The organism is Cronobacter sakazakii (assembly GCF_000982825.1).
Lineage (GTDB): Bacteria > Pseudomonadota > Gammaproteobacteria > Enterobacterales > Enterobacteriaceae > Cronobacter > Cronobacter sakazakii.
The window spans coordinates 3,927,014-3,984,684 of the sequence record NZ_CP011047.1; the positions used below are offsets into that span (position 1 = coordinate 3,927,014).

Below are 57,671 nucleotides of genomic sequence, written 5' to 3' on the forward strand. Positions count from 1 at the left end.
GTTTGCCGACAAACGGGTTATCTTTCGGCACGTCGCCATTTTCGGTAAGACGCACCACTTTGCCCTGAAGCTTGTCGAGATCCTGCGCCGTCGGGCGCTGGTTGTTTTCGCCAAGCGCGATGAACAGATGGCCTTTGCCGTCAAACGCCATACGCCCGCCAAAATGGTTGCCGACCGAGAGCTTCGGCTGCTGGCGGAACACCACCTTAAAATTCTCCAGCCGCTGCATATCGTCGCTAAGCCGCCCGTAGCCCACCGCGGTGCCCGCTTTACCGTCGCTGTCGCCTTCGGCATAGCTCAGCCAGACGCGGCGGCTCTCGTTAAAATCGGGTGCCAGCACCACATCCAGCAGCCCGCCCTGCCCCTGATGCCAGACCGTCGGCACGCCGGCAATGGCGGCGGAAAGCCCTTTGCCCGGCTGCCAGCGTTTCAGCGCGCCGCCGCGAAGCGTTATCAGCATGCCCTGGTTATCCGGCAGAAACGCCAGCGACCACGGGTTTTCGAGATTATCGGCAAGCACATCCACCTTTGCAGGCAGCGCGGCGGCGGAGGCGCTCACAACGAGCAACAGAGCGAGTAAACGGGGCGAGCGTAGCGGCATGGCGTTCTCCTTATGGCAGTCCCGATTAAGGGTAGCCAGCCGCAGAACGGCCCGGCGGACTTTTACAAAATCTTTAACATCGCGCAGGCGCAAGATACCAGTACAAATTTCCCACCAACCTCTGTAAAATCCCCGCCCTGATAACTCCATAAATGATGAATTTTTAACCTATGAGCAATGTAATGCAGCAGCCAAAGATCGGCTTCGTTTCGCTGGGCTGCCCAAAAAACCTGGTGGACTCTGAGCGCATCCTGACAGAGCTTCGCACCGAGGGCTATGACGTGGTGCCACGCTATGACGACGCCGACATGGTTATCGTCAACACCTGCGGGTTTATCGACAGCGCAGTGCAGGAGTCGCTCGAGGCGATCGGCGAAGCGCTGAATGAAAACGGCAAGGTGATCGTCACCGGCTGTCTCGGCGCGAAAGAAGATCAGATCCGCGAAGTGCACCCGAAAGTGCTGGAAATCACCGGGCCGCACAGCTACGAGCAGGTGCTGCAACATGTTCATCACTATGTGCCGAAGCCGAAGCACAACCCGTTCCTGAGCCTCGTGCCTGAACAGGGTGTAAAACTGACGCCGCGCCACTACGCCTACCTGAAAATTTCCGAAGGCTGCAACCATCGCTGCACCTTCTGCATTATCCCGTCGATGCGCGGCGATCTCGACAGCCGCCCGATTGGCGACGTGCTGGCCGAGGCGAAACGTCTGGTGGAAGCGGGCGTCAAAGAGCTGCTGGTGATTTCGCAGGACACCTCCGCTTACGGCGTGGACGTGAAACACCGCACCGGCTTCTGGAACGGCTCCCCGGTTAAAACCAGCATGGTGAGCCTGTGCGAACAGCTCGCGAAGCTTGGCGTCTGGGTGCGTCTGCATTACGTCTACCCTTACCCGCACGTGGACGATGTGATCCCGCTGATGGCGGAAGGCAAAATCCTGCCGTATCTGGATATTCCGTTGCAGCACGCCAGCCCGCGGATTCTGAAGCTGATGAAGCGTCCTGGTTCGGTAGACCGCCAGCTGGCGCGCATTAAGCAGTGGCGTGAGATTTGCCCGGAGCTGACCCTGCGCTCGACGTTTATCGTCGGTTTTCCTGGCGAAACCGAAGACGATTTCCAGATGCTGCTCGATTTCCTGAAAGAGGCGCGTCTGGATCGCGTGGGCTGCTTTAAATACAGCCCGGTTGAAGGCGCAACCGCCAACGATCTGCCGGATCAGGTGCCGGAAGAGGTGAAAGAAGAGCGCTGGAATCGCTTTATGGCGTTGCAGCAGCAGATTTCCGCCGAGCGTCTGCAGGAGAAAGTGGGCCGCGAGATCCTGGTCATCATTGATGAAGTGGACGAGGAAGGCGCGATTGGCCGCAGCATGGCGGACGCCCCGGAAATCGACGGCGCCGTGTACCTGAACGGTGAAACCAAACTGAAGCCGGGCGATGTGGTGCGCGTGAAGGTGGAGAACGCCGACGAGTATGATCTGTGGGGAAGCCTGGTATAAGGTTTCTGCGCGCCGTGAAAGTGAAAAGGCTGCCGATGGCAGCCTTTTTTATGGCGGGTGCATGACATCGGCGGGTGCGCTGCGCTTACCCGCCCTACACAGAACCAACCGATCCCGTAGGGCGGGTAAGCGCAAGCGCACCCGCCATTCACAACCAACCTGGCCGTAGGCCGGGTAAGCGCAAGCGCACCCGCCATTCACAATCGACCTGGCTGTAGGGCGGGTAAGCTTGCGCACCCGCCATCCCGATGCGCATCCACCACTTCCCGCACTACCCCTTAATCTTCGGATCCAGCGCGTCGCGCAGCCCGTCGCCCAACAGATTAAACGCCAGCACCGTCAGGAAAATCGCAAGGCTCGGGAAAATCGCCACGTGCGGGGCCATCACCATATCCGCGCGGGCCTCGTTCAACATCGCTCCCCACTCCGGCGTCGGCGGCTGCGCGCCAAGCCCCAGAAACGACAAACTGGCGGCGGAGATAATCGACGTGCCGATACGCATGGTGAAATAGACTACAATCGACGACACCGTGCCCGGCAGGATATGGCGGAACAGAATGGTGGCATCAGACGCACCGATACTGCGCGCCGATTCAATAAACGTCTGGTGCTTCAGCACCAGCGTATTGCCGCGCACCAAGCGAGCAAAGGCCGGGATACTGAATATCGCCACGGCGATAATGACGTTCGCCATCCCGCTGCCCATTACCGCGACCACGGCGATGGCGAGCAAAATGCCCGGGAAGGCGAACAGCACGTCGCAGATGCGCATGATCACGCGGTCCCACCAGCCTTCGTAAAAGCCCGCCAGCAGCCCCAGCACAGTACCGATAATCGCGCCCGTCAGCACCGCAAACACCCCGGCGGCGAGCGAAATCCGCGCGCCGACAATCACGCGGCTGAAAATATCGCGCCCCAGCGAATCGACACCGAACCAGTGCACCATCGACGGTCCTTCATTCAGGCGGTCATAATCGAAATAGTTTTCGGCGTCGAACGGCGCAATCCACGGCGCGAACAGCGCCAGCGCGATAAGCAGTAGCACAAAACCGCCCGCCACCAGCGCCACCGGCTGGCGCTTCAGACGATGCCAGAACTCATGCCACGGCGTGCGCGTCTGGTGCGGGCGAACGGTAGGCAGGCCGTTTAAAATCGCCTGTCGGCGCCAGTTGAAAAGTCGCATCCTTACTTGTACCTGATAGCCGGGTTAATGGCGGCGTAGAGCACATCCACCACTAAGTTGATAAGAATAAATTCGAGCGAGAACAGCAGCACTTCGGCCTGAATGACCGGGTAGTCGCGCATCTCTACGGAATCGACCAGCAGACGCCCCAGCCCCGGCCAGTTAAAGACTTTCTCCACCACAATTGAACCGCCAAGCAGAAAGCCGAACTGTAAGCCCATCATAGTGACAACCGGGATCATCGCGTTGCGCAAGCCATGTTTCAGGATAACCCATTTCTCGCTCACGCCTTTGGCGCGGGCGGTGCGCATATAGTCTTCGCCCAGCACATCCACAAAAGAGGCGCGGGTAAAGCGCGCCATGACCGCCGCCACGGCCGCGCCAAGCGTCAGCGACGGCAGAATATAGTGCCGCCAGCTGTCGGCGCCCACGGTGGGCAGCCACCCGAGCTGCACCGAAAAGATATGCATCAGCAGCATACCGAGGGCAAACGCAGGGAACGAAATGCCGGAGACCGCAAGCGTCATGCTCAGACGGTCTGGCCAGCGGTTGCGCCAGACCGCCGCGATAATCCCGGCGGCGAGCCCGAAGACCATCGCCCAGCTCATGCTGGCAAGCGTCAGCCAGAAAGTCGGCATAAAGCGGCTGGCAATCTCTTCTGAGACCGGACGGCGCGAGACCAGCGAGGTGCCGAAATCGCCGCGCACCACGTTGCTGATGTAGTGCCAGAACTGCTGCCAGAGCGGCTGATCAAGGCCGAGCTGGTGGCGCACCATACCAATGACCTGAGCGTCGGCCTCCGGCCCGGCGACGAGGCGCGCCGGATCGCCCGGCAGCAGATGAACGAACAAAAACACCAGCACCGCCACGATGAGCAGCGTCGGGATGAGCCCCAGCAGGCGTTTTATGATGTAGCTAAACATGCGAAACCCTGTTTTCCTTCATGAACGCGTCTTCTTGTATGGGATTGATATTGTGCCGCTGGCGGGTGCGCTTCGCTTACCCGCCCTACGGTTTACATCGCCAACCCTGGGCTGGCGGGTGCGCTTCGCTTACCCGCCCTACGGTTTACATCGCCAACCCTGGCTGGCGGGTGCGCTTCGCTTACCCGCCCTACGATTTACATCGCTAACCCTGGCTGGCGGGTGCGCTTATGCTTACCCGTCCTACGGTTTACATCACTAACCCTGGCTGGCGGGTGCGCTTACCCGCCCTACGGTTTACATCACTAACCCTGGCTGGCGGGTGCGCTTCGCTTACCCGCCCCAAAGCGGTTGGCCGCATAAAATGTAGGGTGGGTAAGCGTAGCGCACCCACCTTCCGGCCATTTACGCTCATCCCCACCTTCCGGCGACGGTTATTTCAGATCCGCGTCCTCAAAACTAAAGCCCGTATCCGGCATCATGTAAAACCCGGTCAGCGATTTGCTGTGCGCCGAAACCAGTTTTTCCACCACCAGCGGCACCCAGGGCGACTCCTTCCACAGCGTATCCTGCGCGGCTTTATACAGCGCGGCCTTACGGGTTTTGTCGGTCGTTTTCAACGCGTCGGCGAGATCTTTATCCACCGCCGGGTTGCTGTAAAACGCCGTGTTAAACAGCGTCGGCGGCCAGTTCTGCGAGGCGAAAAGCGGAGAAAGCGCCCAGTCGGCTTCGCCGGTCGATGCCGACCAGCCGGTGTAGAACATCCGCACGCCGCTCTCTTTCTGCCCTTTGCCTTCCACTTCCGAGGCGCGCTGGCCTGCGTCCATCGCCGTCACTTTCGCTTTAATGCCCACCTGCGCCAGCTGCTGCTGCGTAAACTGCAACACCTTCTGGGCGGTACTGTGGTTATGCGACGACCAGAGCGTGGTGCTAAAGCCGTTCGGGTAGCCCGCTTCTTTCAGCAACTCACGCGCTTTGGCCGGGTTGTACGGCCACGGCTGATACTGCTGCGCGAACTCAATCGTCGGCGGCACCACGCCGGTGGCGGGCGTCGCGTAACCCGCGAACGCCACTTTCACCAGCGCCTGACGGTTGATGGCGTAATTGATCGCCTCACGCACTTTCGGGTTATCGAACGGCTTCTGGGTCACGTTCATGCTGATATAGCGCTGCATGATTGACGGCGTCGCCACCAGATCCAGCTTGCTGTTTTTCTCAAGCAGGGCGGCCTGTTCGTAAGGGATCGGGAACGCGAACTGGGCTTCGCCGGTTTGCAGCATCGAGGCGCGCGTATTGTTATCCACCACCGGGCGCCAGGTGATGGCGTCAAGCTTCGGCAGCCCCGGCTGCCAGTAGTGGGCGTTTTTCTTCACCTTCACAAAATCGGTCGGATTCCAGGTCACCAGTTCATATGGCCCGGTGCCGACCGGGTGAAAACCGATCTCTTTGCCATATTTCTCCAGCGCCGCCGGGGAGATCATCGCGGTCGCCGGGTGCGCCAGAATATTGATAAACGCCGAGAACGGCTGTTTCAGGGTGATTTTGACGGTGGTCGGGTCTACCGCCTCGGTGCTGGCGATGTTTTTATACAGGTTATAACGCTTCAGGTGGTTATCCGGATTGCTGGCGCGATCGAGGTTCACCTTTACCGCCGCGGCGTTGAAATCGGTACCGTCCTGAAATTTCACGCCGCTGCGCAGTTTAATCGTGTAGACCAGCCCGTCATCCGACACGCTGTAGTTTTCCGCCAGCACATTCTGCACTTTCATCGATTTATCGAGGCCAAACAGCCCCTGATAGAACGATTTGGCGACCTGCTGGGAGAGCGTGTCGTTGGCGTCATACGGATCGAGCGTGGTGAAACTGGAACCCACAGCCACGACAATCTCTTTCTGCGCAAAGGCGGGCGCGGCGGCCAGCGCAGAAGCCAGCCCTGCCGCGGCAAGCCAGCGGCGTGCGATTCGTTGTGTCATCGTCTTCTCCTGAAAGCCGTACCTGAAAATTAAAAGTGGTGGTCCGTCGCCCCGACGGGGTGACGCGCCACATAATGCCCCTGCCCCACCTGCACCAGCGGCGCGACAAACGGCGCGTCGCCTTTCGGGCGCGTGGCGCTTGGAATTTCATCGGAAAGCAGCACAGGCTGACGGCGCGGATGACCAGGGTCGGCCACCGGTACTGCCGCCATCAGCTTGCGGGTGTAAGGATGTTGCGGGTTTTCAAACACCGCGCGGCGCGGGCCTATCTCGACAATCTGTCCGAGATACATCACCGCCACGCGATGGCTGATGCGCTCCACCACCGCCATATCATGCGAAATAAACAGAAACGAAATGCCGAAATCGCGCTGCAAATCGAGCAATAAATTAATGATTTGCGCACGAATTGAGACATCGAGCGCGGAGACAGACTCATCGGCGATCACCACTTTCGGGTTGAGCGCCAGCGCGCGCGCGATGCAGATACGCTGACGCTGCCCGCCAGAGAACTCATGCGGGTAACGCCAGGCGTGCTCGGGCTTCAGCCCCACGCGCTCCAGCAGCCACGCCACGCGCTTGCGCGCCGCCTCGCCGTCGAGCAGCCGGTGCACCAGCAGCGGCTCCATAATCGAATAACCCACCGTCAGGCGCGGATCGAGCGAGGCGTAAGGGTCCTGAAAGATAAACTGCATATCGCGGCGCACCGCCTGCATGGCGCTGTCGGAGAGCGTATCGATGCGCCTGCCGCCAAAGGTAATCGAGCCGCCCTGCGTTTCCACGAGCCGCAGCAGCGAGCGCCCGGTGGTTGATTTACCACAGCCCGATTCGCCCACCAGCGACAGCGTTTCGCCGGGCCAGAGGTCAAAACTCACTTTCTCTACGGCATGCACTTCGCGCTTCACGCGGTTAAAGATGCCGCTGCGTACCGGAAAGCGCGTCACGAGATCGCGCACCTGAAGAATCGGCTCGCTGTCCGGCACCACGGTATCCTGCTCGGCGTCGGGCGGGTCCATGTCACACCGCGGCGCGTGATTGAGCGGGAATTTACGCGGCAGATCGGTGCCGTTCATCGCCCCCAGGCGCGGCACGGCGGCCAGCAGAGAACGGGTATACGGGTGCGCCGGGCGGCGAAAAATCTCCTCGACGCTGCCGGATTCCACCGCCTCGCCCTGATACATCACCAGTACCCGGTCGGCCATATTGGCGACCACGCCCATATCATGGGTGATAAAAATCACGCCCATCGACATCTCCTGCTGCAAGACGCGGATAAGCTGCAGGATTTGCGCCTGAATGGTGACGTCCAGCGCCGTGGTCGGTTCGTCGGCGATAAGCACCGCCGGGCGACACGAGAGCGCCATCGCGATCATGACGCGCTGGCGCATCCCGCCGGAAAGCTGGTGTGGAAAGCGCGCCAGCATCGCTTCGGACTCCGGGATACGCACTAAATCGAGCATCCGTTTGGCTTCACGCATCGCTCTTTCGCGCCCGAACCCCTGATGCAGGCGAATGGATTCGGCAATTTGCTCACCCACCGGAAAGACCGGGTTCAGGGAGGTCATCGGCTCCTGAAAAATCATCGCCATATCAGCGCCGCGCACGTCGCGCATCTGTTTCTGGCTGAAGGTGCGCAGATCAATCACCTGTTCGCTGCGCCGGCGCAGCAGCAGCGGGCCGCTCTCCATTTCGCCGCCCGCCTGTTCAATCAGGCGCATCAGCGAGAGCGCCGTCACTGATTTCCCCGAGCCGGACTCCCCGACAATCGCCAGCGTTTCGCCGCGTTTCAGGCTAAACGAGAGCTGACGCACCGCGTCGGTAGTGCCGCTTTCATCTTTAAAACGCACGCTCAGGCCGGAAACCGATAACACCTGTTCTTCAGGCAAAACGTCACTTTTAGGCACTGCGGTTCCTCGCTGGTGATGGTTCGGCGCATAAGTATTCAGCAAAATTATTCTCAGGCGGCTGCGTTTTTTCTATAAATATCATTATCGTCGCCGCGCTTTCAGACGAATTTTGAATATAGAAAGAGGCAAATGTGATGTAAAGCCCGGCGGGCGGCGTAAAGGGCGAAACATACATCCCTACCGCCCTTTCTGTCATAATAGGCGCTTTGTGATTGTCGCGCTGGAGTGAAACATGGAACCGACCGCCGGACTGATGTCCCTGGAAACCGCCCTTGAGGAGATGCTCTCCCGCATCATTCCCCTGAATGAGACGCAGACGCTGCCGCTGCTTAAAAGCATGGGCCGGGTGACAGCGCGCGCCATGACCTCGCCGCTGGACGTACCGGGTTTTGATAACGCCGCGATGGATGGCTACGCCGTGCGTCTCGCGGATGTCGCGTCCGGCGCGTGGCTGCCGGTGGTGGGCAAAGCGTTCGCGGGCCAGCCGTTTAGCGGCGAATGGCCTGCGGGCACGGCTATCCGCATCATGACCGGCGCGCCGGTGCCGCCGGGCTGTGAAGCCGTCATCATGCAGGAAGAGGCGCAGACCAGCGACGCGGGCGTGCGTTTTACCGCTGACGTGCGCGCGGGCCAGCATATCCGCCGTCGCGGCGAAGATATTCGCCAGGGCGCGGTGGTAATGGAAGCAGGCCAGAAACTGAGCGCCGCCGAACTGCCGCTCCTTGCCTCACTCGGCATCGCGGAAGTGGACGTGGTGCGCAAGCCGCGCGTCGCGATTTTCTCCACCGGCGATGAGCTCCAGCTTCCCGGCCAGCCGCTCGCGGAAGGCCAGATTTACGACACCAACCGTCTCGCGGTACACCTGATGCTCGACGCGCTCGGTTGTGACGTGGTGAACCTCGGCATTATACGCGACGACCCGAACGCCCTGCGCGCCGCGTTTCAGGAAGCCGACCGCGAGGCCGATCTGGTGTTAAGCTCCGGCGGCGTTTCCGTCGGCGAAGCGGACTACACCAAAACGCTGCTTGAAGAGCTTGGCGAAATCGGCTTCTGGAAACTCGCCATCAAGCCTGGCAAACCGTTCGCCTTTGGCCGCCTTGCCAGTAGCTGGTTCTGCGGGCTGCCGGGCAACCCGGTTTCCGCCGCCGTCACGTTCTATCAACTGGTGCGCCCGCTGATTGCGAAACTGAGCGGCCAGAAGGAGGTGTTCACGCCGCGCCTGCGCGTGCGGGCGGCGACGCGGCTGAAAAAATCCCCCGGACGGCTCGATTTCCAGCGCGGCGTGCTGCGCACCGGCGCGGACGGCCTGCCGGAAGTGGTGAGCACCGGCCATCAGGGCTCGCATATTTTCAGCTCCTTCACCCAGGGCAACTGCTTTATCGTGCTGGAGCGCGAGCGCGGCAACGTCGAGCCGGGCGAATGGGTTGAGGTTGAGCTCTTTAACCACCTGTTCGGAGGCTGAGATGACCGAGGCGTTAAGCGATGCCGAGATGCTGCGCTATAACCGGCAAATCATCCTGCGGGATTTCGATTTTGACGGGCAGGAACGGCTGAAGGCTGCCAGCGTGCTGGTGGTGGGCCTCGGCGGTCTTGGCTGCGCGGCCGCGCCTTATCTGGCCGCGGCGGGCACCGGCAGGCTGACGCTGCTCGATTTCGATACCGTCGCGCTCTCCAATCTCCAGCGCCAGGTGCTGCACCGCGACGCCACCATCGGCCAGCCGAAGGTGGAATCGGCGCGTGAGGCACTTGCCGCCATTAACCCGCACTGCGTTATCGAAACGGTAAACGCACAGCTCGATGACGCCGCGCTCTCGGCACTTATCGCCCGCCATGACCTGGTGCTCGACTGCACCGATAACGTGGCGACGCGCAATCAGCTTAACGCCGCCTGTTTCCATCATAAGGTGCCGCTGGTCTCCGGCGCGGCTATCCGCATGGAGGGCCAGATCAGCGTCTTTACGTGGCAGCCCGACGCACCGTGCTACCGCTGCCTGAGCCGTCTTTTTGGCGAGAACGCGCTGACCTGCGTGGAAGCGGGCGTGATGGCCCCGCTGGTGGGCGTGATTGGCTCCCTGCAGGCGATGGAAGCCATCAAAGTGCTGGCGCGCTATGGCGAACCGTGCGCCGGAAAGCTGGTGATATATGACGCGCTGCGCACGCAGTTTCGCGAAATGAAACTGGCGCGCAACCCGCACTGCGAGGTCTGCGGCGACGGGCGTTAATCATACAGGCCGTCGCGCTGCACGCTGGCGCTCCCACGCCCTGGCCTGACCCGACGCACCGATTCGCGGACATCCAGCGTGCCGTTCAGAAGCAGCGTGCCGACCGCCGCCTGCGGGCGGATAAGCCGCTGTTGCAGCATCAACACCGCCTCTTCGCCGAGCGCGTCGCGCGGCACATGCACTGCCGTCAGCGGCACATCTTCAATCGCCGCCAGGTTAAAGGCGTCGATGCTCATTACGGAGATGTCCTGCGGCACCCGTAGCCCGGCGTTTTGTAACGCTTTTACCGCGCCTGCCGCCATAAAATCACCGCCCACCAGCAGCGCGCCGGGAAGCGCCGCCGCGGGCGTTTCCTCAAGAAACCGCGTGACCAGCGCCTCGCTACCCCGCGCGCTGAAATCGGGCGCGGTCAGCAAATGGCGCGTCTCGTCAAACGCCAGATTCTGCGCCTCCCACGCGTCGCGGATGCCCGCCAGACGCAGCTCCATCGTATAGCGCCGCAGGCACAGCACGTTCAGCACCTCGCGATGGCCCATCTCGAAGAGATAGCGCGCCGCGTTTTCGCCAATCGCCCGGTGATCCGGCGCGACCGCCGGCAGGCGCATTTTGCGATCGCGGCAGTTGATCAGCATACACGGTTTACCCACGTCACACGCCAGATCGTGAATGTGCGGATCGTCGATGCCGAGCAGCAGCGCCGCCTCGGTCTGCGGATCGTTCATCCGCGCGAGAAACAGATTGGCGTCGGCGTCGTTTTCCTCCAGCGCACAGTAGCGCAGCTGCACTTCGTGAGGCTCCAGCGCTTTGTTGATGCTCTGGATCACGCGGTAATAAAAGATGTCGGACCGCTCATCAAACGCGCGGCGCGGCGCGAACACGACCAGACTGTTCAGCAGCAGCCTGCCAGCCGCCATATCCTCCAGCACGCCCAGCGCTTTGGCGCACTCCCGCACCCGGCGGCGCGCTTTTTCGCTGGTATTGGCTTTACCCGCCAGCACGCGGGAAACGGTGCTGAGCGACAGGCCGGTTTGTTCGGCGATCAGGGCCACCTGGAGCTTTTTACTCATTTTGTGATCCATCTCCGGTTGTGAAATGAAAAATTTTTCACGGCTGGTTTTAACGATATATCCGTGCCAGCTGGGCTTCTTTTAACACATCACTGTGAATGATGAAAATTTTTGCATAAAAGAGGCTACTACCATTCCAGATGCTGCTCTACTCTCAGGTTGTCGTACAACTTTTATCGAAAACGTGTATGACAAACCCTACAAAAAGCATTTTAATTCAAATAGATAGCGGTCTCTGCTGTGGTTTCCGGCGCGCCCGGAATGCGAGTTGTTATACCCGTCAGGCTAACCGTGGAGAAGAATAAATGAGTCAGAGCATTAATCAGGATGTCGGCGCGGTGAAAACCCGAACCCGCCGCGCCATCCGCCATCTGCGCTGGTGGGTGCTGGTGCTGTTTTTAATGGGCGTGACCGTCAACTACATCACCCGTAACTCCCTCGGCATTCTTGCGCCGGAGCTGAAAGAGAGCCTGGGCATCACCACTGAGCAATACTCTTATATCGTCGGCGCATTCCAGCTCGCCTATACCCTGTTTCAGCCTTTGTGCGGCTGGCTGATTGACGTGATTGGCCTAAAGCTTGGCTTTCTGATTTGCGCCTCCATCTGGGCGCTGATGTGTATTTTCCACGCCGGGGCCGGCAGCTGGCTGCATCTGGCTATCCTGCGCTTCTTTATGGGTGCGGCAGAAGCGGCGGCGACGCCCGCCAACGCCAAGACGCTCGGCGAATGGTTCCCGAAAAAAGAGCGTCCGGTCGCCGCAGGCTGGGCGGGCGTCGGATTCTCCATCGGCGCGATGCTCGCACCGCCGATTATTTACTTCGCGCATATCTCCTTCGGCTGGCAGGGCGCGTTTCTCTTTACCGGCGTGCTGGCGCTGGCCTGGGTGGTGCTGTGGTGGCTCTTTTATCACAACCCGGAAAAACACCCGCGCCTGAGCCAGGAAGAGCTGGCCTTCATCCGCCAGGATAACGAGCCGCCGCCGGTGCGCCTGCCCTTCTTCACCGCGCTGAAAACCGTCGCCAAAAACAAACGCTTTTACGGCATCGCCATCCCGGCGTTTATGGCCGAACCCGCCTGGGCGGTGATGAGCTTTTGGGTGCCGCTGTACCTCGCTAAAGAACACGGCATGGATCTCAAGCAGATTGCCATGTTCGCCTGGCTGCCGTTTCTCGCCGCCGATTTAGGCTCGGTCGCAAGCGGTTATCTCACGAAGCTGTATGTGCGCGTCTTTGGCTGTACGCAGATCAACTCGGTGGTCGCAAGCTCGGTGACCGGCGCGTTCCTCATGGTGTCGCTCGCGATTGTCACTATCACCAAAGACCCGTACACCACCATCATTCTTATCTCCATCGGCGGCTTCGGGCATCAGATTATCTCCTGCATGCTGAGCGCGCTGGTGGTGGAATCGTTCGATCGCGGCCAGATGGCCACCGTGAACGGGATGCGCGGCTCCTGCGCCTGGATTGCGAGCTTCCTGTTCTCACTGATTATCGGGGTGACCGCCGACAAAATCGGCTTCAACCCGCTGTTTGTCGCCATGGGGTTCTTTGACCTGATTGGCGCTGTGTTCCTGGTTGCCTTTATTGCCGAGCGCCGCAACAAGCGCGCTTCATAGGGAGATGTTGATGAAAACCCTCAAACACTGGAAATTCACCCATTCCGACGACCACCACGTCGAGCTGACCGTCGATGATGCCCATACGCTCTGCCTGTGGGTGCTGGAGCCGGGCCTGTTCCGCGTGGCGGTGAAACGCCGCGGTGAGTATGCACTCAACCGCACGTGGAGCATTGCACCTTCCGACGACACGCCGTGGGAAGGCCGCCCGCGCGACAGTCTCGACGGCTTTAGCCTGCCGGGCTTTACGCTTGACGAAACGCCGGAGCGCCTCGTCATCAGCAGCGATAAACTGCGCGTAACGGTGCATCAGCCGCTGTGGCTGGAGTGGCATTACCGCGACGATAACGGCCAGTGGCAGTTTCTTACCAGCGATCGCCCCACCAGCGCTTATCTTATCAACGCGCATGGCGACGGCGTGGCGCACTATCAGCGCCGCCAGAAAGATGACCGCTATTACGGGCTGGGCGAAAAAGCGGGCAACCTGGAGCGCACCGGCCGCCGCTTCGAGATGCGTAACCTGGACGCTATGGGCTATAACGCCGCCAGCACCGATCCGCTGTATAAACATATTCCGTTTACCATTACCCGCCGCGCGCAGGTGAGCTTCGGCCTGTTTTACGACAACCTGAGCAGTTGCTGGCTCGATCTCGGCAATGAGATTGACAACTATCACCTCCCCTACCGCCGCTGGCAGGCCGAGGCGGGCGATATCGATTACTACCTGTTCGTCGGCCCGCGTGTGCTGGATGTCACCAAAGCCTTTGTGCGCCTGACCGGTAAAACGCTGTTCGGCCCGAAATGGAGCCTCGGCTACAGCGGCTCAACGATGCATTACACCGACGCGCCGGATGCGCAGAACCAGTTGATGAATTTTATTCGCCTGTGTGAAGAACACGCGATCCCGTGCGACTCCTTCCAGCTCTCGTCGGGTTACACCTCCATCAATAACAAGCGCTATGTCTTTAACTGGAACTACGACAAAGTGCCGCAGCCGAAAGCGATGAGCGCGGCGTTCCATGACGCCGGGCTGAAGCTCGCCGCCAATATCAAGCCCTGCCTGTTGCAGGATCACCCGCGCTATGAGGAGGTCGCGCAGCAGGGGCTGTTTATTCGCGATTCCGAAACCGACGCGCCGGAGCGCTCCAGCTTCTGGGATGACGAAGGCTCGCATCTCGATTTCACTAACCCGGCGACCATCGCCTGGTGGCAGAACGGCGTCACCACCCAGCTGCTGGAGATGGGCATCGACTCCACCTGTAATGACAATAACGAATATGAAGTCTGGGATGGCGAAGCGCGCTGCCACGGCTTCGGCGAGCCGGTAGCCATTAAACATATCCGCCCGGTGATGCCGCTCCTGATGATGCGCGCCTCGATGGAAGCCCAGCAGGCCTTCGCACCAGAGAAACGCCCGTACCTGATTTCACGCTCCGGCTGCGCCGGGATGCAGCGCTACGTACAGACCTGGAGCGGCGATAACCGCACCAGCTGGCAGACGCTGCGCTACAACATTCGCATGGGGCTTGGCATGAGCCTGTCAGGGCTCTACAACGTCGGCCACGACGTCGGCGGTTTCTCCGGCGATAAACCGGACGCGGAACTCTTCGTGCGCTGGGTACAGAACGGCGTGATGCATCCGCGCTTTACGATTCACTCGTGGAATGACGATCATACCGTTAACGAGCCGTGGATGTACCCGGCGGTAACGCCCGCTATTCGCAGCGCCATTGAACTGCGCTACCGTCTGCTGCCTTATCTTTACACGCTGCTGTGGCAGGCGCATGCCGATGACGAGCCGATGCTGCGCCCGACGTTCCTCGACCACGAACACGACCCGCAGACCTTCCGCGAATGCGACGAGTTTATGCTGGGGCGCGATGTGCTGGTAGCGAGCGTGGTGGAGCCAGGCGCGCGCAACCGCACGCTCTGGCTGCCTGCAAATGACCACGGCTGGTACGATTTCCATACCGGCCAGTGGTATGCCGGCGGCCAGTGGGTGACGCTGGACGCGCCGCTGGAACGTCTGCCGTTGCTGGTGCGCGCAGGCAGCGGCTTGCCGCTTAGCGCGCGCCTGCGTCATGTGGATGCGCAGCGCGACGACGCGCGCGAGCTGAAGCTCTACCCGTTGCCGGGCAGCGGCGAAAGTGCGGGCCTGTTGTTTGAGGATGACGGCGAAAGCTGGGGCTATCGCGAGGGGAACGCGCTGTGGGTGAACTGGCAGATGCAATGCAGCGCCGATGCTATTCACCTGACATTCGCGAGAACCGGCGATTACCAGCCCGCGTGGCAGACCATTGACGTGACGCTGCCTGAAAATGAGCGCCGTACACTCTATATCAACGGTCAACCCGGGCAGCGCTGGACGCGCTAAGACGTCACAAACCGCTGTTATCCTTACGCCGCCGCTATTTTGCTGCGGCGTTTTTTTGGCTTTTTGAATAACGCGCGCCGTCATGTTAATTCCATTATTAATGACGGCATAATAAATTAATCCATTCGGCATAAATATCCAAAAATATAATGACGACGAAAAAGTGTGTCGGTGCGTCACATTTTATTTTTGTTATTAATCCCGATGATTATTCACGACGATACATCATCCGGAATCAGACTTTTCTTCGCGCTTCACTCAACGAGCTAAACCTCCATTATCTTTATAAAAATCAATAAAATATTATAAATATCCTTTTCAAAAATTATTCATTTATCTGATAACTTTCAATGAGTCATTGATTGATAAGTAAAAACATTTAACTGCCCCCTACCCATCGGTATTAACCATCTGACTTGATAAAATCTCTTTGTTACCGTCACCGCCAGTGCTTTTCTGGTACTTTTTTTGGAACTTGCAGCGGCCTTTTGCTTTTTACCTATAACGCCATGATTAAGAAAATAAGGCGAAAGGCTGCATTTACATTATCGTTATTACGCAAGCGCGTTTTAATCACCCACATGGAGCGTGGAGGAATATCCCCGGCTAATTTCATTACTGCTTATTTTTGCGCGGAATAACCAGCGCGCCATAGTGTTTTTTATGTTTCTCAGTAAGAGAAAACCGGTCTGCCTGCAATTAAGGCGGCAGGCTATTTTATTTTCTGTTAAATGAAGGATTATTTATGAAAATGTCTGTATCGTCGCCACAATATCGCATCAGCGCGCTTTGCCTGGGCACCTGGATGGCGCTCGGAATAGTGACTTACGCGAATGCCGCCATTGTGGTCGATCAACAAAAATCGCCTGATACCACGGTCAATGTTGCGGGTAATGGTGCGACAGTCGTTGATGTGAGCGCCCCTTCCAGTGGCGGCGTTTCCCATAACTACTACAAACAGTTCGACGTTAACAGCGCAGGTGTGGTGCTCAATAACGGTGCCGGCAGCAGTAACACGACGCTTGCGGGTAACGTCAACGGCAACGCGAATATGTCACACGGTAGCGCCAGCGTCATTTTAAACGAAGTGGCGTCATCCAGCCCCAGCCAGTTAAACGGCATGGTGGAAGTCGCAGGAAAAAAAGCGGCGGTCATTATCGCTAACCCGTCGGGTATTACCTGTGACGGCTGCGGTTTCATTAATACCAGTCGCTCAACGCTGGTCACCGGCACCGTTGACATGACCGCCGGCAAAGTCAGCAACTTTAAGGTCACTGATGGCAAAATCGTGATTACCGGCAAAGGGATGGACGATCGTGGAACGGACTACACCGATCTCATCTCTCGCTCCGCGATTATTAACGCACAGTTGACGGCGCGCGAACTGCGTATCGTCACCGGCACCAATAAAGTTAATTATAAAACGCTGAATACGAAGAAAATCCTGCCGGATCTCTTTAGCGACGAGCCATCCCTGGCACTGGATGTATCCAGTCTTGGGGGGATGTATGCCAATAAGATTCAGCTTATTGGTACGGAAAACGGCGTGGGGGTTCGCAACAACGGCATTATCTCTACTGCGGCGCAGGACATTTCTATTTCAGTAGACGGTAAGCTCGAAAACAACAATATTATTTCTGCGAATACCGATTTGCTGATCGATACCAACCAGCATGATGTCGATAACGATAATGGCCGCCTTCAGGCCGAACGTAATCTCGCTATCGCCAGCAGCAAGCTTGATAACAACAACAACGGCCTGATTACTGCTAAAGACATTAATATCAACACGCACGGCAATACGCTGGATAATAACGGCAGGGGTATTATTGCGAGCGGCAGTATCAACATCGCTGCGGATGATATTACCAACGGCAGCCGTATCACAGGCAATGATGACCTTACGATAAGCGCCGGAACGCTGAATAACCGCGGCGAAATAAGCGCCAACACGGTGTCCATTACCGCAGGAAAACTCAACAACCAGGATCTGATTCAGGCGCAGCAGGCGCTGACGATTGTGAGTGACACGCTGGAAAACGAAAAAGACGGGCTTATCAGCAGTGGAACCGACACACGGCTTCAGACTCATGACATTCGCAACCGCGGCAAAATCTATGCGCAAGGCGCGCTGGATGCCTATGCGTCCCATTCGCTGGATAACGAACAGGGCACCCTTGCGGCCATCGGGAATATGACGCTGGATACCAAAACATTATCCAATACCGCAGGTAGCATTTTTAGCGCCAGACAGCTGGATATTGTCGCCGACAAGATTGATAACAGCGCAGGTTTATTTACCGAGGGAGGAACTATCGCCGGTAACACTGTCACGGTCAGCAGCGGGTATTTCAATAATGACAAAGGGACAGTGAAAGGTAATAAGATCTATCTGCAGGGCGATACGTTTGATGTCGGTAACGGTCATATTGCGGCAACCGGCGATATTACGGTTAACGCGGATGACGATTTCTATGTCAATAACCACGGCTCCGTGGAATCGAAAGCAGGAAATATTAACATCAACGCTGCCGACAATTTCTCAAACGACGGCACCATCAAAGCGACCGGGGCGATTAACCTTAATAGCAGCACATTCTCCAACAAAGGCAGCATCTCTACCGGCGATAAAATCGCAATTTACGCGGCAAAATCGTTCGAGAATGAAAACCACGGTTATATCAACGGTCGCAACGGACTGTCGATTGAGGCGGTTAATACGCTGGATAACGAAGGTTCGCTCTATTCCTACGATACGATCACGCTGCGCTCACATAAAGTCACGAACCATAGCGGTGCTAAAATCTCCAGCGACGATAATGAGATCTTTACCGATCGCTTTGTGAATCATGGCCGCATCGAAGGGTATTACGATCTGCACGATTATTAATCGATTATTGCGATTCTGAAACCTGACGAAAAAAACGGGTAGTCATCTGACTACCCGTTATTGTTTTAATGCGGCGAATCGTTATTCGATGCCTTTGCTGCGCAGATAATCTTCGTAACCGCCGGAGAAATCCACCACGCGTTCCGGGGTAATTTCAATCACGCGGGTCGCAAGAGAGCTGACGAATTCACGGTCGTGGGAGACGAAAATCAGCGTGCCCTGGTACATCTCCAGCGCGGCGTTCAGCGATTCGATCGATTCCATATCCAGGTGGTTGGTCGGTTCGTCCATCACCAGAATGTTCGGTTTTTGCATCATCAGCTTGCCGAACAGCATACGGCCCTTTTCACCACCGGAAAGCACTTTGGCGGGCTTTTTGATGTCGTCCTGGCTGAACAACAGACGTCCGAGAATGCTGCGTACCGCCTGCTCGTCGTCACCTTCCTGCTTCCACTGGCTCATCCAGTCGAAAACGGTGAGATCGTTGTCGAACTCATACTCGTGATCCTGCGCGTAGTAGCCAATCTGCGCGTTCTCGGACCATTTCACGGTGCCGCTGTCCGGTTGCAGTTCGCCCACCAGCGTTTTCAGCATGGTGGATTTACCCACGCCGTTGGCGCCGAGGATAGCCAGCTTCTCGCCCACTTCCAGCAGCAGGCCGACGTTTTTAAACAGCGGGCCGTTATCGAAGCCTTTGGTCATGGCCTCCACTTCCAGCGCGTTGCGGAACAGTTTCTTGTCCTGCTCGAAGCGGATAAACGGGTTCTGACGGCTGGAGGCTTTCACCTCTTCCAGTTTGATTTTGTCAATCTGGCGGGCGCGGGAGGTCGCCTGACGGGATTTCGAGGCGTTGGCGCTAAAGCGGCTCACAAACGACTGCAGGTCCGCAATCTGGGCTTTTTTCTTGGCGTTGTCCGCCAGCAGACGCTCGCGCGCCTGGGTCGCCGCGGTCATGTATTCGTCGTAGTTGCCCGGATAAACGCGCAGCTCGCCGTAATCGAGATCCGCCATGTGGGTGCAGACCATGTTCAGGAAGTGACGGTCGTGCGAAATGATAATCATGGTGCTGTCGCGATCGTTCAGCGTCTGCTCCAGCCAGCGAATGGTGTCGATGTCCAGGTTGTTCGTCGGTTCGTCGAGCAGCAGGATATCCGGGTTAGAGAACAGCGCCTGCGCCAGCAGCACACGCAGCTTCCAGCCAGGAGCGACTTCGCTCATCGGGCCGTAGTGCTGCTCCAGCGGAATGCCGACGCCCAGCAACAGCTCACCCGCGCGGGATTCCGCGCTGTAGCCGTCCATTTCGCCATATTTCACTTCGAGATCGGCCACTTTATAGCCGTCCTCTTCGCTCATCTCCGGCAGACTGTAGATGCGATCGCGCTCCTGCTTCACTTCCCACAGTTCGCTGTGCCCCATAATTACGGTGTCCAGCACGGTATATTGTTCAAACGCGAACTGATCCTGACGCAGCTTACCGATGCGTTCGTTAGGGTCGAGCGAAACGTTGCCCGCGCTCGGCTGTAAATCGCCGCCGAGGATTTTCATGAAAGTGGACTTGCCGCTCCCGTTGGCGCCAATCAGACCGTAACGGTTGCCGCCGCCAAACTTGACGGAAATGTTTTCAAACAGCGGCTTACTGCCGAACTGCATGGTGACGTTGCTGGTAACTAACACGCGTAATTCCTGGGTAAGATGTGTGATAAACAACGCATTATGCCATAACTCCGAATTTATTTCCCCCGTCAATGGACTGACTACACTGACTCAGGAATGGGAAAAAAATGTGAATAAGCACACAACTCAATTCCCTGCCACGGAGAATGCACATATAATGCGCTCCCTGTATTGTTTCGTTCACTCTAACGGCCGGTCTGGCAACGATATTTGCATAACATGAAGATGAAATTACGCACGCTTTTAGTGGCAGCCTTCGCAGTCGTCGGGTTTTGTAAATCCGCCTCTGCGGTGACTTATCCTCTGCCGACCGACGGTAGCCGTCTGGTGGGTGAAAACCAGGTAGTGACGATCCCGGATGGCAATACGCTGCCGCTTGAGGATTTCGCCGCTCAGTATCAGATGGGGCTTTCCAACATGCTGGAAGCCAACCCGGGCGTTGACCCGTATCTGCCGAAAGGCGGCACCATTCTGAACATTCCTCAGCAGCTGATCCTGCCGGATACGCCGCATGAAGGGATTGTGATTAACAGCGCCGAAATGCGTCTGTATTACTACCCGAAAGGCACCAACACCGTTATCGTGCTGCCGATTGGTATCGGTCAGCTCGGTAAAGACACCCCGATCAACTGGGTGACCAAAGTGGAGCGCAAGCGCGCGAACCCGACCTGGACGCCAACCGCCAAGATGCATGCGGAATATGCGGCCGCGGGCGAACCGCTGCCGCCGGTGGTACCGGCTGGCCCGGATAATCCGATGGGCCTCTACGCGCTCTACATCGGTCGCCTGTACGCTATTCACGGTACTAACGCTAACTTCGGTATCGGCCTTCGCGTGAGCCACGGCTGCGTGCGTCTGCGTAACGAAGACATTAAATTCCTGTTTGAGAACGTGCCGGTCGGCACCCGCGTACAGTTTGTCAACGAGCCGGTGAAAGCGACCACCGAGCCGGATGGCAGCCGTTACATCGAGGTGCATAACCCGCTCTCTACCAGCGAAGATCAGATCAACAACAACGAACTGGTGCCAATTACGCTGACCAAAGCGGTCACGACAGTCACAAGCCAGAGCGATGTCGATCAGAACGTCGTTGAACAGGCGGTACAGAACCGTTCCGGTATGCCGGTCCGTCTGAACTAATCTGCCGCAAGGCGATAAAAAACCCCGCGTGCATCGCTGCCCGCGGGGTTTTTTATTGGCTTTGAATGCCCTAGCCGCGCGGCGCGGGGCCAAACACGTCGTAGTCCGGCAGACGCACGTTCTGATAGGGCTCCCAGCCGCCGCCGAGTGCTTTGTAGAGCGCGACCAGATCGAGACTGCTTTGCACTCGCGCCTGCGCGCGCTGCTGCTCGGCCTGTGCCAGCTGGCGCTGGGCGTCGAGCACGTCGATAAACGTGGCGATGCCTTTACGGTAGCTGTCGCTCGCCAGATCGAATGAGGTTTGCAGCGCGTCCAGCGTTTTCTCAAGCCCGGCCTCGCGCTGCTGGTCGGTGCGGTAGCTGACCAGCGCATTTTCCACATCGCTTAACGCTGTCAGCACCGTCTGGCGATACTGCAACGCCGCCGCGCCCTGCTCCGCGCGGGCAAGTTTCACGCTGGAGACCAGTCGCCCGCCCTGGAAGATCGGAATCGAAATCTGCGGGCCGAAGCTGTAAAAATGGCTGCTCCAGTCGGTGAGGTAACTGGTTTCGCTGTTACGCATCCCGAGCTGGCCCGAGAGCGACAGGCTCGGGAAGAGCTGCGCCACTGACACCCCGATTTGCGCGGTTGCGGCGTGGAGCCGTGCTTCGGCTTCACGCACGTCCGGGCGACGGCGCGCGAGCGTTGAGGGAATGCCCACCGGCACGATTTCCGGCAGCGGTGGTAACGGCTGCGCGGCCTGCAATTCTGCATCAAGCGCGCCCGGCGGCTTGCCAAGCAGCACCGCCAGCCCGTTCATCGCCTGACGCTCCTGCGCCTGATACTGCGGCAGTTGCGCCTGGAGCGAACCAAGCTGGGCGCGGGCGTTTTCCACATCCAGCTGCGGCGACAGCCCGCTTTGCTGGCGGCTTTCGGTCAGCTCCAGCGTCTGCTGCGCTGAGGCGATCTGCTGATTCATGGTGGCGAGAATGCTCTGCGCGCCGCGCAGTTGCAGCCAGGCGCGCGCCACTTCGGCTTCAAGCGAGACCAGCGCGTCGTTGCGCTGCTCAATCGCCGCCTTCTGCTGCGCGTCTGCGGCCTCTACCTGACGGCGCACTTTGCCCCACAGGTCAATTTCCCACTGCGCGTCAAAGCTGCCCTGATAGAGGTTAATCGGCTGCGTCAGCGGCCCGAGCGCGGAACTGATTTGCGGATCGACCGCATCAAGCTGGCCATAGACGTCATGCGATTTCAGCTCGCCTTCGAGACCAAGCTGCTGGCGCGTGGCGCGCACGTTGCCGTTGACCGCCGGGAAAAACGCGCCGCCCGCCTGGTTTATCTGTTCACGGGCCCCGGCGATACGCAGCACCGTTTGCTGTAGCGATAAGTTACCGGCGATGGCGCGCTCAATCAGGCTGTCGAGTTGCGGCGATTTAAACGTGCGCCACCAGCGCGGGTCTGGCGCGGTGCTGCGCGCCTTTGAGGCCACATCCGGCGCGTTCTGCCGGGCGGTTTCGCCGAAAGCGCCCGGCGTTACGGGCTCAGGCCGTTGGTAATCGGGGCCAACCGCGCAGCCTGCCAGCAGCAGCGCCAGCGCCGTCAGTGATAAGGGGAAGGTCACTCTCCCGGACATATTAATGTGCTCCTGCGGAGCCTTCGCTCTTGATGGGCGAAAGCAATAAACAAAACGGAATCAACAGGATCGCCACCACGCTCAGCATGGTGAACACGTCGACATACGCGAGAATGCGCGACTGGGCAATCATGGTTTTATAAAGCTGCCCGGTGGCGATGCCGGTCGGGTCGCCGAGCTGGGCGGTGAAATTGCGCACCGCCTCGGCACCGCTGCGTATCGCCTGCTGGAACTGTTCGTCAAAAGGCGTCATGTGCGCGCTCAGATGCGCGCTCTGCACCTGCGAACGTTCGGTAATCGCGGCGGTGGAGAGCGAAATCCCTATCGAGCCTGCGACGTTACGGAACATCGTAAACAGCGCCGCCGCGTCGGCGTTAAGCTTCTGCGGAATGGTGATAAACGCAATCGTGGTAAGCGGCACAAACAAAAAGCCTAGCCCGATAGACTGCGCGCTGCGCATCAGCACCAGCGTTTCGAAATCGACGTTCGGCACCAGATTGCGTGACCAGAAAAATGACACGCCAAGGCACAGGAAGCCGAACGCGATGATCCAGCGGGTCTGCACCAGCGGCATCAGCTTCAGCACAATCGGGATGGTAAAGACAATCAGCACCGCGCCGGGCGAGAGTATCAGCCCCGACCAGGTGGCGGTGTAGCCGAGATCCTGCTGCGCCAGCTGCGGAATAACGACCGAGCTGCCGTAGAGGATCAGCGCCATGCCCGCCATCAGCACGCTGGAGACGGCGAAGTTTTTATCCCGTACGCAGTGCAGATCCACCACTGGACGGCGGGTGTAGATGAGCCAGTAAATCGCGCCGACAATCCCGATAAGCGTCAGCACCGCGAAGGTGCGGATAAAATCGGACGCGAACCAGTCTTCGTCTTCGCCGCGATCGAGCATCACCTGCAGGCAGCCGAGGCCCAGCGCAATCAGCCCGATGCCCGTCCAGTCGACCGGGATTTTTTCTTCCGATTTTTTCTCCCACGGCGGATCTTCCAGCAACTGATAGACCGCCAGCACGCAGACGATGCCGACCGGAATGTTGATGAAAAAGACCCAGCGCCAGGAGTAGTTATCGGTTATCCAGCCGCCGAGCGTCGGGCCAAGCACCGGTGCGACGATAATCGCAATGGAAGAAAGCCCGAACGCCTTGCCGCGATCTTCCGGCTTGAAGTAATCGAGCAGCACCGACTGCTGCGTCGGCTGCAGACCGCCGCCGAAAAAGCCCTGCAAAATACGAAACAGAATAATTTGCCAGAGCTCAGTGGCGATGCCGCACAGAAACGAGCAGACGGTAAACATCACAATGCAAATCAGGAAAAACTGTTTGCGCCCGAACAGCCGGCTGAAAAACGCCGACAGCGGCAGCACGATGCCATTCGCCACCAGATACGAGGTCAGGACCCACGTCGATTCGGAATAGCTCGACGACAGCGACCCGGCGATGTGCGGCAGCGCCACGTTAACGATAGTGGTGTCGAGAATTTCCATGAACACCGCGATCGTCACGACAATCGCGACGGACCAGGGGTTGCTGGCCGGACGCCAGCCGCTGTGGGCCTGCTCGCTCATTCCACCGTCACCTCAGGCTCGACGGACAGCCCCAGCGGCAGCGGCTGGTTCCAGTTCTCAAGTCCTTTGTCGATAACGATTTTCACCGGCACGCGCTGGACGATTTTCACAAAGTTGCCGGTGGCGTTTTCCGCCGGGAACGCCGAGAAGCGCGAGCCGCTGCCCTGTTGAATGCTCTCGACATGGCCCTCAAGTTCCAGGTCGGGGAAAGCGTCTACGGAGATCTCGACTTTATTACCCGGCCGCATCCGCTCAAGCTGCGACTCTTTAAAGTTCGCCACCACCCAGATATCCGGCGAGACAATCGAAAAGAGCGCGCTGCCCGCCTGCACCAGCGTGCCGTTCTGGACGTTACGCTTCGTGACATAGCCGTCGAACGGCGCGCGCACTTCGGTATAAGAGAGATTCAGCTCGGCCGTTTTTAACTGCGCACGGGCCTGTTCCACCTGGCTCTGGCGCGCTTCGACGTTGGTTTCCTGCTGACGAATTTGCAGTTGCACCTGCTCGGCCACTTCCAGCTGCACCTGCGCGTTAGCAAGGCCCGCTTCGGCGCTGCGCAGTTGGGCGTTGGCAGCGTCGATGTTTTGTTTCGAGGTGGCGCGCGGGTCAACACCGCGCTGGCGCTGATATTCGGCGCGGGCGTTGGCAAGCTCCGCCTGGGCGCGCAGCACCTGCGCTTTGGCCTGATCGCGCTGGGCCGGGTACTGCACTTTGGCGAGCGCCAGTTGCGCCTGCGCCTGATGGAGCTGCGACTCGGCAAGCGACAACTGCGCCTGCGCCTGATCGCGCTGTGCGGTGGCGTCGCGCGGGTCGATAACCACCAGCAGATCGCCTTTTTTCACCCGCTGGTTATCTTTCACGCGCAGTTCCGTGACATACCCCGCCACTTTCGGCGCGACGGTCACGGCATCACCTTCAATAAAGGCATCGTCAGTGGTTTCAAGGTTTCGGGTCATAAACCACCAGATGATGGCCCCGATAACCATAATGACAACAACAATACCGAGAATAATCAGCGGCTTTTTACCGGGGCGCTTGCGGTTTTCACCGTCGCCTTTCCCCTTGCCCTTGCCGTTATCCTCGTTTTTGCTGTTATCGTCTTGTTGATCCTGACGTTTCTCTTCGTCAGCGTTGTTATTGTGATTTTCCGCCATAGTTCAGCAACAGTCCTGTAAGTTAACACCATCACAAAATACCGTTTACTAAACTTAGGAGCAGTCTATACATTTGCCAGGAAAAACTGACAAATTAGCATTATCTGAGAAACAGTCCCCACAGCAGTGCATACCCCACCAGCGCAGACCACAGTAATAGCGGCAGCGAATAGAGATGAAAGCGCCACCAGATGCGGCGGTCAGCCGCCATACGCAGCGCAATCAGGTTCGCGAGCGAGCCTGGCAGGAGCCCGAATCCACCGATGTTGACCGCCCAGGCGAGCAGCGTCGTCGGCGGTACATAGTTGAGCAGCAAAATGGTCGCGGGCACGTTGCTGATAAACTGCGACAGGCCGATGCCCAGCGCATACAGGCCTGCGGGCGGCAGTTGCGAAACATGATGCAAACTGGACGTAAGCGCAGGCAGTTTGGTCAACAGATGCACATCGATAAACATCGCCACGAAGACCAGCAGCAGGCTCCAGTCAATGCTGATAAGCACCCGGCGCGCCACCAGCAGGAACCCCACCGCCACCAGCGCCAGCCCCCACAGGGCGACATTCAGCTCCAGCGCGGTTAAAAACACGATGTAGAACGCAAGGCAACTCCAGACCAGGCGCGGCTGCCACTCGTGTTGTTTATCGTGCGACTGATAATGCAGCGCCTTGCCCGGAAAGCAAAACCAGCAGAGCAGCAGCAGGCTCGCCATCAGCGCCAGCGCAAGCGGTGCCATGTGCAGAATAAATTCTCCAAACGCGAGGCCCGAGCGGCCCCATAAGAGAATATTTTGCGGGTTGCCGATAGGCGTCAGCAGCGAACCGGCATTCACGGCCAACGCTTCAAAAATAATGAGGCGGTTAACCGGAATGGCGCAGAGTTTTTTCAGCGTCAGCGTCAGCGGCACCACGATAAACAGCGCCACGTCATTAGTTAAAAAAGTGGAGAGCAGTGCGGCGGCGCAGACCAGAAAGAGCGCCAGGCTGCGCTCTGTCGAAAAACGCCGCACCAGACGGCGGCCCAGCACGTCGAAATAGCCGCTCAGTTCAACGCCTTTGGTCAACATCATCAGCCCGGCAAGGGTAATGATGGTGCGCCAGTCGACGGCCTGCGGCCACTCACGCGGCGCGAAAGGCACAAAAAAGGAGAGGATCACGCCGGTAATCAGTAAAAGCTGGAAAAACCGGTCGTGCAGAAAAGGACGCGCGAGGCGAAGTAACATGATTATTCGAACCCGTTTTGCTGGCTGAAACGACGAAAGACCTCAAGCGTCTCTTCGCTGACATGGTGCTCCATCCCTTCGGCGTCGCGGCGTGCGGTATCCGGGTTAACGCCGAGTGCCAGCAGGAAGTTCTCGACGATTTGATGTCGTTCACGGCTCTGCTGCGCCAGCGTTTCGCCTTCCGGCGTCAGAAACACGCCGCGCCACGGGATCTGCTCAATCAGCCCTACAGAGGCAAGACGCTTGAGCATTTTCGCAACGGTCGGTTGCGAAACGCCAAGACGCGCCGCCATATCTACCTGACGCGCTTCGCCCACCTCCCGAATGAGATCGGAAATCAGCTCGACGTAATCGTCGATAAGTTCGCGGCGGTGGGCTTCACGTACCTGGCGAAAGCCTTCCACATGTTCTTCGACATTGACCAGTTGCGTCACTTTCATGCTGCTCTGCTTACCTGCCCGACGGCTCATTGATACTTCCTCATTACAGTGGCGCGATACGGTTAACGCTGTTTGCGGGCCATTGTAAACCACAGATTCACGAGCACAAAAAATTAACGCGTTAGCCATAGCTATATAACATAGCCTGTGCTATATCTGTATGTAATGCGAACAGTCGTGATGTTTACTGACTGTGAGACGCGGAGGTGTGGTATGAACGAATTAATGAGGTGTCTGAACGTGTTTACTCACTCCCCCTTTCAGGTGCGGCTGCGGCTGCTGAATATGCTGTGCGATATGTTTAATCCCAAACCCCAGCCAGGGCAGGATGATAACGGGCAACAATAACCCGCTCCCCTTTCCCACGCGCTTGCCATTTTTTTGTCATTTTTTTGCGTTATCCTGAGCCCTGGCGCTCCTCACGTTGGCTTTAACCTCTCTTTTGGCGAAATTTGCAGCCTTTCTCGCAAACTAGTTGGTTTCCCCCCGTTGCTATTCTTTTCGTGCGGCTCTATCTTCTTGCAGCCCTGCTCTTACGACGATACCGAATGCGGATCTCCCTCCCTTCTGGTCCAGCACTCTGACGGGCGAATACCCTTGATGCCAGGGTTTACGCATGGCGTTTCGTTGAATCCGTACTATGAATCTAACGCTAAAAAATACTCTTGCTGCGCGCGGCATCGCTCTCGATCCGTGGATTGGCTTCTATTTTCTGCAATCGTTATTAATTAATTTCGCTCTGGGTTATGAATTCAGCCTGCTGTACGCCATCGCGTTTTGCTGCGTGCTGCTGCTGCTGTGGAAAACCGCGCCGCGCGCGCAGAAAGGCCTTTTAGCCGTCTGCTCTCTGGTGGCCGGGCTCTATTTGCCTTTCGGGCAGACCTACGGCGCGCCGAACTTCAATACGCTGCTGGCCCTGCACGCCACGAATATGGAAGAGTCAACGGAGCTGTTGACGATTTTCCCGTGGTACAGCTATCTGGTGTCGCTGTTTATTTTTACGCTCGGCATAATCGCGTTGCGCCGCACACCGCAGGCACCCTCGCGCTGGCAGCCGTTCGATAGCCTCTGCCTTGCCGTCAGCGTGGTGAGTTTTTTCGTTACGCCAGTGCAAAACCAGCTTTACGGCGGCGTTTTCGCGCTGAAGGACAGCGGCTATCCGGTGTTTCGCTTTGTGAAAGATGTGGTGGTGAATAACCGCGAAGTGCTGGAAGAGCAGCAACGCATGGAGGCTCTCTCCAGAATGAAAGACTCCTGGAATGTGCTGGCGGTCGCACCGAAATATCACACCTATGTGGTGGTGATAGGCGAGAGCGTGCGCCGCGACGCGGTAGGCGCCTTTGGCGGCCAGTGGGATAACAGCCCGTTTGCAAGCCACGTCAATGGCTACCTTTTTACCGATTACATCGCGGCCAGCGGGTCAACACAGAAATCACTGGGGCTGACGCTTAACCGCGTCGTCGATAATAAACCGCAATATCAGGATAACTTCGTCACGCTCGCTAACCGCGCCGGTTTTCAGACCTGGTGGTTCTCCAACCAGGGGCAGATTGGCGAATATGACACTGCCATCGCCAGCATCGCTAAGCGCGCCGATGAAGTGCATTTCTTAAAAAGCGGTGATTTCGAGGCGGATAAAAACACGCGCGATGAAGCGCTGCTGAAGATGACGGCTCAGGTGCTGGCAACGCAACGCCCGCAGCCCCAGCTTATCGTGCTGCACCTGATGGGCTCACACCCCCAGGCCTGCGACCGCACCCAGGGCAAATATGACGAGTTTGTGCAGTCGAAAGAGACCTCCTGCTATCTCTACAGCATTCGTCAGACCGACGACCTGCTAAGCAAGCTGTACCAGCAGTTGCAAAACAGCGGGCAGAGTTTCTCAATGGTTTACTTTTCCGATCACGGGCTTGCCATCAAAGAGCGCGGCAAGGCGGTGCAGTACCTGGCGCATGACGATAAATTTCAGCAGAATTTCCAGGTGCCGTTTATGGTGTTGTCGAGCGATGACAAAGCCCACCGCATTATTAAAGCGCGGCGTTCAGCCAATGATTTCCTGAGCTTTTTTGTTCAGTGGACGGGAATCAAAGTGAAAGAGATTGCGCCGAAATATAAATTTATTTCCGGGCAAAAGGCGGGGCCGGTGTTTGTCACTAACTTTAAACTTAACAAGGTGAGCTATGATCACCTCGGTACGGATCTGTTTGACGCGCGTACCCGTTAATACGGCAAATGCGATGCGCTGCATGATGCGCAGATAAAAAAAATCCGCCCGTGGGCGGATTTTTTCATCACCGAAGTGATTAGAAGCGGTAACCCACGCCTGCGATCCAGGTGCCGATGTCGGTGTTACGCACACGGCTCTGCTCGTAGGAGAAGTCCAGAGCTACGTCCTGAACCGGGTTGAACTGCAGACCTGCGCCATAGGAGAAGCCGTAGTCGCTGGTGTCTGCTTTATCAGTGCCGTTGGTAGCCTGTGCTTTATCGTAACCAACACCCACTACGCCGTAGATGCTTGCCCAGTCATTGATACGGTAAGCCGGACCCGCGGTGATGCCGTAGTACTGGTTTTTACCATATACGCCATCTTCAGTGCGGTCTTTTTCGGTGTAGGTGAAAGAACCGATCACGCCCAGCGGGTTGCTGTCGTCGAACTCATAACGGTATTTCAGGTTGAAACCGTTCATTTTGTTCATCACGCCCTGAGCGTCGCTCTGCGCGTAGCCACCGGTAACGGTAGCGGTGCCAGCAACAGCAGAACCTGCGGAAACGGCCAGAACACAAGCCAGTGCTGAAAGACATGCAATTTTTTTCATAACCACCTCAAATGTGCTTCAAGTAAGTCCTAAGATTTAAATATATCAAAACCCAGCAGGAAACTCTTTGTTGTTCGCGTTGTCTAATGCGCTCTTTCCTGTAACAGAACATTTCCGCCCGCGTCTATCCTGCTAAAAACACTGGATTTTACCAGGCGGGAATCATTATCGTCTCAGGTTACGCACGACTGCATCCGGATTATTCCTAAACGCGAATGCGCATTTTTTGCGCTGACAGAAGTATGATACCGGTTATTTCGGGTGCGTTTATCAATGATTGCTCAACCACCAGAGAGTTAAATACAGTAAGCTATCGCATTTACTTATCTTTAACTTTTACAGGTGCAGGATGCCAACGTTACCCCGTAAAACGCCTCTCTGGCTGCCCGTTATTGTGCTCATCGTTGCGATGGCGTCGATTCAGAGCGGCGCTTCGCTTGCCAAATCGCTGTTCCCGGTAGTGGGCGCGCCTGGCGTCACCGCGCTGCGTCTGGCGCTTGGCACGCTGATTCTGGCCGTGGTGTTTAAACCCTGGCGGCTGCGCTTTACCCGCAGCCAGCGCATGCCGCTGCTGATCTATGGCCTGGCGCTGGGTGCGATGAACTATCTCTTTTATCTGTCGATTCGTACTGTGCCGCTGGGTATCGCCGTCGCGCTGGAGTTTACCGGCCCGCTGGCGGTGGCGCTGTTTGGCTCGCGGCGTCCGGTGGATTTTCTGTGGGTAGCGCTTGCGGTGCTTGGGCTGTGGTTTCTGCTGCCGCTCGGTCAGGACGTCACGCATGTCGATCCGCTCGGTGCCGCCTGTGCGCTGGGCGCGGGCGTATGCTGGGCCATCTATATTATCGCCGGGCAGAAAGCGGGCGCGGAGCACGGCCCGGCGACTGTCGCCCTCGGGTCGCTTATTGCCGCTATCGTTTTCGTGCCCATCGGCGCGGCGGCGGCGGGCGAGGCGCTCTGGCACTGGTCAGTACTGCCCGCCGGCATTGGGATCGCCATTCTTTCTACCGCGCTCCCCTACTCGCTGGAGATGACGGCGCTGACGCGTCTGCCCACGCGTACATTCGGTACGCTAATGAGTATGGAGCCGGCGCTGGCAGCCTTTACCGGCATGATTTTTCTGGGTGAGACGCTGACACTGGTGCAATGGCTGGCGCTGCTGTCGATTATTATCGCTTCTGTCGGTTCGACGCTGACGCTCAGACGTGAAACGCAGATAAAAAGCCTCGACATTGATTAAAAAAAATAATTATTTCCCGGCACGGTTGATGCTGTGCCGGAATAACCTTTTATGACACTTTTAAGATATTTCCGCGTTGCGACTCATTCGCTTTTAAAATATCTATGCACGCGTTTCGTCATTAATCACGCCCTGATTTTAGCGCTATAAAAATACTTACAAAATTACACAACCATCTGTTCCTTAAGCAAAAATAAAGCAAACACACCCTTGCTATTTATTTGATAGGTACAGCCTCGCCAGCAAAACCAAAACACGGTGCTATACTTAATTCCGTAATTTCCTGGGACACAATCATCAAGAGGATATGAAATTATGGGTACCGCTAAACTGGTTAAAACAAAGGCTTCCGATCTGCTCTACACGCGTAACGATGTAGCTGACAGCGACAAAAAGGCCACCATCGAGCTGTTAAACCGCCAGGTGGTTAATTTCATTGACTTGTCGCTGATTACTAAACAGGCACACTGGAATATGCGCGGCGCTAACTTCATTGGCGTGCATGAAATGCTGGACGGCTTCCGTACCGCGCTGACTGGTCATATGGATACCATCGCTGAACGTGCTGTACAGCTGGGCGGCGTGGCGCTGGGCACCACACAGGTGATCAACAGCAAAACTCCGCTGAAAAGCTACCCGCTGGACATCCACAGCGTTCAGGATCACCTGAAAGAGCTGGCGGATCGTTACGCTATCGTCGCCAACGATGTGCGTAAAGCCATCAGCGAAGCGCAGGACGAAGACACGGCTGATATCTTTACCGCCGCGTCCCGCGACCTGGATAAATTCCTGTGGTTTATCGAATCGAACATCGAATAATTCGATAACCGACCAGACGCTTTACTTATCACGCCCCCTCCCTTGCGGAGGGGGTTTTGCACTATAAAGGGGCATGCTTTTGCCCTCTCCCACCGCAAACGTTATCTATTTGTAATAATCCCCTCACACAATCGTTAACCAGAGATTGTTTTATCACCGCTTTTCAGGCTAAAAAGGCTATCCACTCGATGGCTCGCCCTGACGCACTATTTTGGTGCGCCATTGTGGTGCATGACTGCTGAAAAAGCGCGCAATTTGTGCAAAAGGACTTTTTTCTTGCCTTTCAAAACAGCGGCTTGTAAAACTGGCATGATTTTTTCATGCAGCGCTATGTTCTTATCGGGGATCGCCCCGCGGATAAATAAAGGAAATGCTATGAAGTCTGTTTTTAAAGTTTCCCTGGCAGCCCTGACTCTGGCCTTTGCGGTCTCTTCTCAGGCGGCGGATAAGCTGGTTGTAGCAACCGACACCGCGTTTGTTCCCTTCGAATTTAAACAAGGCGATAAGTATGTCGGCTTTGATGTCGACCTGTGGGCCGCTATCGCTAAAGAGCTTAAGCTCGACTACACCTTAAAACCGATGGATTTCAGCGGCATTATTCCGGCGCTGCAAACCAAGAACGTTGACCTGGCGCTGGCCGGCATCACCATTACCGACGAACGTAAAAAAGCGATCGACTTCTCCGACGGCTACTACAACAGCGGCCTGCTGGTGATGGTGAAAGCGAATAACAACGACGTGAAAAGCGTAAAAGATCTCGACGGTAAAGTGGTGGCCGTGAAGAGCGGCACCGGCTCGGTGGATTACGCGAAAGCGAACATCAAAACGAAAGATCTGCGTCAGTTCCCGAACATCGATAACGCGTACATGGAGCTTGGCACCAACCGTGCGGACGCCGTGCTGCACGACACGCCAAACATCCTTTACTTCATCAAAACCGCAGGCAACGGTCAGTTCAAAGCGGTAGGTGATTCTCTGGCGGGCCAGCAGTATGGCATCGCGTTCCCGAAAGGCAGCGACGAACTGCGCACCAAAGTCAACGGCGCGCTGAAAACCCTGAAAGAGAACGGCACCTATAACGAAATCTACAAAAAATGGTTCGGCACCGAGCCAAAATAATAATTCTTATTAAGCAGTTATCATCAGTCAGGGGCGGCCTTCGCCCCTGCTATTTTTGAACCACGGTAACACAGGAAATTATCATGCAGTTTGACTGGAGCGCCATCTGGCCTGCCATTCCCCTCTTGCTTGAAGGCGCCAAAATGACCTTGTGGATTTCGGTCCTCGGTCTGGTGGGCGGTCTGATAATCGGTCTGGTGGCCGGTTTCGCCCGCTCGTTTGGCGGCTGGATTGCGAATCATATCGCACTGGTCTTTATCGAAATCATCCGCGGCACCCCGATTGTGGTGCAGGTGATGTTTATCTACTTCGCCCTGCCGATGGCGTTTAACGACCTGCGTATCGACCCGTTCACCGCGGCAGTGGTCACTATCATGATCAACTCCGGCGCGTATATCGCGGAGATCACCCGCGGCGCGGTGCTTTCTATTCATAAAGGCTTTCGCGAAGCGGGCCTGGCGCTGGGGCTGTCGAAGCGCGAAACCATTCGTCACGTGATCCTGCCGCTGGCGCTGCGCCGTATGCTGCCGCCGCTTGGCAACCAGTGGATCATCAGCATCAAAGACACCTCGCTGTTTATCGTTATCGGCGTCGCCGAGCTGACCCGTCAGGGCCAGGAGATCATCGCGGGCAACTTCCGTGCGCTTGAGATCTGGAGCGCCGTTGCGGTGATTTACCTGATCATTACCCTCGTTCTGAGCTTTGTTCTGCGTCGTCTGGAAAGAAGGATGAAAATCCTGTGATTGAATTTAAAAATGTCTCCAAGCACTTTGGTCAAACCCAGGTGCTGCACAATATCGATTTAAAAATTAACCAGGGTGAAGTGGTGGTGATTATCGGGCCGTCCGGCTCCGGCAAATCCACGCTGCTGCGCTGCATTAACAAGCTCGAAGAGATTACCAGCGGCGATCTGATTGTCGATGGCCTGAAAGTCAACGACCCGAAAGTCGACGAGCGCCTGATTCGCCAGGAAGCGGGCATGGTGTTCCAGCAGTTCTACCTGTTCCCGCATCTGACGGCGCTGGAGAATGTGATGTTCGGGCCAATTCGCGTGCGCGGCGCCAGCAAAGCGGAAGCCGAGAAGCTGGCGAAAGAGCTGCTCGCGAAAGTGGGCCTTGCCGAGCGCGGTCACCATTATCCGTCCGAGCTCTCCGGCGGCCAGCAGCAGCGTGTGGCGATCGCCCGCGCGCTGGCAGTGAAGCCGAAGATGATGCTGTTTGATGAGCCGACCTCCGCGCTCGACCCGGAACTGCGCCACGAAGTGCTGAAAGTGATGCAGGATCTGGCTGAAGAAGGCATGACGATGGTGATCGTGACCCACGAAATCGGCTTTGCCGAGAAAGTGGCCTCGCGTCTGATCTTTATCGATAAAGGCCGCATCGCCGAGGACGGCAACCCGCAGGCGCTTATCGAGAACCCGCCAAGCCCGCGCCTGCAGGAGTTTTTGCAGCACGTGTCGTAAGGTTTTCATCATGACGAACCCTCTCCCCGGAGAGGGTTTTTTTATGGGTTTGCGGTGGGTATGGCGCTTTTAAGGCGGGTGCGCAAGCCTACCCGCCCTACCTTGCTGCATGTATGTTTTCGTAGGGTGGGTAAGCGCAGCGCACCCACCTTTATCGTCAGTCGCTGTATCCAACGGTTACATTAAACCCGCTGCGGAATACTCCTCTTTTCCGGGCTTCGCTTATCCGGGCACTATACTTACCTCTTTGTGTCACTTTCTCAGCCGGAGGAGAGCGTGCCGTGGATTTTGCTGCTGCTTGTCAGCCTGTTTAGCGTCTCAGCCAACGCCGTAAGCCTGCCCGCCGCGGTGGTCGGCGCGTCGACCACCCAGAAAAGCGAGGCGCTGCCCGCCGAGCCTGATGCCGATAAAAAGAAAGCCGCTTACGCGGCGCTCGCGGACGTGCTGGAAAACGAGGCTTCCCGCAAAGCGCTTATCGAACAGTTGCGCCAGGCGGCGGCGACGCCCGCCGATCAGCCGACGCCGGTCATCAAGCCGCCGGTGAATAATGAAGAAGATAAAACGGTACTGGAGAACGTCACCGAGGTCACCCGTCACTACGGCGGCGAATTTGCCGGACGCTTTGCGCAACTCCATCGCAATATCACTAATGCGCCGCATAAACCTTTCAACGAAAAAACGTTCTTCAACGCGCTGAGCCATTTCAGCCTGCTCGCGGTCTCGGTCTTCCTCTTTTATTTTGCAGTGCGCGCCTGCGCTATTCCGCTGTATCGCAAAATGGGCCAGTGGGGACGGCGTAAAAACATCCACCGGGCGAGCTGGGTTCAGCTGCCGCTGATGATTATTCTCGCGTTTCTTATCGACCTCGCGCTGCTGGCGCTGACGCTGTTCGTCGGCCAGCTCGCCATTGAGATGATGAACGCAGGCAGCCGCACTATCGCCCGCCAGCAAGGGCTGTTCCTCAACGCTTTCGCGCTTATTGAGTTCTTCAAAGCGATTTTGCGCCTGATGTTCTCCCCGCGTTTTCCGTCGCTGCGCCCGTTTGTCATCAGCGACGCCAGCGCGCGTTACTGGCACCTGCGCCTGAGCGGGCTGAGCAGTCTCATTGGCTACGGCCTGCTGGTGGCCGTGCCGATTATCTCAGCACAGGTTAACGTGCAGGTCGGCGCGCTGGCGAATGTCATCATCATGCTGACGATGACCGCCTGGGCGCTTTATCTTATCTTCCATAACAAGCGCGCCATCACCGCCGGGCTGACGCGCCTCGCGGACCGCTCGCTCGCCTTTTTTAGCCTGTTTATTCGCGCCTTCGCGCTCATCTGGCACTGGCTCGCCAGCGCCTATTTCATCGTGCTCTTTTTCTTTTCCCTCTTCGATCCGGGCAACAGCCTGAAAACGATGATGGGCGCGTCGCTGAAAACGCTGGCGATTGTGAGCGTCGCGGCGTTTATCTGCGGCGTATTCACCCGCTGGCTCAGCAAAACCATCACGCTCTCGCCGCCGGTGCAGCGCAACTATCCGGAGCTGCAAAAGCGCCTGAACGGCTGGCTGTCGGTTTCGCTGAAGCTCGCGCGCTTTCTTACCGTCTGCGTGGCGGTGATGCTGCTGCTGAACGCCTGGGGACTGTTTGATTTCTGGACGTGGCTCACCGTCGGCGCGGGCGAGAAAGCCGTCGATATTTTAATTCGCATCTCGCTGATTGTGTTCTTCTCCGCCGTCGGCTGGACGCTGCTGGCGAGCCTGATCGAGAGCCGCCTCGCCTCCGATATCCATGGCCGCCCGATGCCGAGCGCCCGCACCCGCACGCTGCTGACGCTGTTTCGCAACGCCCTCGCCGTAATTATCAGCACCATCACCATCATGATTGTGCTCTCGGAGATTGGCGTGAACATCGCCCCGCTGCTGGCGGGCGCAGGCGCGCTGGGCCTCGCCGTGTCGTTCGGCTCCCAGACGCTGGTGAAAGATATTATTACCGGCATCTTTATTCAGTTTGAAAATGGGATGAACACCGGCGATCTGGTGACGATCGGCCCGCTTACGGGAACGGTTGAGCGTATGTCGATCCGCTCGGTGGGCGTGCGCCAGGATACCGGCGCGTATCACATTATTCCGTGGTCATCGATCACCACTTTCGCGAATTTCGTGCGCGGTATCGGCTCGTTTGTGGCGAACTATGATGTCGACAGGTTTGAAGAGACCGAGAAAGCTAACCGCGCTCTGCGCGCCGCGGTGGATGAACTGATGGAGCAGGAAGATATCCGCATGCTGGTGATAGGCGAGCCAAACGTGGTAGGCATTGTGGGGCTGACCAATACGGCCTTTACGATCCGCGTGACCTTCACCACCCAGCCGCTCAAGCAGTGGACGGTGCGCTTCGCGCTCGACGGGATGGTGAAAAAACACTTCGATCTGGCAGGCATTCGCCCGCCGGTACAGACGGTGCAGGTGATGCAACCAATGCCCAATGCTGCGGCGGCGGCCGAAGCACAGGCCGCGGCAGGCGGCGCGCTGCCGCCTGCCAACCCGACCGTCTGATTACCGCAAGCGGTTTTGTGCCCAGCGTTCGCGCTGGGCCGTATCGAGAAAGCTCCAGGCGATAAAGCGGCTCTGCTTCTGCCCCTGCGCCATCTCCTTTTTAACCACTTTTACCGCGCCCGCCTGCTCCAGCGCGCGGTAGAGCAGCGGCAGGTTATCGCCTTTCGACACCAGCGTGGTAAACCACAGCACCTGACGGGCGAACAGCTTGCTCTCGGCGATCATCTGCGTGATAAACCCGACCTCGCCGCCCTCGCACCACAGCTCCTGCTGCTGGCCGCCGAAGTTAAGTCCCGAATTCGCCGCAAGCCCCAGGTTGCGGCGCTTGCGGGCGTTGCCCGCTTCTGCCGCGTCGGCGGAGTCATGGAACGGCGGGTTGCACAGCGTGGCGTCGTAACTCTCATTCTTGTGAATAATGCCGTTGAAAATCGCGCCGGGGGTTTTCTGGCGACGCAGGCGGATCGCGCGGTTGAGCCCCGGATTGGCGTCGATAATCGCGCTCGCGCTACGGATGGCCTCATCGCTGGTGTCGGTGCCGGTAAAACGCCAGCCATATTCATGCTGGCCGATCAACGGATAAATGCAGTTGGCACCAACGCCGATATCCAGCACACTCGCCTGCGCGGGCAGTGCGCCGCCATTGCCTTCGGCAAGCAGATCGGCGAGATGATGAATATAATCCGCGCGGCCCGGTACGGGCGGGCAGAGGAAACCGTCAGGAATGTCCCACTCCCGCACGCCGTAAAAGTGCGCCAGCAGCGCCTGATTAAGGGTTTTCACCGCCTGCGGATCGGCGAAATCAATTGTCGGCTCGCCTGCGGGCGACGGGCGGACAAAAGCGCCAAGCGCCGGACAGCTCTCTGTCAGCGCGTCGAAATCATAGCGGCTGTGGTGGCGGTTGCGTGGGTGCAGGCCCGGTTTGCGGTTCATCGGCTTCCTCCTGTGTGGGCGCGTACAATACCCGCTGACCCGCCCCTGGTAAATAAGCGCGGCAAAATTTAGCGGGGCGGCTATGATAGTTTTTTTGCCCAGGGAAATGCTATGAGCTACTACTACGAACCGGCACGCGGCCACGGTTTGCCGCACGATCCGCTGAATGCCATTATCGGCCCGCGCCCGATTGGCTGGATAGCCTCGCAGGACGCCGCAGGCCATCGCAACCTCGCGCCCTACAGCTTCTTCAACTGCTTTAACTATCGCCCGCCGATTATTGGCTTCTCCAGCAACGGCTGGAAAGACAGCGTGAAAAATATCGCCGAAACCAAAGAGTTCGTCTGGAATCTCGCGACGCGCGACCTGGCCGTGGCGATGAACGAAACCTCCGCCTCGCTGCCCCACGATGAAGATGAGTTCGTACGCGCGGGGCTGACCGCCGCGCCTTCGCGTCTGGTACGCGCCCCGCGCGTCGCTGAAAGCCCGGTGAACTTTGAGTGCCGCTTAAGCCAGTGCATTCAGCTCACTTCCGCGAGCGGCGAACCCATCGATACCTGGCTGGTGCTGGGCGAAGTGGTGGCGGTGCATATTGCCGACACGCTGCTTGAAGACGGCATCTACCAGACCTCCAAAGCGCAGCCGATCCTGCGCGCGGGCGGCCCGAGCGCCTATTACGGTATCGATGATGCCCAGCGCTTCGATCTGATTCGCCCTGACGCCCGTTAACCGCTGCCACGCCCGCCGCGGCGGGCATTCCCCGGCAGAATGCCCCCGTTTTTGCTATAATCACTACTGTGTTTAACCACAGAGGAGGTCTTATGGCTTCAGGTTGGGCAAATGATGGCGCGGTGCAGGATCAAATCGACAGCACCGTGGAAGATGCCGTGGCGCGCGCGCGACGCGACCTGCCACGCGGCGAAAGTCTTGCGTTTTGTGAGATGTGCGACGAGCCCATCCCCGAGGCGCGCCGCAAGGCGATTCCGGGCGTGCGTCTGTGCGTGAATTGTCAGCAAAAAGAGGATGAACACCGCCAGCGCTACTCCCTCTATAACCGCCGCGGCTCGAAAGACAGCCAGCTCCGCTAGGCCTTTCGGCGGTCCACATACACTCTTTTACCGTTTCGATGTGTCCATTTGTGCCCTCAAGCAGCGGGACGGTAAGAGCGTGTAAAGAAGCGTGGGAGAAGTGAGATATTTCCAACTCATTCAACTGGTTATATTACATTCAAATTTTTAGAATAAGCCTGTCAATTCTCTTCGGTTTTATATTCTGCTCATGAATGTGACAATCATCACATCAACGGAACAACCCGTTATTTACAGAATAAACTGCGAGAGAATCCCTATGAAAGCCATCAAATATGTTGTTGCTGCCCTGACCCTTTCCGCCTTTACCTTTGCGGCTGGCGCTGCTGAGCAGGTGAGTCCCGCTCAGGCGCAGAACCTGAACAAAATCGGCGTCGTATCCGCTCAGGGCGCACGCACGCTGGATGAACTGAACGATACGCTGGCGGCGAAGGCCGAAGCGGCGGGTGCGAAGGCCTACAGCATCACCTCTGCCCGTACCAACGATCTGGCGAGCGGCACCGCAGTTATCTACAACTGATTGCCACGCGCCGACTGACAGATACCTTCATTACCCTTAATTGACCCTTTGTTACCCTTTTTGCCCGCGGCGGATGCTGCGGGCTTTTTTTATCAAAAGGTCTGTGCGATACGCGCCAGCGCCGACGGGATATCCTGCGCCTCACCGCTTGCCACCAGCACGCACGCCATCTGCGTTTTTAACGATTCCGGCACCGGCTCAAGCCCGGATAAGCAGCGCTCGGTCCAGCGGGCGGTCACTTCGGGGTCTTTCGCCTCTGGCAGCGCTATGGGGCTGGTTGCCGCCTCACTCTGGCGCTCCAGCAGAATACGCATCGTCTGATTCTCAATCAGCGCTATCTGCGGGCAGCGCTGCGGGTTGGCATACACTTCGCCTTCCGTGCCGTGCATCAGCAGGCCGCGTCCGCCGATATCGATAAAAAACTGCCCCACTTTATTCACATACTCCGGGTGCGAGACGCTGGACAGACGCAGCGCGTCAGACTCGCCAAACGGCGTGGCGAGCTTCGCCAGCGTATGGGCGCTGTTGCGCACCCCAAGTCGCCAGCGCATCGCCAGCTGTTTTTCAAGCGGCGGGCAGAGCGCGCCAACCGGGATATAGACCGGGTCGCGCCCGTCCAGTTTCGCCTGCGCCTGGCCTGCATGCAGCGTCGGCGAAATGCCCATCAGCGTAAAAATCGTCTCTGTCAGCACGCGCGTCGGATCGTCGCTCACGCCATGTACAACAACCGGAAAGCCGAGACGGCTCAATAATAGCGCCAGCAGCGGCGTCAGGTTGGCCTGCTTACGCGCACCGTTATAGCTTGGGATAACCACAGGCAGCGGTTTTGCCACCGGCGGCGTCAGGCGCAGCGTATGTTGCTGCATCGCATCGTAAAAGCCGCGCATCTCCTGTTCGCCTTCGCCTTTAATGCGCAACGCAATGAGGATGGCACCCATCTCCAGATCCGGCACATCGCCATCCAGCATATGGTTGTAGAGCGCTCTGGCCGTTTCATGGTCCAGAGAGCGGGCGTGATTTTTGCCCCGGCCTATCTCTTTAACGATCGCACGATAATCCATCTTATCCTCCCGACAGGTGCTCTTAATCATAGCTCCGGTCAATCATACTCTGTGATGCGTTGCCGCGTGCTTACCGCCGACGACGCGCCGCCTTAGCGCACAATACAAGTTAAACGTCTGATATGACAAGCATCTGGCGCAATCATCGGGTCGTCAGACGCCTCTGCCGATAAGATAAATCCGCCCGAATTCAAATTGTATTTTTTTACTAAAAGAATCGTTAAGTGTTCATAACTGGAGCATTTACCTCACAGGAAGCATATTTTTCATCGAAATTATTCTCGTCTTAATTATTTAAGACTTTGTTCTCTCCTGATTCAGGATCCATGATGAAAAAGATATTGCTTATGACCACGATGGCCGCGCTGGCCTGCTCCTCCTCGCTCACATGGGCCGCCACAACCGGTGAAGGCCAGGTGAATTTTACCGGCGAAATCCTTGATGCCGCCTGTGAAGTCGTCAACAGCCAGAGCAGTCCGCTGGCCGTTGATTTGGGGAAAATCTCGAAAACTGCCTTTACCGGCATCGGCTCCACGACCAACATCACCAGTTTTGTCTTGCAGTTAAAAAACTGTCCGGAAACCGTGACCAAAGCCTCTATCAAATTCGGTGGCACCGCAGACACCGATAATGTCGATGTCCTGGCCCTGACGGGTGGCACGGGAGCCGCCAGTGGGGTGGGTATTCAACTGGTGGATGCCGACGGCACGCCGCTGAATCTCTATACCGCGTCGGCCGATTACGCGCTGGATACAGGAACCGCCACCAATAATCTGGAATTTGGTGCCCGTTATATTCAGACAGGCGCAACCGTTACAGCAGGGGTCGCCAATGGCTCCTCTACGTTTACAGTGACCTATAACTGATTCCCGATGGGCTATTTGCTACTTCTGTCGTGGCGAATAGCCCCTATTTAAAGAGACGATATTATTATGCGTAAATTACTCGTTATTTCAGCTTTACTCATGGCGACGACAGCGGCACAGGCAGGCGTCATTATTGGCGGGACCCGTGTTATTTATCCTGGCGATAAAAAAGAAGCGTCTGTTCCCGTGACCAATAATGACGATATCAACTATCTTATTCAGTCCTGGGTTGATACCGATGCGCCCGGCGCGGCTAAAGCACCATTTATGGTGACTCCGCCCCTTTTTCGTATTAATGCACATCAGGATAATACACTACGCGTGGTACGCACTGGTGGCGATTTGCCAAAAGATCGTGAATCGCTCTACTGGTTAAATATTAAATCCATTCCTTCCTCAGTTAAAAAAGCAGGCGTTAATGATTTACAAATCGCCGTCAGAACACGCATTAAATTACTGTATCGCCCGGCATTGGTCACCGGCAAACCTGACGATGTCGCAGGCATGCTGAAATGGCATACCGAAGGAAACATGCTGGTGGTTGAAAACCCAACGCCGTTTTATATGAATTTTAACAGCGTCAAGGTTAACGGAAAAGAAGTTGAAAAAGTCAACATCGCGGCCCCCAAAAGCGAAAGTCGCTTTCAGCTTGCGAATATGACAAATGTTCACGCTGTCTCCTGGACAATAATTAATGATTTCGGTGCCATTTCGAAAAGCTGGTCTCAAAACTTCTGAAAATAATCCACACCCGTTAATTTTATAATACGGTAATCATCATGTCCTTTAATAAATCCAGACGGCCAAATGTATTTCGCGCTCGTCACTTAGCGCTGGCAATAGCCTGTCTGTGTGCAGGCCTGCCGCTGGTGCAAGCGAGGGCAGATGATTATTTCAACCCGGCATTGCTGGATATTGATAATCCTTCGCAGGGTAAAACCGATTTAACGCTTTATGAAAAAGGTCCAGGTGCGGCGCCGGGTAAATACCGTGTCGATGTTTATATTAATAATGAACGCATCGATACCCGTGAGATAGAATTTACGCTTAAAACCGCGTCCGATGGTAGCAGCACGCTGCAACCCTGCTTCACTCTCGAAGATTTGAAAAGCCTGGGAGTGAAGACTGACGAGTTTGATGCGTTAGATGCAGATGCGAAATGCGTTGACCTTTCGGCCATCCCCTCTGCCAGCGCGCGTTTTGATGTCGGCCGCCAGCAACTCCAGCTTAGCATTGCGCAAAGCGCGCTGGGCCAGGTGCCGCAGGGGTATATACCGCCTGAGGAATTTAACGAAGGCATTAACGCGCTGTTGTTTAACTACAGCGTGAACGGCTCGCGCCAGAAAGCGCTGACGCCGGATGCGCAGGACAGCCGCAATCTTTACGCCAACCTGCGTCCGGGCATTAATCTCGGCCCCTGGCGGCTGCGCAACTACTCTACCTGGAGCCGCAACGAAGACCACTCGGGCGCTCAGGAGAAGTTCTCCAGCGTCTATACCTACGCAGAGCGCGACATTGTTGCTCTGAAAAGCGAGCTGACCCTGGGCCAGAGCAGCTCACCCGCGGATGTCTTCGACAGCATTCCTTTTACCGGTGCGCAGCTTGCCTCTGACGACGACATGCTGCCTGACAGCCTGCGCGGTTACGCCCCAGTGGTACATGGCATCGCACGCAGTAACGCCCAGGTGATTATTCGCCAGAACGGGTATCTCATCTCCCAGACTAACGTCGCGCCTGGCGCATTTGAAATTAACGATCTCTACCCGAGCGGTAGCAGTGGGGATCTCAACGTAACGGTGAAAGAGAGCGACGGCAGCGAACAGCATTTTGTCGTGCCTTATGCTTCTGTTCCGGTTCTGCAACGCGAAGGACGGCTGAAATATAGCCTTACCGGCGGGCGCTACCGTTCGTATGACGAAAGCGTTTTACCCACTGCGTTTATGCAAGGCACGGCCGTTTATGGCCTGCCACACGGGTTTACGCTTTACGGCGGCATTCAGGCAAGCCAGCCCTACCATTCGCTGGCGCTGGGCGTCGGAGAAAACGTGGGGGATTTTGGCGCGTTCTCGCTGGATGTCACTGAAGCGAAAGCCACATTATCGTCAGGTGAGACACAGAAAGGCCGTTCGTGGCGTGCCCGCTACAGCAAGGATATCGCGCTGACGGGCGCCACGCTCTCAGTGGCGGGTTACCGCTTTAGCAGCGAGAACTATTACGCCATGCAGGATGTTTTTGACACGATGCGCCGCGATAACCAGTGGGCAGACACGCTGCATCGCCGTAGCCGCGAAGAGCTGACGCTTGAGCAGCCGCTGGGCGACGCGCTGGGTTCGCTGAACGCCAGCCTGATTCAGGAAAATTACTGGAACAGCAGCAAAACGATGTCTTCACTCAGCGTCGGTTACAACAATAGCTGGCACGATATCAGTTACGGGCTTAATTACAGCCTGAACCGTAATACCAGTGAAAATGGCTACGGCGAACCGGAGCATGAAAAGGACAGCGTCTTTTCTCTCACCCTCTCCATTCCGCTTGAACGCTGGTTGCCCAATACCTGGGCAAGCTACAACCAAAGCCACAGCAAGCAGGGCACCACGCAGAACATCGGCCTTAACGGAACGGCGCTTTCGGATAACAACCTCAACTGGAATATCCAGCAGAGCCATGACAGTCAAGGCCAGACGCGTAACACCTCACTTAATGCCGATTACAAAGGCGCTTACGGCGAACTGAGCGCGGGTTACGGCCAGGATGTCAGCCAGCGGCAAATCCATTACGGCATTCAGGGCGGGCTTATCGCCCACGCTAACGGCATCACACTTGGCCAGCCGATGGGTGAAACGGTGGCGCTGGTCGAAGCGCCGGGCGCAAATGATACCGCTATTCATAACCAGACCGGCGTCAGAACCGATGGTCGTGGATACACCATTTTACCGTTTATCAGTCCCTACCGGCGCAATACCGTCGCGCTGGATACCGAAACGCTGCCCGCCGACGCTGATGTGACGCAGGCGGTACAGACCGTAACGCCCACGCGCGGCGCGGTAGTACGGGCCCGTTTCGATACCCGAACCGGCGCGCGCGTACTGATGACGCTGCATCTGGCTGATGGTCGCCCGGTGCCGTTTGGCGCGACCGCAACCGCGGATGATACCGCAGAAGGATTTATCGTCGGCGAAGATGGCCAGGTTTATCTGACCGGTCTTCAGCCGAAAGGCACGCTGCAGGTGAGCTGGGGCGCTAACGCCAGCCAGCGCTGCACCGCCGCATGGCGTCTCCCCACCGGGAATGGCGACAGCCAGTTTATTAACCTCTCCGCGCAATGCCTTTAACGCGCGTTACCAGGACATTTGTTATGCGATTCATCAAATTATTAAGCGCGCTGCTGGTACTTGCCGGTAGCCTGTTCTTTATGCCCCATGCGAAGGCGTCCTGTACGGCACCCATGATGCCGTATACGGTTTCAGTCGCGTATGTCGCCGTTTCCAGTACGTTACCGGTCGGCGCAACCATACCAGGCACTGACGAGCTCGTGAGTATTCACGGGTCCTGCAACGGCTATTCAGGCCAGCCGATCATCGCCTGCTACTATGGCAGCGGCAACGAAGTGTCCGGAATGCCGGGCGTTTACGAAACAGGCGTGGAAGGCATCGGCATTTCGCTGATGAATGATAAAGGCCAGCGCATCATCGGCGGCGGGGTCGGTTGCGACACGCGTAATACACCGCTGGGCTATGTCTCCAGCGATGGCAACAATACGTTCGACTTCACCGTGACGCTTGCGCTCGTCAAAACGTCGACAACGATCTATAGCGGTTCGCTTGAACAGGCGCAAACGGTGTTCGGCGTAGGGGTTTACAACCAGACCGGGATTGGCGCACCCAATACCATCGCTTACGCAGGCGACATAACCTATAAAACCGTCACCTGTTCCGTCGATCGTAACAATCTCAGCGTCACTCTCGGCAACGTGCCGGCCAGCGTGTTTACAGGCGTGGGCAGCAGCTCGGGCTGGAGCAGCTTTGAGGTCAACGCCACCTGCAACGATCCGGTACAAGTCGGAGTGAAAGTCTCCAGCGCCAATGGCTACGCATCCACCGAGCCATCCGTGATTAATCTCACTTCCGAACCCGGCGTCGCCAGCGGCATAGGCGTTCAGATGACGCTTTTTGGGCAAAACATCGATTTTGACCATTACACCTTTGTTGCCTCATTGAGGCCGAACTCAACGCTCAATATCCCGTTTGCTGTTCAGTACTATCAAACTGCCGACACCGTGACGCCGGGCGTTGCAAACGCCGTCGCGACCATTACCGTGTCTTACCGGTAGGAGCCCCGTGATGAAAAAGTTACTGCTGCTGATAATGTTTGCGCTTGGCGCACACCGGGCACTGGCCGACGATATCAACCTGCAGGTTAACGGGGCGATTATTGCCAGTGCCTGCGATGTGGAAAGTGCCAGCAAAAACAAAACGGTCGATATGGGGATCGCGATTGCTGACGCGTTTTCACAACCCTCTACTTATGGCCCCTGGGTACCGTTTGAACTAAGCGTGATGAACTGCCCCGTGGCCACCACGGCCGTTGATGCGACATTTTCCGGCGAACTGGATCCGACTAACAGTACGGCTTACAGGAGCACCGGAACCGGCAAAGGGCTGGCATTACAACTGGTTGACGGTAAAAACAATATGTACATGTTACCCGGTGGCGATAAATACACCGAAACAGTGGACGAGGCCACGCACAGCGCCACGTTTCAGCTGCGCGCACGCTATGTCCGTACCACAGAGCCGCTGGTACCCGGCACGTTTGAAAGCGCCGTACAGGTGACGTTTACTTACCGGTAAGCGTTGCGTCGCCGGGCGGGCGCGCCCTTGCGGCCCGTTGCCGGACGTTTTGCAGGCGCCTTTTTGATTAACGCCTCTGGCGCTTCGGGCTGTTCAATTGCAAACACCGGCAGCGCGTCCAGCAGCCGCTTGCCGTAGGATTTAGTGAGCAGGCGGCGGTCATAAATCACCACTTCGCCCCAGCAGCTATGGCTGCGGATAAGCCGCCCCACCTGCTGAATGAGGTTAAACGACGCCGCGGGCAGGCTTTGCACTTCAAACGGATAGCGGTTGAGGCTTTTCAGCCATTCGCCCTCTGTGACCACCACCGGGCTGTCCACCGGCGGAAAGGCGATTTTGTGAATGTGAACCTGGCTTAGCAGCTCGCCTTTGAGATCAAGCCCCTCGGCAAACGACTGCAACCCCACCAGCACGCTCGCCTCGCCCTGCTCGATTTTTTTGCGGTGTAGCTCGACAAGCCGGTAGCGCGGCTGATCGCCCTGCACCAGCAGGCCGAGGCGCAGATCCGGCACAAAGGACAAAAAGGTCTGCATCGCGCGGTTACTGGCGAACAGCACCAGCATCCCTTTGTGCTCGCCCTTTTTATATTCCGCGCGGAAATAGGCCGCCATCTCGGCGAGGTGCGCCTCTTCATGCTCCATCAGCGGCTCATGGCGCAGGCGCGGGATCACAAGTTTGCCCTGCTCAATATGATTAAACGGCGAATCGAGCGTCACGAAGCGGTCGCCTGCTTTATCGCGCAGGCCGCTCATCTCCTGCAGCCGCGCGAAGCTGTTCAGCGAACGCAGCGTGGCGGAGGTCACCACCACGTGCGGCACCTGCCGCCAGATGAGTTTTTCCAGTTGATCGCTGACGCGAATGCCCACGCAGTGGAAGAAAATATGCGGCTGCCCTTCGCGGGTTTCGCGCGTCACCCATTTCGAGACCGGCGCGCCAGAGGCATGCGCCAGCGAGGCGAGCCGCCAGAGCTTGCTTTGCGCTTCAAAGTGGCCGAGCGCGCGGTTCATCTGCAACAGCACCCGGTGCAGGCGCACAATGTCGTGGCTGCCGGTTTTTTCGCTGAGATCGTTTAAGAAGAGTTCCGCCAGCCCGCGCAGGTTTTCGGTGAGCTTCGCCAGCCGCTCGCAGATTTCCATCACCTCCTGCGGCAGTTCGCCCATTGGGAAGCGAAACTCGCTCTCCTCGCCCGGCGGCAGCAGCAGCCCGACGATACGGTTCATGCTGGCGACCAGCTCGTAGACTTCTTCGCAGTGATTGTTAAGCCGCTCCGGCGTGGAGAGCGGCGGCACGGTTTTTGGCCGGAACTGCTCAAGGCAGGTGGCGACAAGCTTACAAAAGAGATCGAGCTGCAACCGCGTCCAGGGCGCGCTGATGTCGGCGCTCATCTCCAGCGCGTCGCGGGCGACGTCCGGCAGATGGTGGCCTTCATCAAGCACCAGCAGCAGATGTTTTGGCTCCGGCAGAACGGATTCGCTCTCCAGCGCCGCCATCACCAGCGCATGGTTGGCGACCACCACTTCCGCCTCCTGAATCTCACGGCGCGCCACAAAGAACGGGCATTCGCGGTAGTAATGGCAGTTGCGGTTCAGGCAGCTCGCTTTATCGGTGCTGAGCCGCGACCAGAGGTTATCGTCAATCGCCTGATCGGTGTGATCGCGAAGGCCGTCCCACTTGTAGCTGTCGAGATCGGCTTTGAGCTTCGCGCAGCGCTGCTGCTCCTCTTTGCTGTTGGGCGTCAGCTCATCATCAAGAAACGCCAGCAGATCGCCCTGCGAGGCGCTGTCGGTGGAGAGCGCCGCGAGGTTGCGCGGGCAGACATAACGCCCGCGCCCGAAGGCGGCGGTGAAGCGCAGTTCAGGGATGATTTTGCGCAGCAACGGCAGATCTTTACTGAAAATCTGATCCTGCAACGCCACGTTGGCGGTGCTCACCACCAGCGTTTTTTGCTCTTCGCGGGCGATGGCGATACCGGGGATCAGATACGAGAGCGTTTTGCCAACGCCGGTCGGCGCCTCGATAGCCAGATGCCGCCCTTCATCGCCGCCGAGGGTTTTCGCCACTTCCGCAATCATCTGCCGCTGCGGGGCGCGGGGAATGAAGTCCGGAATTTGCTGCTGAAGCGCCTTATACCAGGCGGCGATTTGCGATTTCTGCGCGGCGGTTAATGCCATCTGAAGCCCTGAAATACTGTATAAACAGCCACTATTGTGGCACTTTTCCACCGCCAGCTGAACCTTTTTTTACCCGCGCGGCAGGAGCCGATTCGCAAGACAGATCACAAATTATCGTCACGCTAATCATAAATCGCGGGTCATTCATTGACCGAATACCAGGCGGGTGTTAGGTTTTTTAACATTGCATTGTGCTTGTTACCGTTCGGCGGGCAAAACCTGAATGCAGCCCCGGGAAATTCCCTGGCGTCTGTATTTATGTTTTGCCCGTTTTTGCTTTCAGGAGTCGGCGATGATCATTAAGCAAATCCTTAATAATAATGTCGTCAGCGCCGTCGACGAACGCGGCCAGGAAGTGATTGTCACCGGCCGTGGGCTCGGTTTTAACGCCCGCGTGGGCGAAACGGTCAATAGTAGTCACATTGAGAAAACGTTTCGTCTGCATGACGATACCGTCTCGGCGCGCTTTAAAGTTTTGCTGGATGAAATACCGGTAGAAATCGTTCAGCTCACTGATGATATTGTCGCACTGGCGCGCCAGACGCCCGGCATCAAATTAAGCGAAGGCATTTATGTCACGCTCGCCGATCATCTTTTTTACGCCATTGAGCGCCGCCAGAAAGGCATTGAAATCGCCAACCCGTTACAGTGGGAAGTGCGACATTTTTATCAGGAAGAATACGCCATCGGGCGTCAGGCGCTGGCGCTGATTGCCGCGCGCACCGGCGTGCTGATGCCGGACAGCGAGGCGTGCAGCATCGCGCTGCATATTGTGAACGCCGGGCTTAACGATCCGAAAGGCAAAATCAACGACATTACCCGGCTGATTTATCAGATCCAGAATATTGTAAAATACTGGTTCGCCGTCGGCCCCGATGAACAGTCGCTTAATTACCAGCGCTTTATTACCCACGTGAAATTTTTCGCTCAGCGGGTAATAGAGGGCCAGCGGCTGGAAAACGACGACAGCGAATTATTCGCGATGGTACAGCAGCGGTATAAAAATACCGTGGCGTGCGTGGAAGCCATTAGCGAATTTGTGGAAAAGAATTATCGCCACGCGATGACGCATTCGGAAAAACTCTATTTAACGGTGCATATCGATAATGTCGTACACCGTTTAGCGCATTCCCTTTAGGCTTGTTACTGTTCATTCAGGCAAACCCCAGAGGCAGCAACGTGCCGGTCATCATACCGGCGACTGTTTAATGAAACCGCAGGGTTTCATTCTGGAGAGGAATAGCCATGAACTACCCGCATACCGCCCGCCAGATAATTACCCTTCTCGGCGGCGAGGCGAATATTCTTTCGCTCTATCACTGTATTACCCGCCTGCGTTTTTCGCTGGTCTCGCTTGAAAAGGTCGACCGCACGGCGCTTGAACATCTCGACGGCGTCATGGGCGTCAATCTTTCAGGCGATCAGTTCCAGGTGATTATCGGCAGCGAGGTCGCGCCGCTCTGCCAGGCCATTCTCGCGCAGTTACCGGGGCTTGAGGCTAAAAAAGCAGCCGCGCCGCCAAAGCGCCGCAACCCGGTTTCCGTGGTGCTGGAAGGATTAGCGGGGATCTTCTCGCCGATTATTCCGGCCATCGCCGGCGCGGGGATTCTCAAGGGTGTGCTGTCGCTCTGCCTCGCGCTCGGCTGGGTGCAGGCCAGCAACCAGACGTATCAAATGTTGATGGCGATAAGCGACGGCGTTTTTTTCTTTATGCCACTGGTGCTCGCCTTCAGCGCCGGGAATAAATTCGGTGCCAACCCTTATGTGGCGGTGGCGCTCGCCGCCACGCTGTTTCACCCGACGCTCACCACGCTGCTGAAATCCGGCGCGCCGGTGGCGTTTCTCGGCCTGCCGGTCTCCAGCGTCTCTTACGCCTCGTCGGTGATTCCCATTCTGCTGGCGGTGCTGCTGCTCAGTTATGTCGAGCGGTTTATCGACCGCCTGATGCCCGCCGTGCTGAAAACGATGTTTGTGCCGCTGCTAAGCCTGGTGATTGTCGCGCCGGTTACCCTTATCGCCATTGGCCCGGCCGGTATTCTGCTTGGCAATGCGCTCTCCGGCGGCATCATCTGGCTGGTGGCGAACATGGGCTGGCTGGCGGGGGTTATCGTGGGCGGCACGCTGTCGCTGATGATTATTACCGGTATGCACTACGTGCTGGTGCCGATTGTTATCAACAATATCAGCAAGCTCGGCTACGACCCGTTCAAAATCCTCTTTTATGTCGCCAATATGGGCCAGGCGGGCGCGGCGTTCGGTGTCTTCCTGCGCGCCCGCAATAAGAAAATCAAAACGCTGGCGCTCTCCACGAGCTTCAGCGCCGCGATGGGCATCACCGAGCCTGCGATGTATGGCATTAACATTCGCTTTAAGCGCCCCTTCGCCGCGGCGCTCATCGGCGGTGCCTGCGGCGGCGCGTTTGCGATGGCGCTCGGCGTAAAAACGTACGCCTTCGCCTTAAGCGGCATTCCGGGTATTCCGGCGCTGGTCGGCCCCACGTTCCTGTGGGCGCTGGCGAGCCTGGCGATTGCCTTTTGTGCGGCGGCGGTCATCACCGTAATGCTGGGCTTTGAGGAACCCGCCGAAGCGCCGGCAGAGCCGGAGGTGGTGGCAGGCTTAAGCCCCGTGGCGCTCGCCCGCGAGGAGCAACTCTTCGCGCCGGTGAGTGGCCGTCTCACGCCCCTTTCTTCCCTCAGCGATCCGGTTTTCGCCGATGAAATCTTCGGTAAAGGCATCGCCATCGTGCCCGAGAGCGGCGAGCTGCTCTCGCCGGTGAACGGGCGCATCGAAGCGATTTTCGACAGCAACCATGCGCTGACGCTCAGAAGCGATTGCGGCGCTGAGGTTTTAATTCATATCGGCATCGACACCGTGAAACTCGGCGGCCAGCACTTTACCCGCCACGTGGAGAACGGGGCGTTCGTCGAGGCCGGACAGCCGTTGATTAGCTTTGATCTGGCGGCGCTCAACGCGCTCCACATCGATCCGAGCGTCATTGTTATCGTCACCAATACCGACTGCTACGGCGAGATAAGCCCGTTAAAACAGGGCGACGTGGCACCCCGTGAAGCCTTTCTGAAACTGACCGCCGCGGCGGCTTAAGGGAGAACAGCATGGCCTTTTCCAGAGCATTTCCTGAGGATTTTTTGTGGGGCGGCGCGACCGCCGCTAACCAGCTTGAAGGCGCGTGGAACGTCGACGGCAAGGGGCTGTCGGTCTCTGATGTCTACACCTTTGACGTCAGCACGCCCAAAGAACGCTGGCTCGATCAGTGGCTTGGCATGACCCACCGCCAGGTGGCGGAGGCGCAGGATCCGAACAGCACGAAATATTACCCGAAGCGCAAGGGCAACGATTTCTATCACCGCTACGAAGAAGATATCGCGCTGTTTGCCGAAATGGGCTTTAAATGCTTTCGCATGTCTGTCGCCTGGACGCGCATCTTCCCGCGTGGCGATGAGACCGAACCGAACGAGGCGGGCCTCGCCTTTTACGACCGCGTTTTCGACACGCTAAGAAAGCACAATATCGAGCCGATCGTGTCACTTTCGCACTACGAAATGCCGCTCGCGCTGGTGACTGATTACGGCGGCTGGCCCAACCGCCAGCTGGTGGATTTTTATGTGCGCTTCGCCACCACCGTCTTCACCCGCTACCGCAAAAAGGTCAAATACTGGATGACCTTCAACGAGATCAACTGCGTGAAGCACCACCCGTACGTCAGCGTCGGCGTGATTGAAGAAGATCACCCGCATCTGGAGCAGGCGAAATACCAGGGCGCACACCACCAGTTTGTGGCGAGCGCGCTCGCGACCAAAGCGTGTCACGAGATAATCCCCGGCTCGCAGGTGGGCTGCATGATAAGCTACCAGATGCTCTACCCGCACACCTGTCACCCGGACGATTTGCAGGCGTGCGAAGAGGAGCAGCGCGTCTCGCTGTTCTTCAGCGATGTGCAGGCGCGCGGCTACTACCCGGCCTGGACCGAACGCATGTTCGCGGAAAAAAACGTCCGGCTGGAAAAAGCGGTGGGCGACGACGAGATCCTGCGCCTTTATCCGGTCGATTACGTCTCGTTCAGCTATTACATGTCGAGCACCGTCAGCGCGCACCCGGAGCAGCTTGAAGGCGTGACCGGCAATCTCATCACCGGCGGCATCCGCAACCCGTATCTGGCGCAGAGCGACTGGGGCTGGCAGATAGACCCTCAAGGGCTGCGCCTGGCGCTCAACCAGCTTTACGACCGCTACCAGAAGCCGCTGTTTATCGCCGAAAACGGCCTCGGCGCGATAGATGCGCCCGCCTCCGACGGCACCATCAACGACGACTACCGTATTGAGTATCTGCGCCAGCATATCGGGCAGATGCAGGAGGCGATTGCCGACGGCGTGAAGCTCTTTGGTTACACCTGGTGGGGGCCGATTGACGTGGTGAGCGCCGGTACCGCGCAGATCTCCAAACGCTACGGTTTTATCTACGTCGATCAGGACGACATGGGCAACGGCACCCAGGCGCGCTCGCGCAAGAAAAGCTTCTACTGGTACAAAAAAGTCATCGCCTCGAACGGCGCGGATCTCAGCGATTAAGGAGCAGACATGGCGATTTTCCCGGATAACTTTTTATGGGGCGGCGCGATTGCCGCCAATCAGGCCGAAGGCGCGTGGAATGCGGATGGCAAAGGACCGTCTATCGCCGACGTGGTGCGTGGCGGCATCGCCTCAGGCAAACATGACGCGACGATTGACCCGGCCCTTTATTACGCGAGCCACGAGGCCATCGATTTTTATCATCGCTACAAAGAGGATGTGGCGCTGTTCGCCGAAATGGGTTTCAAATGTTTTCGCACGTCGATTGCCTGGTCGCGTATCTTCCCGCGCGGCGATGAGCCAACGCCGAACGAGGCGGGCCTCGCCTTTTACGACGCCCTGTTCGACGAACTGCTGAAATATGGCATTGAGCCGGTGATTACGCTTTCCCACTACGAAACGCCGCTGGCGCTGTTTGAGGAATACGGCGGCTGGCAGAACCGCGCGCTTATCGATTTCTTCACCAGCTACTGCGAGACGGTGTTTCGCCGCTATCAGCATAAGGTCAAATACTGGATGACCTTTAACGAGCTGAACAACATGAACCGGATGCCGTTCGCCACCGGCGCGGTAGAGGCAGGCGCATCGCCGCAGGCGATTTACCAGGCCAATCATCACCAGTTTGTCGCCAACGCCCTCGCCAATAAGCTGTGCCATGAGATTATCCCGCAGGCGAAAATCGGCTGCATGTTGTCGTTAAGCACGGTCTACCCGGCCACCTGCAATCCGGATGACGTGTTCGCCACGTATCAGTTGCGCCGCCGTTCGCTGTTTTACGCCGACGTGATGATGCGCGGGCATTATCCGGCCTACGCAACGCGGCTGTTTCGCGATAACGATATTCAGCTGGATATTCACCCCGGCGATACCGAACTGCTGGCGCAATATCCTTCGGATTATCTCGGCTTTAGCTATTACCGCAGCGTGCTGCATAAAGCGGGCGCAAAGCTTCGCGTGGACACCGGCGGCGCGATGGGCGAGGACAATCCGTACCTTGAGAAAACCGCCTGGGGCTGGCCTATCGATCCGGTCGGGCTGCGGCTGGTGTGTAACGAGCTGGCCGACCGCTACGAGAAACCGCTGTTTATCGTGGAAAACGGCTACGGCGGTGAGGATATCGCCGATGAAAATGGCGAGTTTAACGACGAGGCGCGCATTCAGTATGGCCGCCAGCATATTCAGGAGATGGCCGAAGCCGTGGCGGACGGCTGCGACATCATGGGATACACCTGGTGGGGGCCGATTGATATCGTCAGCGCCGGCACCGGCGAGATGAAAAAGCGCTACGGGTTTATTTATGTCGATAAAGACAACGAGGGCAACGGCACCCTCGCGCGGCGCAGGAAGCGCAGCTTCGCGTGGTATCAGCAGGTAATCGCAAGCAACGGCGAGCGGCTTTAGGGGGCAGGGTTTTCGTAGGGCGGGTAAGCGCAGCGCACCCGCCGTCGCGCAGCACGTGACCGGTTTTTGTAGGGCGGGTAAGCGAAGCGCGCCCGCCGCCAGCGGTGTCATAAATGAAAGGCGTTATCTGCGCTACACAGGGGAACCGCTGGGGCCTCGAATATGCACGCCCGGCTACCTGTTCCGTTCGCCACAACGCTGATTCCCTCTGTCACGTTTTTTCACGCGAACGTGTTAAGGGGGCTCGCCGCCGCCCCTTAACAATCCCGGCTCGCGGCCAAAGGGCAGCCGTAAGGGAAAACCCTCGGCACCGGCGGTGGCTTTTCATTTCCCTGAGGTGGGTGCGCTACGCTTACCCACCCTACGCATGAGATTAACCGCCCGGTTCCGCTGCTTAACCATAAAAAAGGGTGCGCTTGCGCACACCCTTTTTACTCACCGGCCTTGTCAGGCGCTGCGAACACACCCGTGGATTATTCCCCGGCCGCTTTACGCGGCGCGCGACGGGTGCGCGGTTTGTTGCCTGCCGGGCGGTTGCCCTCGCCTGCCGGGCGACGTGAACGTTCACCCGACGGACGATTGCCTTCGCCATCCTGACGACGACCGCGCTCACCGGCCGGACGGCTGCGTTCGCCCGATGAACGGTTACCTTCGCTGTTCTGACGACGCGGCTGGCCCTGACCACGACCGCCGCCGCGGCCCTGGCGACCGTTCACGATAGGCTCCGCCGGGATAGACGGATCCGGCTCGTAGCCCGGAATAGCCATGCGCGGGATCTCGCGCTTCAGCAGGCGTTCAATATCGCGCAGCAGCTTATGCTCATCAACGCACACCAGCGACAGCGCTTCGCCGGTCGCGGCGGCACGCCCGGTACGGCCGATACGGTGAACGTAATCTTCCGGCACGTTCGGCAGCTCATAGTTCACCACGTGCGGCAGCTCTTCGATATCCAGACCGCGCGCAGCGATGTCTGTTGCCACCAGCACGCGAATACCGCCAGTTTTGAAATCCGCCAGCGCGCGGGTACGGGCGCCCTGGCTCTTGTTACCGTGGATAGCCGCGGCGGTAATACCGTCTTTATTCAGCTGTTCCGCCAGATGGTTAGCACCGTGTTTGGTGCGCGTAAACACCAGCACCTGCTGCCAGTTGCCGTCGCCAATCAGATAAGAAAGCAGCTCCCGCTTGCGTTTTTTATCCACGAAATGCACATGCTGCGTCACCTGTTCAGAGGCGGTGTTGCGGCGCGCCACTTCCACTTCTTCCGGGTTATGCAGCAGTTTTTCCGCCAGCGATTTAATGTCGTCGGAGAAGGTCGCGGAGAACAGCAGGTTCTGACGCTTCGGCGGCAGTTTCGCCAGCACGCGGCGGATATCGTGAATAAAGCCCATGTCCAGCATACGGTCGGCTTCATCCAGCACCAGCACTTCCACCTGATCGAGCTTCACCGCGTTCTGATGTTCGAGATCGAGCAGACGACCCGGCGTTGCGATAAGCACGTCCACGCCGCCGCGCAGTTTCATCATCTGCGGGTTGATGCTCACGCCGCCAAACACGACCAGCGAGCGGATGTCGAGATATTTGCTGTATTCGCGCACGTTCTCGCCCACCTGGGCTGCGAGTTCACGCGTCGGGGTCAGGATCAGCGCGCGCACCGGGCGACGGCCTTTCGGGTGCGGCTGGTTCGCCGTCAGGCGTTGCAGCAGCGGCAGCGTAAAGCCTGCGGTTTTGCCGGTGCCGGTCTGGGCGCTGGCCATCAAATCTTTGCCTGAAAGCACCACCGGAATGGCCTGGCGCTGGATCGGAGTCGGTTCGTTGTAACCCTGCTCGGCAATGGCGCGCAGGATCTCAGGGCTTAAGCCCAGTGAATCAAAAGACATAGTTATTCCTGACTCGTCCCGACCGCAAAGGGTGTAGTTTCAGGGAGTCTAATGGCCGTCTGGCCGGAGAAGGGACATAAACCACAATGTCGCAGAGGAACGGAGTGTAACAGTTTTTGTGAACTACCGCATAAATTCTCGCGTGTACCTGTGCATCGCGGCTTTTTTCATCTCGACAAGGGTATTTTTTAGTCATAAAGTTAATCAATCGATTGATTAACTTTTATGGATCTCATCGATATGTCGCTCTCCGTCACGCCGCCCACTTCGCGCGGCGAACAGGCCAAAGAGAAGCTCATCAGCGCCGCGATTAACCAGTTCGGCGAGTACGGCCTGCACGCCACCACGCGGGATATCGCCGCCGCCGCCGGGCAGAATATCGCCGCCATTCCTTACTACTTTGGCTCAAAAGAAGATCTCTACATGGCCTCGGCGCAGTGGATAGCCGATTTCATCCGCACCCATTTTCAGCCCCACGCCGATGCCGCCGAAACGCTGCTTCGCGAGCCCAAGCCGTCTCCCGCCGCGATGCGCGCGCTGATTGACGACGCCTGCCGCCAGATGATCCAGTTGATGACTGCCGACGAGACGCTGAGCGTGAGCAAATTTATCTCCCGCGAGCAGCTCTCCCCGTCGCCCGCGTATCAGCTGATTCACGAGCAGGTCATCGCGCCGCTGCATCACCACTTTACGCGGCTTATCGCCCGACTGACGGGTGCCGATCCGGAGGCCACCGAAACGGTGCTGCACACCCACGCACTGATTGGTGAAATCCTCGCGTTCCGCCTCGGGCGTGAAACCATTCTGCTGCGCGCCGGATGGCGCGGGTTCGACGACGACAAAGCCGCGCAGATCCACCGGGTGGTCACGCTGCATATCGACTGGATCCTCGCGGGTCTTTCAGGGAGCCTGAGTGATGAATAAAAAACGCGTCGCGCTACTGGCGCTGGTGGTGGTCATTATCGTTGCGGCTATTGCCGGGTGGCGCTGGTACGCCGCGCGCCACACGCCGCTGACGCTCTACGGCAATGTCGATATTCGTACCGTGAATTTAAGCTTTCGCGTCAGCGGCCGTCTGGCGTCGCTTGCCGTCGATGAAGGCGACGCGGTGCGCGCAGGCCAGCCGCTCGGCGATCTCGACCCGACGCCGCAGCAAAACGCGCTACGCCAGGCGCAGGCGAACGTCGCCGCCGCGCGCGCCAAATATGATCTTACCGTCGCCGGTTTTCGCGATGAAGAGATAGCCCAGGCCGCCGCCGCCGTGCATCA

At 57.6% G+C, this 57,671-nt stretch carries 46 protein-coding genes (2 of these 46 running past the window's edge); 29 read left to right on the top strand and 17 right to left on the bottom strand.

Features of this window, described 5'->3' with window-relative positions; genetic code table 11:
* Positions 1-601, bottom strand: partial view of a PQQ-dependent sugar dehydrogenase gene (locus CSK29544_RS18685; protein WP_007901380.1) — the 5' portion only. 512 nt of this gene lie to the left of the window's left edge; the window shows 601 of its 1,113 coding nt (coding positions 1-601); it begins with the start codon at positions 599-601; its stop codon lies off the left edge, out of view.
* 170 nt (positions 602-771) lie between these two features.
* Here CSK29544_RS18685 and rimO point away from each other — a divergent pair, with 170 nt between their 5' ends.
* On the top strand, positions 772-2,097 hold the full coding sequence (rimO, locus tag CSK29544_RS18690) for a 30S ribosomal protein S12 methylthiotransferase RimO (protein WP_007866226.1): 1,326 nt from the start codon (positions 772-774) through the stop codon (positions 2,095-2,097).
* Between the two features lie 271 nt (positions 2,098-2,368).
* On the opposite strand, the gene gsiD is transcribed toward rimO, so the two are convergent.
* From gsiD to gsiA, 4 genes are all read right to left on the bottom strand, one after another.
* Positions 2,369-3,280: a glutathione ABC transporter permease GsiD gene (gene gsiD, locus CSK29544_RS18695; protein WP_012125259.1), complete on the bottom strand. Its 912-nt coding sequence runs from the start codon at positions 3,278-3,280 to the stop codon at positions 2,369-2,371.
* Between the two features lie 2 nt (positions 3,281-3,282).
* The gene (gsiC, locus tag CSK29544_RS18700; protein WP_007901396.1) at positions 3,283-4,203 is read right to left on the bottom strand and encodes a glutathione ABC transporter permease GsiC; all 921 of its coding nucleotides are present in this window, start codon (positions 4,201-4,203) and stop codon (positions 3,283-3,285) included.
* 434 nt (positions 4,204-4,637) lie between these two features.
* Complete coding sequence (gsiB, locus tag CSK29544_RS18705; RefSeq protein WP_004388439.1) at positions 4,638-6,176, bottom strand: glutathione ABC transporter substrate-binding protein GsiB; 1,539 nt, start codon at positions 6,174-6,176, stop codon at positions 4,638-4,640.
* 29 nt (positions 6,177-6,205) lie between these two features.
* Positions 6,206-8,080 carry a glutathione ABC transporter ATP-binding protein GsiA gene (gene gsiA / locus CSK29544_RS18710; RefSeq protein ID WP_007889227.1) on the bottom strand — a complete coding sequence of 625 codons (1,875 nt, stop codon included), beginning with the start codon at positions 8,078-8,080 and terminating at the stop codon, positions 6,206-6,208.
* 235 nt (positions 8,081-8,315) lie between these two features.
* Between gsiA and moeA the strand changes: the two genes are divergently transcribed.
* Both moeA and moeB read left to right on the top strand, forming a co-directional pair.
* Entirely contained in the window at positions 8,316-9,545 is a 1,230-nt protein-coding gene (moeA, locus tag CSK29544_RS18715; RefSeq protein WP_007889230.1) for a molybdopterin molybdotransferase MoeA, read from the top strand.
* 1 nt (position 9,546) lies between these two features.
* Positions 9,547-10,305 (top strand): molybdopterin-synthase adenylyltransferase MoeB, encoded by a 759-nt coding sequence (moeB, locus tag CSK29544_RS18720; RefSeq protein ID WP_007889247.1) that lies wholly within the window; start codon positions 9,547-9,549, stop codon positions 10,303-10,305.
* On the opposite strand, the gene CSK29544_RS18725 is transcribed toward moeB, so the two are convergent.
* Positions 10,302-11,372 carry a LacI family DNA-binding transcriptional regulator gene (locus CSK29544_RS18725; protein WP_007889248.1) on the bottom strand — a complete coding sequence of 357 codons (1,071 nt, stop codon included), beginning with the start codon at positions 11,370-11,372 and terminating at the stop codon, positions 10,302-10,304. The genes moeB and CSK29544_RS18725 overlap by 4 nt on opposite strands.
* A 305-nt stretch (positions 11,373-11,677) precedes the next feature.
* Between CSK29544_RS18725 and CSK29544_RS18730 the strand changes: the two genes are divergently transcribed.
* The 3 genes from CSK29544_RS18730 to CSK29544_RS18740 all read left to right on the top strand — a co-directional run bounded on the left by CSK29544_RS18730 (position 11,678) and on the right by CSK29544_RS18740 (position 18,252).
* Positions 11,678-12,988, top strand: coding sequence for an MFS transporter (locus CSK29544_RS18730; protein ID WP_029038913.1), 1,311 nt, complete (start codon positions 11,678-11,680; stop codon positions 12,986-12,988).
* A 10-nt stretch (positions 12,989-12,998) separates the two neighbouring features.
* Positions 12,999-15,362: a glycoside hydrolase family 31 protein gene (locus tag CSK29544_RS18735; RefSeq protein WP_007902096.1), complete on the top strand. Its 2,364-nt coding sequence runs from the start codon at positions 12,999-13,001 to the stop codon at positions 15,360-15,362.
* A 745-nt stretch (positions 15,363-16,107) separates the two neighbouring features.
* Positions 16,108-18,252 (top strand): filamentous hemagglutinin N-terminal domain-containing protein, encoded by a 2,145-nt coding sequence (locus tag CSK29544_RS18740; protein WP_007902095.1) that lies wholly within the window; start codon positions 16,108-16,110, stop codon positions 18,250-18,252.
* Between the two features lie 81 nt (positions 18,253-18,333).
* Here CSK29544_RS18740 and CSK29544_RS18745 read toward each other — a convergent pair whose 3' ends face one another.
* Positions 18,334-19,926, bottom strand: a complete 1,593-nt coding sequence (locus CSK29544_RS18745) for an ABC-F family ATPase (protein WP_007902094.1) — start codon at positions 19,924-19,926, stop codon at positions 18,334-18,336.
* 219 nt (positions 19,927-20,145) lie between these two features.
* Here CSK29544_RS18745 and ldtB point away from each other — a divergent pair, with 219 nt between their 5' ends.
* Positions 20,146-21,066 (top strand): L,D-transpeptidase, encoded by a 921-nt coding sequence (gene ldtB / locus CSK29544_RS18750; RefSeq protein WP_004388448.1) that lies wholly within the window; start codon positions 20,146-20,148, stop codon positions 21,064-21,066.
* A gap of 70 nt (positions 21,067-21,136) precedes the next feature.
* Here ldtB and CSK29544_RS18755 read toward each other — a convergent pair whose 3' ends face one another.
* The 5 genes from CSK29544_RS18755 to mntR form a co-directional block, all read right to left on the bottom strand.
* Positions 21,137-22,678 (bottom strand): efflux transporter outer membrane subunit, encoded by a 1,542-nt coding sequence (locus CSK29544_RS18755; RefSeq protein ID WP_007902081.1) that lies wholly within the window; start codon positions 22,676-22,678, stop codon positions 21,137-21,139.
* Position 22,679: 1 nt separating this feature from the next.
* A complete protein-coding gene (locus CSK29544_RS18760) occupies positions 22,680-24,251 on the bottom strand; it encodes a DHA2 family efflux MFS transporter permease subunit (RefSeq protein WP_007792070.1) in 1,572 nt (523 codons plus the stop codon).
* Positions 24,248-25,405, bottom strand: a complete 1,158-nt coding sequence (locus tag CSK29544_RS18765; protein ID WP_029038912.1) for an HlyD family secretion protein — start codon at positions 25,403-25,405, stop codon at positions 24,248-24,250. The genes CSK29544_RS18760 and CSK29544_RS18765 overlap by 4 nt, the downstream gene beginning before the upstream one ends.
* A gap of 100 nt (positions 25,406-25,505) precedes the next feature.
* On the bottom strand, positions 25,506-26,624 hold the full coding sequence (locus tag CSK29544_RS18770) for an anion transporter (RefSeq protein ID WP_007848582.1): 1,119 nt from the start codon (positions 26,622-26,624) through the stop codon (positions 25,506-25,508).
* 2 nt (positions 26,625-26,626) lie between these two features.
* On the bottom strand, positions 26,627-27,094 hold the full coding sequence (mntR, locus tag CSK29544_RS18775) for a manganese-binding transcriptional regulator MntR (RefSeq protein WP_004388452.1): 468 nt from the start codon (positions 27,092-27,094) through the stop codon (positions 26,627-26,629).
* A gap of 183 nt (positions 27,095-27,277) precedes the next feature.
* Here mntR and mntS point away from each other — a divergent pair, with 183 nt between their 5' ends.
* Together mntS and CSK29544_RS18780 are read left to right on the top strand one after the other, a co-directional pair.
* Positions 27,278-27,412 (top strand): manganase accumulation protein MntS, encoded by a 135-nt coding sequence (gene mntS, locus CSK29544_RS24405; RefSeq protein ID WP_007848577.1) that lies wholly within the window; start codon positions 27,278-27,280, stop codon positions 27,410-27,412.
* 292 nt (positions 27,413-27,704) lie between these two features.
* Positions 27,705-29,288, top strand: a complete 1,584-nt coding sequence (locus CSK29544_RS18780) for a phosphoethanolamine transferase (protein WP_029038911.1) — start codon at positions 27,705-27,707, stop codon at positions 29,286-29,288.
* A 79-nt stretch (positions 29,289-29,367) separates the two neighbouring features.
* Here the strand turns inward: CSK29544_RS18780 and ompX are convergent, their stop codons facing one another.
* Positions 29,368-29,880, bottom strand: coding sequence for an outer membrane protein OmpX (ompX, locus tag CSK29544_RS18785; RefSeq protein ID WP_004388453.1), 513 nt, complete (start codon positions 29,878-29,880; stop codon positions 29,368-29,370).
* 349 nt (positions 29,881-30,229) lie between these two features.
* On the opposite strand from ompX, the gene rhtA reads away from it, so the two are divergent.
* The 6 genes from rhtA (at position 30,230) to ybiO (ending at position 37,052) form a co-directional block, all read left to right on the top strand.
* Positions 30,230-31,117, top strand: coding sequence for a threonine/homoserine exporter RhtA (rhtA, locus tag CSK29544_RS18790; RefSeq protein ID WP_007902071.1), 888 nt, complete (start codon positions 30,230-30,232; stop codon positions 31,115-31,117).
* 315 nt (positions 31,118-31,432) lie between these two features.
* Positions 31,433-31,936, top strand: a complete 504-nt coding sequence (dps, locus tag CSK29544_RS18795; RefSeq protein ID WP_007768605.1) for a DNA starvation/stationary phase protection protein Dps — start codon at positions 31,433-31,435, stop codon at positions 31,934-31,936.
* Positions 31,937-32,311: 375 nt separating this feature from the next.
* A complete protein-coding gene (glnH, locus tag CSK29544_RS18800; protein ID WP_007782268.1) occupies positions 32,312-33,055 on the top strand; it encodes a glutamine ABC transporter substrate-binding protein GlnH in 744 nt (247 codons plus the stop codon).
* An 83-nt stretch (positions 33,056-33,138) separates the two neighbouring features.
* Positions 33,139-33,798, top strand: coding sequence for a glutamine ABC transporter permease GlnP (gene glnP / locus CSK29544_RS18805; protein ID WP_004388457.1), 660 nt, complete (start codon positions 33,139-33,141; stop codon positions 33,796-33,798).
* Positions 33,795-34,517, top strand: a complete 723-nt coding sequence (gene glnQ / locus CSK29544_RS18810; RefSeq protein WP_004388458.1) for a glutamine ABC transporter ATP-binding protein GlnQ — start codon at positions 33,795-33,797, stop codon at positions 34,515-34,517. Before glnP ends, glnQ begins: the two co-directional genes overlap by 4 nt.
* A gap of 276 nt (positions 34,518-34,793) precedes the next feature.
* Positions 34,794-37,052, top strand: a complete 2,259-nt coding sequence (gene ybiO, locus CSK29544_RS18815; RefSeq protein WP_007902063.1) for a mechanosensitive channel protein — start codon at positions 34,794-34,796, stop codon at positions 37,050-37,052.
* On the opposite strand, the gene rlmF is transcribed toward ybiO, so the two are convergent.
* Positions 37,053-37,982, bottom strand: a complete 930-nt coding sequence (gene rlmF, locus CSK29544_RS18820) for a 23S rRNA (adenine(1618)-N(6))-methyltransferase RlmF (RefSeq protein ID WP_007902059.1) — start codon at positions 37,980-37,982, stop codon at positions 37,053-37,055. It lies immediately after the preceding gene.
* 111 nt (positions 37,983-38,093) lie between these two features.
* On the opposite strand from rlmF, the gene CSK29544_RS18825 reads away from it, so the two are divergent.
* The 3 genes from CSK29544_RS18825 to ybiJ all read left to right on the top strand — a co-directional run bounded on the left by CSK29544_RS18825 (position 38,094) and on the right by ybiJ (position 39,590).
* Positions 38,094-38,711: a flavin reductase family protein gene (locus tag CSK29544_RS18825; protein WP_004385893.1), complete on the top strand. Its 618-nt coding sequence runs from the start codon at positions 38,094-38,096 to the stop codon at positions 38,709-38,711.
* Positions 38,712-38,803: 92 nt separating this feature from the next.
* Entirely contained in the window at positions 38,804-39,070 is a 267-nt protein-coding gene (locus CSK29544_RS18830) for a DksA/TraR family C4-type zinc finger protein (protein WP_007902057.1), read from the top strand.
* A gap of 259 nt (positions 39,071-39,329) precedes the next feature.
* Positions 39,330-39,590: a DUF1471 family protein YbiJ gene (gene ybiJ / locus CSK29544_RS18835; RefSeq protein ID WP_004385895.1), complete on the top strand. Its 261-nt coding sequence runs from the start codon at positions 39,330-39,332 to the stop codon at positions 39,588-39,590.
* Positions 39,591-39,682: 92 nt separating this feature from the next.
* Here the strand turns inward: ybiJ and ybiB are convergent, their stop codons facing one another.
* Positions 39,683-40,651 (bottom strand): DNA-binding protein YbiB, encoded by a 969-nt coding sequence (gene ybiB / locus CSK29544_RS18840; RefSeq protein WP_007902055.1) that lies wholly within the window; start codon positions 40,649-40,651, stop codon positions 39,683-39,685.
* Between the two features lie 329 nt (positions 40,652-40,980).
* Between ybiB and CSK29544_RS18845 the strand changes: the two genes are divergently transcribed.
* The 5 genes from CSK29544_RS18845 (at position 40,981) to CSK29544_RS18865 (ending at position 46,367) form a co-directional block, all read left to right on the top strand.
* A complete protein-coding gene (locus tag CSK29544_RS18845) occupies positions 40,981-41,517 on the top strand; it encodes a fimbrial protein (protein WP_029038910.1) in 537 nt (178 codons plus the stop codon).
* A 66-nt stretch (positions 41,518-41,583) separates the two neighbouring features.
* Positions 41,584-42,255 (top strand): fimbrial biogenesis chaperone, encoded by a 672-nt coding sequence (locus tag CSK29544_RS18850; RefSeq protein ID WP_007902033.1) that lies wholly within the window; start codon positions 41,584-41,586, stop codon positions 42,253-42,255.
* A 41-nt stretch (positions 42,256-42,296) separates the two neighbouring features.
* Entirely contained in the window at positions 42,297-44,849 is a 2,553-nt protein-coding gene (locus CSK29544_RS18855; protein WP_139156518.1) for a fimbria/pilus outer membrane usher protein, read from the top strand.
* Positions 44,850-44,872: 23 nt separating this feature from the next.
* Positions 44,873-45,847 carry a fimbrial protein gene (locus tag CSK29544_RS18860; protein WP_007902026.1) on the top strand — a complete coding sequence of 325 codons (975 nt, stop codon included), beginning with the start codon at positions 44,873-44,875 and terminating at the stop codon, positions 45,845-45,847.
* 10 nt (positions 45,848-45,857) lie between these two features.
* Positions 45,858-46,367: a fimbrial protein gene (locus CSK29544_RS18865; RefSeq protein WP_029038908.1), complete on the top strand. Its 510-nt coding sequence runs from the start codon at positions 45,858-45,860 to the stop codon at positions 46,365-46,367.
* Here the strand turns inward: CSK29544_RS18865 and dinG are convergent.
* Positions 46,358-48,538, bottom strand: coding sequence for an ATP-dependent DNA helicase DinG (gene dinG, locus CSK29544_RS18870; protein WP_007902022.1), 2,181 nt, complete (start codon positions 48,536-48,538; stop codon positions 46,358-46,360). The genes CSK29544_RS18865 and dinG overlap by 10 nt on opposite strands.
* Before the next feature lie 292 nt (positions 48,539-48,830).
* On the opposite strand from dinG, the gene licT reads away from it, so the two are divergent.
* The 4 genes from licT to CSK29544_RS18890 all read left to right on the top strand — a co-directional run bounded on the left by licT (position 48,831) and on the right by CSK29544_RS18890 (position 54,525).
* Positions 48,831-49,676 carry a BglG family transcription antiterminator LicT gene (gene licT / locus CSK29544_RS18875; RefSeq protein ID WP_007902020.1) on the top strand — a complete coding sequence of 282 codons (846 nt, stop codon included), beginning with the start codon at positions 48,831-48,833 and terminating at the stop codon, positions 49,674-49,676.
* 107 nt (positions 49,677-49,783) lie between these two features.
* Positions 49,784-51,640 carry a beta-glucoside-specific PTS transporter subunit IIABC gene (locus CSK29544_RS18880; RefSeq protein WP_029038907.1) on the top strand — a complete coding sequence of 619 codons (1,857 nt, stop codon included), beginning with the start codon at positions 49,784-49,786 and terminating at the stop codon, positions 51,638-51,640.
* An 11-nt stretch (positions 51,641-51,651) separates the two neighbouring features.
* Entirely contained in the window at positions 51,652-53,124 is a 1,473-nt protein-coding gene (locus CSK29544_RS18885; protein WP_029038906.1) for a glycoside hydrolase family 1 protein, read from the top strand.
* A gap of 9 nt (positions 53,125-53,133) precedes the next feature.
* Positions 53,134-54,525, top strand: a complete 1,392-nt coding sequence (locus CSK29544_RS18890; RefSeq protein WP_007902011.1) for a glycoside hydrolase family 1 protein — start codon at positions 53,134-53,136, stop codon at positions 54,523-54,525.
* Between the two features lie 473 nt (positions 54,526-54,998).
* On the opposite strand, the gene rhlE is transcribed toward CSK29544_RS18890, so the two are convergent.
* The gene (rhlE, locus tag CSK29544_RS18895; RefSeq protein WP_007902010.1) at positions 54,999-56,402 is read right to left on the bottom strand and encodes an ATP-dependent RNA helicase RhlE; all 1,404 of its coding nucleotides are present in this window, start codon (positions 56,400-56,402) and stop codon (positions 54,999-55,001) included.
* Positions 56,403-56,627: 225 nt separating this feature from the next.
* Here rhlE and cecR point away from each other — a divergent pair, with 225 nt between their 5' ends.
* Together cecR and hlyD are read left to right on the top strand one after the other, a co-directional pair.
* Positions 56,628-57,326, top strand: coding sequence for a transcriptional regulator CecR (cecR, locus tag CSK29544_RS18900; protein WP_029038905.1), 699 nt, complete (start codon positions 56,628-56,630; stop codon positions 57,324-57,326).
* On the top strand, positions 57,319-57,671 hold the 5' end (the start) of the coding sequence (gene hlyD, locus CSK29544_RS18905; protein ID WP_007902000.1) for a secretion protein HlyD. 649 nt of this gene lie beyond the right edge of the window; 353 of the gene's 1,002 nt are visible here — the first part of the coding sequence; its start codon is at positions 57,319-57,321; its stop codon lies beyond the right edge, outside the window. The genes cecR and hlyD overlap by 8 nt, the downstream gene beginning before the upstream one ends.

Bases quoted from the DNA above. Each gene is read 5' to 3' on its own strand.
- ybiJ (WP_004385895.1), top strand. From the start codon at position 39,330: ATGAAAGCCATCAAATATGTTGTTGCTGCCCTGACCCTTTCCGCCTTT.
- CSK29544_RS18765 (WP_029038912.1), bottom strand. From the start codon at position 25,405: ATGGCGGAAAATCACAATAACAACGCTGACGAAGAGAAACGTCAGGAT.
- CSK29544_RS18830 (WP_007902057.1), top strand. From the start codon at position 38,804: ATGGCTTCAGGTTGGGCAAATGATGGCGCGGTGCAGGATCAAATCGAC.
- CSK29544_RS18865 (WP_029038908.1), top strand. From the start codon at position 45,858: ATGAAAAAGTTACTGCTGCTGATAATGTTTGCGCTTGGCGCACACCGG.
- CSK29544_RS18850 (WP_007902033.1), top strand. From the start codon at position 41,584: ATGCGTAAATTACTCGTTATTTCAGCTTTACTCATGGCGACGACAGCG.
- dinG (WP_007902022.1), bottom strand. From the start codon at position 48,538: ATGGCATTAACCGCCGCGCAGAAATCGCAAATCGCCGCCTGGTATAAG.
- CSK29544_RS18755 (WP_007902081.1), bottom strand. From the start codon at position 22,678: ATGTCCGGGAGAGTGACCTTCCCCTTATCACTGACGGCGCTGGCGCTG.
- CSK29544_RS18725 (WP_007889248.1), bottom strand. From the start codon at position 11,372: ATGAGTAAAAAGCTCCAGGTGGCCCTGATCGCCGAACAAACCGGCCTG.
- CSK29544_RS18885 (WP_029038906.1), top strand. From the start codon at position 51,652: ATGGCCTTTTCCAGAGCATTTCCTGAGGATTTTTTGTGGGGCGGCGCG.
- CSK29544_RS18880 (WP_029038907.1), top strand. From the start codon at position 49,784: ATGAACTACCCGCATACCGCCCGCCAGATAATTACCCTTCTCGGCGGC.
- moeA (WP_007889230.1), top strand. From the start codon at position 8,316: ATGGAACCGACCGCCGGACTGATGTCCCTGGAAACCGCCCTTGAGGAG.
- CSK29544_RS18890 (WP_007902011.1), top strand. From the start codon at position 53,134: ATGGCGATTTTCCCGGATAACTTTTTATGGGGCGGCGCGATTGCCGCC.
- glnP (WP_004388457.1), top strand. From the start codon at position 33,139: ATGCAGTTTGACTGGAGCGCCATCTGGCCTGCCATTCCCCTCTTGCTT.
- CSK29544_RS18760 (WP_007792070.1), bottom strand. From the start codon at position 24,251: ATGAGCGAGCAGGCCCACAGCGGCTGGCGTCCGGCCAGCAACCCCTGG.
- CSK29544_RS18780 (WP_029038911.1), top strand. From the start codon at position 27,705: ATGAATCTAACGCTAAAAAATACTCTTGCTGCGCGCGGCATCGCTCTC.
- ldtB (WP_004388448.1), top strand. From the start codon at position 20,146: ATGAAGATGAAATTACGCACGCTTTTAGTGGCAGCCTTCGCAGTCGTC.
- CSK29544_RS18730 (WP_029038913.1), top strand. From the start codon at position 11,678: ATGAGTCAGAGCATTAATCAGGATGTCGGCGCGGTGAAAACCCGAACC.
- dps (WP_007768605.1), top strand. From the start codon at position 31,433: ATGGGTACCGCTAAACTGGTTAAAACAAAGGCTTCCGATCTGCTCTAC.
- gsiD (WP_012125259.1), bottom strand. From the start codon at position 3,280: ATGCGACTTTTCAACTGGCGCCGACAGGCGATTTTAAACGGCCTGCCT.
- rlmF (WP_007902059.1), bottom strand. From the start codon at position 37,982: ATGAACCGCAAACCGGGCCTGCACCCACGCAACCGCCACCACAGCCGC.
- gsiB (WP_004388439.1), bottom strand. From the start codon at position 6,176: ATGACACAACGAATCGCACGCCGCTGGCTTGCCGCGGCAGGGCTGGCT.
- ybiB (WP_007902055.1), bottom strand. From the start codon at position 40,651: ATGGATTATCGTGCGATCGTTAAAGAGATAGGCCGGGGCAAAAATCAC.
- mntR (WP_004388452.1), bottom strand. From the start codon at position 27,094: ATGAGCCGTCGGGCAGGTAAGCAGAGCAGCATGAAAGTGACGCAACTG.
- rhtA (WP_007902071.1), top strand. From the start codon at position 30,230: ATGCCAACGTTACCCCGTAAAACGCCTCTCTGGCTGCCCGTTATTGTG.
- CSK29544_RS18860 (WP_007902026.1), top strand. From the start codon at position 44,873: ATGCGATTCATCAAATTATTAAGCGCGCTGCTGGTACTTGCCGGTAGC.
- cecR (WP_029038905.1), top strand. From the start codon at position 56,628: ATGGATCTCATCGATATGTCGCTCTCCGTCACGCCGCCCACTTCGCGC.
- gsiC (WP_007901396.1), bottom strand. From the start codon at position 4,203: ATGTTTAGCTACATCATAAAACGCCTGCTGGGGCTCATCCCGACGCTG.
- CSK29544_RS18825 (WP_004385893.1), top strand. From the start codon at position 38,094: ATGAGCTACTACTACGAACCGGCACGCGGCCACGGTTTGCCGCACGAT.
- mntS (WP_007848577.1), top strand. From the start codon at position 27,278: ATGAACGAATTAATGAGGTGTCTGAACGTGTTTACTCACTCCCCCTTT.
- CSK29544_RS18770 (WP_007848582.1), bottom strand. From the start codon at position 26,624: ATGTTACTTCGCCTCGCGCGTCCTTTTCTGCACGACCGGTTTTTCCAG.
- rhlE (WP_007902010.1), bottom strand. From the start codon at position 56,402: ATGTCTTTTGATTCACTGGGCTTAAGCCCTGAGATCCTGCGCGCCATT.
- moeB (WP_007889247.1), top strand. From the start codon at position 9,547: ATGACCGAGGCGTTAAGCGATGCCGAGATGCTGCGCTATAACCGGCAA.
- glnH (WP_007782268.1), top strand. From the start codon at position 32,312: ATGAAGTCTGTTTTTAAAGTTTCCCTGGCAGCCCTGACTCTGGCCTTT.
- CSK29544_RS18740 (WP_007902095.1), top strand. From the start codon at position 16,108: ATGAAAATGTCTGTATCGTCGCCACAATATCGCATCAGCGCGCTTTGC.
- ompX (WP_004388453.1), bottom strand. From the start codon at position 29,880: ATGAAAAAAATTGCATGTCTTTCAGCACTGGCTTGTGTTCTGGCCGTT.
- licT (WP_007902020.1), top strand. From the start codon at position 48,831: ATGATCATTAAGCAAATCCTTAATAATAATGTCGTCAGCGCCGTCGAC.
- CSK29544_RS18735 (WP_007902096.1), top strand. From the start codon at position 12,999: ATGAAAACCCTCAAACACTGGAAATTCACCCATTCCGACGACCACCAC.
- rimO (WP_007866226.1), top strand. From the start codon at position 772: ATGAGCAATGTAATGCAGCAGCCAAAGATCGGCTTCGTTTCGCTGGGC.
- CSK29544_RS18845 (WP_029038910.1), top strand. From the start codon at position 40,981: ATGAAAAAGATATTGCTTATGACCACGATGGCCGCGCTGGCCTGCTCC.
- CSK29544_RS18855 (WP_139156518.1), top strand. From the start codon at position 42,297: ATGTCCTTTAATAAATCCAGACGGCCAAATGTATTTCGCGCTCGTCAC.